At 48.5% G+C, this 57,671-nt stretch carries 55 protein-coding genes and 3 tRNA genes (2 of these 58 only partly in view); 20 read left to right on the top strand and 38 right to left on the bottom strand.

Annotated features, from left to right (window positions below):
* From ugpE to IE094_RS02235, 10 genes are all read right to left on the bottom strand, one after another.
* Positions 1-440, bottom strand: the 5' portion of a protein-coding gene (gene ugpE, locus IE094_RS02280) for a sn-glycerol-3-phosphate ABC transporter permease UgpE (RefSeq protein WP_189639420.1). 397 nt of this gene lie to the left of the window's left edge; 440 of the gene's 837 nt are visible here — the first part of the coding sequence; it begins with the start codon at positions 438-440; its stop codon lies beyond the left edge, outside the window.
* A 20-nt stretch (positions 441-460) separates the two neighbouring features.
* Positions 461-1,342 (bottom strand): sn-glycerol-3-phosphate ABC transporter permease UgpA, encoded by an 882-nt coding sequence (gene ugpA / locus IE094_RS02275; protein ID WP_189638940.1) that lies wholly within the window; start codon positions 1,340-1,342, stop codon positions 461-463.
* 60 nt (positions 1,343-1,402) lie between these two features.
* The gene (ugpB, locus tag IE094_RS02270) at positions 1,403-2,716 is read right to left on the bottom strand and encodes a sn-glycerol-3-phosphate ABC transporter substrate-binding protein UgpB (RefSeq protein WP_189638939.1); all 1,314 of its coding nucleotides are present in this window, start codon (positions 2,714-2,716) and stop codon (positions 1,403-1,405) included.
* A 262-nt stretch (positions 2,717-2,978) separates the two neighbouring features.
* Entirely contained in the window at positions 2,979-4,220 is a 1,242-nt protein-coding gene (locus tag IE094_RS02265) for a DUF445 domain-containing protein (protein WP_189638938.1), read from the bottom strand.
* 13 nt (positions 4,221-4,233) lie between these two features.
* Positions 4,234-5,028 (bottom strand): alpha/beta fold hydrolase, encoded by a 795-nt coding sequence (locus tag IE094_RS02260; RefSeq protein WP_189638937.1) that lies wholly within the window; start codon positions 5,026-5,028, stop codon positions 4,234-4,236.
* Positions 5,029-6,675 (bottom strand): alpha/beta fold hydrolase, encoded by a 1,647-nt coding sequence (locus tag IE094_RS02255; RefSeq protein ID WP_189638936.1) that lies wholly within the window; start codon positions 6,673-6,675, stop codon positions 5,029-5,031.
* Between the two features lie 5 nt (positions 6,676-6,680).
* Positions 6,681-7,148, bottom strand: a complete 468-nt coding sequence (locus IE094_RS02250; RefSeq protein ID WP_189638935.1) for a MaoC family dehydratase — start codon at positions 7,146-7,148, stop codon at positions 6,681-6,683.
* Positions 7,149-7,161: 13 nt separating this feature from the next.
* Positions 7,162-8,790, bottom strand: coding sequence for an AMP-binding protein (locus IE094_RS02245; RefSeq protein WP_189638934.1), 1,629 nt, complete (start codon positions 8,788-8,790; stop codon positions 7,162-7,164).
* A gap of 61 nt (positions 8,791-8,851) precedes the next feature.
* Positions 8,852-9,229 (bottom strand): phasin family protein, encoded by a 378-nt coding sequence (locus IE094_RS02240; RefSeq protein ID WP_189638933.1) that lies wholly within the window; start codon positions 9,227-9,229, stop codon positions 8,852-8,854.
* A 215-nt stretch (positions 9,230-9,444) separates the two neighbouring features.
* Entirely contained in the window at positions 9,445-10,440 is a 996-nt protein-coding gene (locus IE094_RS02235; RefSeq protein WP_189638932.1) for a helix-turn-helix domain-containing protein, read from the bottom strand.
* Between the two features lie 217 nt (positions 10,441-10,657).
* Between IE094_RS02235 and IE094_RS02230 the strand changes: the two genes are divergently transcribed.
* Complete coding sequence (locus tag IE094_RS02230; RefSeq protein ID WP_189638931.1) at positions 10,658-11,122, top strand: (2Fe-2S)-binding protein; 465 nt, start codon at positions 10,658-10,660, stop codon at positions 11,120-11,122.
* Position 11,123: 1 nt separating this feature from the next.
* Positions 11,124-13,304 (top strand): xanthine dehydrogenase family protein molybdopterin-binding subunit, encoded by a 2,181-nt coding sequence (locus IE094_RS02225; RefSeq protein WP_189638930.1) that lies wholly within the window; start codon positions 11,124-11,126, stop codon positions 13,302-13,304.
* Between the two features lie 62 nt (positions 13,305-13,366).
* Here IE094_RS02225 and ilvN read toward each other — a convergent pair whose 3' ends face one another.
* From ilvN to IE094_RS02190, 7 genes are all read right to left on the bottom strand, one after another.
* Positions 13,367-13,927 carry an acetolactate synthase small subunit gene (gene ilvN, locus IE094_RS02220; protein WP_189638929.1) on the bottom strand — a complete coding sequence of 187 codons (561 nt, stop codon included), beginning with the start codon at positions 13,925-13,927 and terminating at the stop codon, positions 13,367-13,369.
* A gap of 69 nt (positions 13,928-13,996) precedes the next feature.
* The gene (locus IE094_RS02215; RefSeq protein ID WP_229801966.1) at positions 13,997-14,500 is read right to left on the bottom strand and encodes a hypothetical protein; all 504 of its coding nucleotides are present in this window, start codon (positions 14,498-14,500) and stop codon (positions 13,997-13,999) included.
* A gap of 84 nt (positions 14,501-14,584) precedes the next feature.
* The gene (locus IE094_RS02210; RefSeq protein ID WP_189638928.1) at positions 14,585-14,794 is read right to left on the bottom strand and encodes a hypothetical protein; all 210 of its coding nucleotides are present in this window, start codon (positions 14,792-14,794) and stop codon (positions 14,585-14,587) included.
* Between the two features lie 112 nt (positions 14,795-14,906).
* Complete coding sequence (locus IE094_RS02205; protein WP_189638927.1) at positions 14,907-16,661, bottom strand: acetolactate synthase 3 large subunit; 1,755 nt, start codon at positions 16,659-16,661, stop codon at positions 14,907-14,909.
* 252 nt (positions 16,662-16,913) lie between these two features.
* Positions 16,914-17,747 carry an arginyltransferase gene (locus IE094_RS02200; protein WP_189638926.1) on the bottom strand — a complete coding sequence of 278 codons (834 nt, stop codon included), beginning with the start codon at positions 17,745-17,747 and terminating at the stop codon, positions 16,914-16,916.
* 91 nt (positions 17,748-17,838) lie between these two features.
* Positions 17,839-18,294 carry an RDD family protein gene (locus tag IE094_RS02195; RefSeq protein ID WP_189638925.1) on the bottom strand — a complete coding sequence of 152 codons (456 nt, stop codon included), beginning with the start codon at positions 18,292-18,294 and terminating at the stop codon, positions 17,839-17,841.
* 88 nt (positions 18,295-18,382) lie between these two features.
* Entirely contained in the window at positions 18,383-18,748 is a 366-nt protein-coding gene (locus IE094_RS02190) for a DUF2852 domain-containing protein (RefSeq protein ID WP_189638924.1), read from the bottom strand.
* Positions 18,749-18,854: 106 nt separating this feature from the next.
* Here IE094_RS02190 and IE094_RS02185 point away from each other — a divergent pair, with 106 nt between their 5' ends.
* Positions 18,855-19,565 carry a 5-formyltetrahydrofolate cyclo-ligase gene (locus IE094_RS02185; protein ID WP_229801965.1) on the top strand — a complete coding sequence of 237 codons (711 nt, stop codon included), beginning with the start codon at positions 18,855-18,857 and terminating at the stop codon, positions 19,563-19,565.
* Here IE094_RS02185 and IE094_RS02180 read toward each other — a convergent pair.
* The 7 genes from IE094_RS02180 to guaA all read right to left on the bottom strand — a co-directional run bounded on the left by IE094_RS02180 (position 19,562) and on the right by guaA (position 26,461).
* Positions 19,562-20,176 (bottom strand): TetR/AcrR family transcriptional regulator, encoded by a 615-nt coding sequence (locus IE094_RS02180; RefSeq protein ID WP_189638922.1) that lies wholly within the window; start codon positions 20,174-20,176, stop codon positions 19,562-19,564. The genes IE094_RS02185 and IE094_RS02180 overlap by 4 nt on opposite strands.
* On the bottom strand, positions 20,169-21,035 hold the full coding sequence (ppk2, locus tag IE094_RS02175) for a polyphosphate kinase 2 (RefSeq protein WP_189638921.1): 867 nt from the start codon (positions 21,033-21,035) through the stop codon (positions 20,169-20,171). The genes IE094_RS02180 and ppk2 overlap by 8 nt, the downstream gene beginning before the upstream one ends.
* A 55-nt stretch (positions 21,036-21,090) precedes the next feature.
* Complete coding sequence (locus IE094_RS02170) at positions 21,091-22,044, bottom strand: alpha/beta fold hydrolase (RefSeq protein ID WP_189638920.1); 954 nt, start codon at positions 22,042-22,044, stop codon at positions 21,091-21,093.
* Positions 22,034-22,960 carry a homoserine O-acetyltransferase MetA gene (gene metA / locus IE094_RS02165; protein WP_189638919.1) on the bottom strand — a complete coding sequence of 309 codons (927 nt, stop codon included), beginning with the start codon at positions 22,958-22,960 and terminating at the stop codon, positions 22,034-22,036. The genes IE094_RS02170 and metA overlap by 11 nt, the downstream gene beginning before the upstream one ends.
* A gap of 40 nt (positions 22,961-23,000) precedes the next feature.
* Positions 23,001-23,861 (bottom strand): ATPase, encoded by an 861-nt coding sequence (locus tag IE094_RS02160; protein ID WP_189638918.1) that lies wholly within the window; start codon positions 23,859-23,861, stop codon positions 23,001-23,003.
* Positions 23,862-23,947: 86 nt separating this feature from the next.
* Positions 23,948-24,835 carry a DMT family transporter gene (locus IE094_RS02155; protein WP_229801964.1) on the bottom strand — a complete coding sequence of 296 codons (888 nt, stop codon included), beginning with the start codon at positions 24,833-24,835 and terminating at the stop codon, positions 23,948-23,950.
* 66 nt (positions 24,836-24,901) lie between these two features.
* The gene (gene guaA, locus IE094_RS02150; RefSeq protein WP_189638917.1) at positions 24,902-26,461 is read right to left on the bottom strand and encodes a glutamine-hydrolyzing GMP synthase; all 1,560 of its coding nucleotides are present in this window, start codon (positions 26,459-26,461) and stop codon (positions 24,902-24,904) included.
* Positions 26,462-26,651: 190 nt separating this feature from the next.
* On the opposite strand from guaA, the gene IE094_RS02145 reads away from it, so the two are divergent.
* Positions 26,652-28,196, top strand: a complete 1,545-nt coding sequence (locus IE094_RS02145; RefSeq protein WP_189638916.1) for a trimethylamine methyltransferase family protein — start codon at positions 26,652-26,654, stop codon at positions 28,194-28,196.
* A 6-nt stretch (positions 28,197-28,202) separates the two neighbouring features.
* Here IE094_RS02145 and IE094_RS02140 read toward each other — a convergent pair whose 3' ends face one another.
* A complete protein-coding gene (locus IE094_RS02140; RefSeq protein WP_189638915.1) occupies positions 28,203-28,499 on the bottom strand; it encodes a DUF6477 family protein in 297 nt (98 codons plus the stop codon).
* 199 nt (positions 28,500-28,698) lie between these two features.
* Between IE094_RS02140 and IE094_RS02135 the strand changes: the two genes are divergently transcribed.
* Positions 28,699-29,811 (top strand): DUF6456 domain-containing protein, encoded by a 1,113-nt coding sequence (locus IE094_RS02135; RefSeq protein ID WP_229801963.1) that lies wholly within the window; start codon positions 28,699-28,701, stop codon positions 29,809-29,811.
* Here the strand turns inward: IE094_RS02135 and tpiA are convergent.
* The 4 genes from tpiA to rimK form a co-directional block, all read right to left on the bottom strand.
* Positions 29,808-30,557 carry a triose-phosphate isomerase gene (tpiA, locus tag IE094_RS02130; RefSeq protein WP_189638914.1) on the bottom strand — a complete coding sequence of 250 codons (750 nt, stop codon included), beginning with the start codon at positions 30,555-30,557 and terminating at the stop codon, positions 29,808-29,810. The two genes, IE094_RS02135 and tpiA, sit on opposite strands and share 4 nt — an antisense overlap.
* Positions 30,557-30,907 (bottom strand): HesB/IscA family protein, encoded by a 351-nt coding sequence (locus IE094_RS02125; RefSeq protein ID WP_189638913.1) that lies wholly within the window; start codon positions 30,905-30,907, stop codon positions 30,557-30,559. Before IE094_RS02125 ends, tpiA begins: the two co-directional genes overlap by 1 nt.
* Positions 30,907-31,272: a DUF59 domain-containing protein gene (locus IE094_RS02120; RefSeq protein WP_099594047.1), complete on the bottom strand. Its 366-nt coding sequence runs from the start codon at positions 31,270-31,272 to the stop codon at positions 30,907-30,909. The genes IE094_RS02125 and IE094_RS02120 overlap by 1 nt, the downstream gene beginning before the upstream one ends.
* Positions 31,273-31,354: 82 nt before the next feature.
* Positions 31,355-32,752 carry a 30S ribosomal protein S6--L-glutamate ligase gene (gene rimK / locus IE094_RS02115; RefSeq protein ID WP_189638912.1) on the bottom strand — a complete coding sequence of 466 codons (1,398 nt, stop codon included), beginning with the start codon at positions 32,750-32,752 and terminating at the stop codon, positions 31,355-31,357.
* Between the two features lie 63 nt (positions 32,753-32,815).
* On the opposite strand from rimK, the gene tgt reads away from it, so the two are divergent.
* The 4 genes from tgt (at position 32,816) to IE094_RS02095 (ending at position 37,051) form a co-directional block, all read left to right on the top strand.
* Positions 32,816-33,946 (top strand): tRNA guanosine(34) transglycosylase Tgt, encoded by a 1,131-nt coding sequence (tgt, locus tag IE094_RS02110; RefSeq protein WP_189638911.1) that lies wholly within the window; start codon positions 32,816-32,818, stop codon positions 33,944-33,946.
* Positions 33,947-34,175: 229 nt separating this feature from the next.
* Positions 34,176-36,581 carry an endopeptidase La gene (gene lon / locus IE094_RS02105; protein WP_189638910.1) on the top strand — a complete coding sequence of 802 codons (2,406 nt, stop codon included), beginning with the start codon at positions 34,176-34,178 and terminating at the stop codon, positions 36,579-36,581.
* Between the two features lie 71 nt (positions 36,582-36,652).
* The gene (locus tag IE094_RS02100; RefSeq protein WP_189638909.1) at positions 36,653-36,940 is read left to right on the top strand and encodes an HU family DNA-binding protein; all 288 of its coding nucleotides are present in this window, start codon (positions 36,653-36,655) and stop codon (positions 36,938-36,940) included.
* Between the two features lie 35 nt (positions 36,941-36,975).
* A tRNA-Val gene (locus tag IE094_RS02095) sits at positions 36,976-37,051 on the top strand.
* Between the two features lie 668 nt (positions 37,052-37,719).
* On the opposite strand, the gene IE094_RS02090 is transcribed toward IE094_RS02095, so the two are convergent.
* Together IE094_RS02090 and IE094_RS02085 are read right to left on the bottom strand one after the other, a co-directional pair.
* On the bottom strand, positions 37,720-38,163 hold the full coding sequence (locus IE094_RS02090) for a hypothetical protein (protein ID WP_189638908.1): 444 nt from the start codon (positions 38,161-38,163) through the stop codon (positions 37,720-37,722).
* Between the two features lie 111 nt (positions 38,164-38,274).
* Positions 38,275-40,452: a fused MFS/spermidine synthase gene (locus tag IE094_RS02085; protein WP_189638907.1), complete on the bottom strand. Its 2,178-nt coding sequence runs from the start codon at positions 40,450-40,452 to the stop codon at positions 38,275-38,277.
* A gap of 152 nt (positions 40,453-40,604) precedes the next feature.
* Between IE094_RS02085 and IE094_RS02080 the strand changes: the two genes are divergently transcribed.
* Positions 40,605-40,681, top strand: a tRNA-Asp gene (locus IE094_RS02080).
* 26 nt (positions 40,682-40,707) lie between these two features.
* A tRNA-Asp gene (locus tag IE094_RS02075) sits at positions 40,708-40,784 on the top strand.
* Positions 40,785-40,796: 12 nt separating this feature from the next.
* Here the strand turns inward: IE094_RS02075 and IE094_RS02070 are convergent.
* Entirely contained in the window at positions 40,797-41,261 is a 465-nt protein-coding gene (locus tag IE094_RS02070) for a MaoC family dehydratase (RefSeq protein ID WP_189638906.1), read from the bottom strand.
* 138 nt (positions 41,262-41,399) lie between these two features.
* Between IE094_RS02070 and IE094_RS02065 the strand changes: the two genes are divergently transcribed.
* Genes IE094_RS02065 through IE094_RS02055 form a run of 3 tightly spaced genes read left to right on the top strand, consistent with a single transcriptional unit; the run spans position 41,400 to position 43,829 of the window.
* Entirely contained in the window at positions 41,400-42,134 is a 735-nt protein-coding gene (locus tag IE094_RS02065) for a transporter substrate-binding domain-containing protein (RefSeq protein WP_189638905.1), read from the top strand.
* Between the two features lie 39 nt (positions 42,135-42,173).
* Positions 42,174-43,034 (top strand): ABC transporter permease, encoded by an 861-nt coding sequence (locus IE094_RS02060; protein WP_189638904.1) that lies wholly within the window; start codon positions 42,174-42,176, stop codon positions 43,032-43,034.
* Entirely contained in the window at positions 43,035-43,829 is a 795-nt protein-coding gene (locus IE094_RS02055; RefSeq protein ID WP_189638903.1) for an ABC transporter permease, read from the top strand.
* Here the strand turns inward: IE094_RS02055 and IE094_RS02050 are convergent.
* Genes IE094_RS02050 through IE094_RS02035 form a run of 4 tightly spaced genes read right to left on the bottom strand, consistent with a single transcriptional unit; the run spans position 43,826 to position 48,460 of the window.
* On the bottom strand, positions 43,826-46,486 hold the full coding sequence (locus IE094_RS02050) for a sensor histidine kinase (protein WP_189638902.1): 2,661 nt from the start codon (positions 46,484-46,486) through the stop codon (positions 43,826-43,828). The two genes, IE094_RS02055 and IE094_RS02050, sit on opposite strands and share 4 nt — an antisense overlap.
* Positions 46,486-46,737: a hypothetical protein gene (locus tag IE094_RS02045; protein WP_189638901.1), complete on the bottom strand. Its 252-nt coding sequence runs from the start codon at positions 46,735-46,737 to the stop codon at positions 46,486-46,488. Before IE094_RS02045 ends, IE094_RS02050 begins: the two co-directional genes overlap by 1 nt.
* Positions 46,734-47,102: a response regulator transcription factor gene (locus IE094_RS02040; RefSeq protein WP_189638900.1), complete on the bottom strand. Its 369-nt coding sequence runs from the start codon at positions 47,100-47,102 to the stop codon at positions 46,734-46,736. The genes IE094_RS02045 and IE094_RS02040 overlap by 4 nt, the downstream gene beginning before the upstream one ends.
* 59 nt (positions 47,103-47,161) lie before the next feature.
* A complete protein-coding gene (locus tag IE094_RS02035; RefSeq protein ID WP_189638899.1) occupies positions 47,162-48,460 on the bottom strand; it encodes a helix-turn-helix transcriptional regulator in 1,299 nt (432 codons plus the stop codon).
* A 209-nt stretch (positions 48,461-48,669) separates the two neighbouring features.
* Between IE094_RS02035 and IE094_RS02030 the strand changes: the two genes are divergently transcribed.
* The 6 genes from IE094_RS02030 to acs all read left to right on the top strand — a co-directional run bounded on the left by IE094_RS02030 (position 48,670) and on the right by acs (position 55,832).
* Complete coding sequence (locus tag IE094_RS02030) at positions 48,670-50,007, top strand: substrate-binding protein (protein ID WP_373295847.1); 1,338 nt, start codon at positions 48,670-48,672, stop codon at positions 50,005-50,007.
* Positions 50,008-50,104: 97 nt separating this feature from the next.
* Positions 50,105-51,151, top strand: coding sequence for a branched-chain amino acid ABC transporter permease (locus IE094_RS02025; RefSeq protein ID WP_189638898.1), 1,047 nt, complete (start codon positions 50,105-50,107; stop codon positions 51,149-51,151).
* Positions 51,152-52,351 carry a branched-chain amino acid ABC transporter permease gene (locus tag IE094_RS02020; protein WP_189638897.1) on the top strand — a complete coding sequence of 400 codons (1,200 nt, stop codon included), beginning with the start codon at positions 51,152-51,154 and terminating at the stop codon, positions 52,349-52,351.
* Between the two features lie 14 nt (positions 52,352-52,365).
* On the top strand, positions 52,366-53,121 hold the full coding sequence (locus IE094_RS02015; protein WP_189638896.1) for an ABC transporter ATP-binding protein: 756 nt from the start codon (positions 52,366-52,368) through the stop codon (positions 53,119-53,121).
* Positions 53,121-53,861, top strand: coding sequence for an ABC transporter ATP-binding protein (locus IE094_RS02010; protein ID WP_189638895.1), 741 nt, complete (start codon positions 53,121-53,123; stop codon positions 53,859-53,861). Before IE094_RS02015 ends, IE094_RS02010 begins: the two co-directional genes overlap by 1 nt.
* A gap of 27 nt (positions 53,862-53,888) precedes the next feature.
* Entirely contained in the window at positions 53,889-55,832 is a 1,944-nt protein-coding gene (acs, locus tag IE094_RS02005) for an acetate--CoA ligase (RefSeq protein WP_189638894.1), read from the top strand.
* Positions 55,833-55,887: 55 nt separating this feature from the next.
* Here the strand turns inward: acs and hpaB are convergent, their stop codons facing one another.
* The gene (gene hpaB / locus IE094_RS02000; RefSeq protein ID WP_189638893.1) at positions 55,888-57,351 is read right to left on the bottom strand and encodes a 4-hydroxyphenylacetate 3-monooxygenase, oxygenase component; all 1,464 of its coding nucleotides are present in this window, start codon (positions 57,349-57,351) and stop codon (positions 55,888-55,890) included.
* A 9-nt stretch (positions 57,352-57,360) separates the two neighbouring features.
* Positions 57,361-57,671 carry the 3' portion of a MarR family winged helix-turn-helix transcriptional regulator gene (locus IE094_RS01995; RefSeq protein WP_189638892.1) on the bottom strand. The gene runs 157 nt beyond the window's last position, so the window shows 311 of its 468 coding nt (coding positions 158-468); the start codon falls outside the window, past its right edge; its stop codon occupies positions 57,361-57,363.

Genomic DNA, 57,671 nt, shown 5'->3' with positions numbered 1-57,671 from the left:
AAGATTAAACCACCATAGCTGTTTAACATGCCAAAACCGGCGACAACTTCGTAGGTTGGCACGATGCGCACCTCGACGGGGAGCATAAGCGTTAGAAAGATCATCCAGAAAAACATCGTGCGACATGGAAAGCGGAAATAAACAATGGCAAAGGCCGACAGTAACGATATTACAATCTTGCCCACCGCGATACCAATCGCCATGATCAGGCTGTTAAATAGCATGGTTGTTACGGGGACATTTACGCCCGAAAACAGGGCGGCAGAATAATTTTCCAAAAATTTATCGCCTGGTAACAACGGCATCGGTGGGCTGACAATGTCAGCTTGTGATACGGTTGACGCCACAAAGGCAAGCCAGATTGGAAAGAAAATAACCAAGACGCCAAAAATCATAAAGACATGCGTTAACCACAGGCCAGCGCCGCGTTTTTCAACCATGCCTTGAACATCGTTTGCCATCAGTAATGCACCCGTTTTTCGATAAATTTAAACTGAAAGATGGTCAGCAAGCCAACGACAATCAACAAAATCACGGATTGCGCCGAGGATGACCCAAGATCTTGGCCAACGAACCCGTCCGAGAAAACCTTGTAAACCAAAATGGTTGTGGATTGTTGCGGCCCACCCGAGGTGATGGTGTGAATAACGCCAAAGGTTTCGAAAAACGAATAAACAATATTCACCACCAAAAGGAAAAATGTGGTTGGCGACAAGAGGGGCAACACAATGGTAAAGAAACGTCGCCAGAAACGCGCGCCATCAATGGCGGCGGCTTCGATCACGGAACGCGGCACGGCCTGAAGTGCGGCGTAAAAGAATAAGAAATTATAGCTGATACGACCCCAAGCGGATGCAACGGCCACCAGACCCATTGCCTCGCCTCCATTTAATACATGGTTCCAGTCATACCCAAGATTACCAAGATACCATGACACCACACCAACGCGTGTGTTGAACATAAATAGCCAGAGTACACCCGCGATTGCAGGTGCAACAGCATAGGGCCAAATTAACATTGTACGATAAACGCCCGAACCTTTGATCAACCGATCCGCAGTGACGGCCAAAAACAATGCGGGGATCATCGAAAACACGGTGACCAAGATTGAAAAAATTGCGGTGGTGCCAAAGGCCGCGCGATAATATCTATCGCCCAGCAAAAATTCGAAATTTCCCAATCCGACAAATTGCGAAGACAATCCAAATGGGTCAGGTATAAACAAGGATTGCCAGATCGCTTGCCCCGCGGGATAGAAAAAGAAAATGGCAGATATGGCGACTTGGGGTGCTATCAACAAGAACGGCAATAACCAGCCGCGAAATGTTACGCGTTTTTCCATAATTTTCCCCTAGCGTTCAAGTCAGCAGGCCCGAATGGGGCCTGCCATTGTTTGTTAAACCTAGCGGTTTGCGGTTTCAAATCGACGCAGCAGTGCATCGCCACGTTCTTTGGCGCTGTCCATTGCTTCTTGGGCGGTTTTGTCGCCAGCCCAAATCGCCTCTAGCTCTTCGTCTATGATCCCACGGATCTGATCAAACGATCCAAGACGGATACCTTTGGAATTTGCTGTCGGCTCTTTCGCGGTCATTTGGATTACCGCAATATCGGTGCCTGGGTTTTCATCGTAAAATCCAGCAGCACGCGTTGCATCGCCAGCCTCGACTGTGATCGGAAGGTAACCCGTATTTTGATGCCACGCCGCTTGGACATCAGATGATGAAAGATAGCTTAGGAATTCACCCGCACCTTTGTATTCATCCGCCTCATGTCCCGACATAACCCACAAGGACGCGCCACCAATGATCGTGTTTTGTGGTGCATTTCCAACGCCTTCCCAATAGGGTAAGGGGCGTACATCGAATTCAAATTCGGCCTCGGAACTGATCCCAGCATAGCCCGCAGAGCTTTCAGTAAACAACGCACATTCGCCACCACGGAAATTTGCGCCGCCTTCGTTACGCCGACCAGTATAGATGAATTTGCCGTCCTTGGCCCATTGTCCCATCGCAGAAAGATGCGCAACTTGTGTTTCGCCGTTCAATGCCAGTTCGGCATCAAGCCCTGCGAAACCATTGTCTTTGGTTGCAAATGGCACGTCATGATACGCCGATAGGTTTTCAAGATGAATCCAGCTCTGCCACGCGGTAACCAGTGGGCAATCTTCGCCGCCTGCTTTCAATTGATCCAGAACGTTCCCGACATTTTGCCATGTTGATAAATCCGTATCGGGATCAACACCCGCCGCTGTCATGGCGTCGCGGTTTACCCATAACACAGGCGTTGATGAATTAAACGGCAGCGATAGCATTTCACCATCCGTTGATGTGTAATATCCTTTGACCGCGCCGATATAGGCATCGGGATCAAATTTTGCACCGCTTTCTGTCATCACGTCATGAACTGGTTTAATCGCACCAGCAGCAGCCATCATTGTCGCTGTGCCAACCTCAAAAACCATCAAGATATGTGGCTGTTCTTGTGCGCGAAATGCCGCGATACCAGCGTTGAGCGTTTCGGAATAATTGCCCTTATGGCTCTCGACGACGGTGTATTCGCTCTGGCTTGCGTTAAAATCCGCGACTTGTTCTTTTACCAAATCGCCAAGACGGCCAGTGAATGCGTGCCAAAATTGAACCTCCGTTTGTGCCATCGCCGCGATTGGCGTGAGCATCGTGCTGGTTGCGGCCAGCATGCCGAATAGTGTCTTTTTCATAATTCCTCCTCTTCGCCAATAATGGCGCATTAACATTTCTGCTCTGGCTCCCCAGTTTCAGCAGGCAGTCTGTCGAATTACGATACAGTGATGTTTTTCAAATTCAAGGATTTAAGCTGATTGACACAGTTAGTGATCGGCTAACGATCGGTGCGAATTCAACTGGGTTTCATCCAATTTGGTATTGAATATGAACAGGGGGGCGGTCCATTTTTCAGGTGTGAAAGAACGCAATCCATCGCGCGTTAGATGCGCAAATTTTTCACATAAGATGCTGCAATGCTTCGGACAGAAAAAACAAGACACCACCGATAAGACCACCCAGCAGCGTTCCATTCATACGGATAAATTGCAGATCGCTTCCAACTTGGTTTTCGAAAAGTTCGACCATTTCCACCTCGTCCCACGTTTTGATTGTGGATGAGATAAATTCAGAAGCGGTGGACGACAGTCGTTCAACAAATTCACCCGCGGCATTGGACAATTCGTCGTTTAAAGTGGCCAAATCATCAGGGTTAGCGTCTAATTTTTGCGCCATCGCCAGCAATGTGTTTTCGATGAACCTTGTGGTGTGACCCGTGTCATTTTGCAAATCTTCATCAAGGGATCGTTTCAATCCACGGATGAATGTCGCAACGATTTCGTCAAATTCGTCGCTATCCACGAGTTGTAATAAAACGCCCTGAACCGTGCGCCCAATATTCGCGCTTTGCTTTGGGTCTGTTGTGAAACCCGTCATTGCGCCGTCAAACTGTGTGCGCAACGCGGATTTATGATCCAGCAATTCGTCAATCATTTTGATCATTTCGTCGATCAACATCTGTGAAAAACGGCGATCTGCGGTGGATGCGATCCACCATCGGCTTCGGTCTTGGACCAATTGCGCAACGCTATCACGGCTGTCGTCGATTAATGATTTCACCGTTCTCAATGCATAATCAATCACGTCATTGCGCAAATCGGATGCCATCAATTTAGCGATCATACGATTAAAGAAAACTTCGCGTTGCGGACGCATGAGCAAGCTGCGCAGCATTAATTTGAAAAATGCGCGCGGTTCGGATGGGCCTGTTTCATGCAAGTTTGATTTTAAAACGAATGCCGCTTTTTGTGAAACCAAACGGGTGTTTTCGGGCACCAATAACCAATCCTTGACCGCAGCGCCGACATTCACATCGAACAGTTTCTGGCGGATCAGGTCAGGTTTTAAAAAATGCTTGGCGATAAATTCACCCACATTTTGAGCAACGCGATTTTTGCTCTTGGGTAATAACGCGGTGTGGGGGATGGGAATACCTAATGGATGGCGAAACAACGCTTCGACAGCGAACCAATCGGCCAAACCACCGATCATGCCTGCCTCGGCGACTGCACGGATGAATAATACCCAGCTTGGCGGCGAAGGAACCAATAGTGTCGCTACGAAAATTGCTGTTGTCACCAACAGCAATCCTGTTGCGATTGCCTTGTTACGTCGAAACTCTGTTGGAACGGATCGCGGCATTGGCAATTTTCGCTTAGTGTTCAGCGTAGAAATCCCGCATTAGCTGCGTGGTTTCTTGTGGCTTTGTCATCATGAACAAATGCCCGCAATCCAGATATTCCAAACGACTGTTTGGCAAACGACTATTCAATATCCGCCCATTTGATGGGGGGACGATCCGATCTGCATTGCCCATCAAAATCAACGTTGGCACCTTGATTTGTGGCAGCCAAAGCCAGCTTGTCCAACCATATCCTGCAAGCAGTTGATACAAATATCCGCGCGTTGAACCACCCATCACCATTTTGGCAAATTCTTCCAACTGTTCAATGTTTTCACCAATGGTTCCGCCGTAAATTGTTGGCGCAACTTCCAACATATAATTTGGATTGAAATAGCGTTTTGGCGTCACCATTTTAAGCATCGCGCTCAATTTACCTGGAACCATCACCATGCCTGCGGATGTGGCGGCCAAGGTCATAGTATGACAACGATCTTGGTGATCCTTTACAAATTGCTGCGCCATCGCGCCGCCCCATGAAATGCCAAAGACATCGACCTTGTCGATTTCCAATTCATCCAACAAGATGCCCGCCATTTTGGACAGGAGAGCAGGGCGATAGGGTGCCTTGGGCGCGGGTGATTTACCCACACCTGGCACATCGAATGTTACGATGCGATAGTCAGATAACAACTCGGCGAATTTTTCCGCGGCTTCCAATCGCGCGCCGATACCATTGAAAAAAAGAATGGTGCGTTTTGCATCCTTTTTCCCAAATATTCCAACGCGTATTTCAAGCCCACAAATCGTTTTGGTGAGAGTTTCCATTCAGGTTTCTTTCTCCGGGAGTTTTGACACATATGTACCTGGTGAAGCACATAATGGCTTGTATTTCGCAGAACCCAATTTTTTTGGTGCTTTGATTTTTTTACCTGAACGCTGTTCGGTCCAATTCATCCAGTGTGGCCACCAGCTTCCTGAATGTTGCTCCGCACCTTCGAGGAATTCTTCGGTTGTGCTGTGCTTGCCAGAATTGGTCATAAATTTGGCGCGCGGATTTCCCGGAGGGTTGATAAGCGATTGAATATGACCCGCTTGTGACAACACAAATTCAGTGTCACCGCCCAACAGACCAGTTGTCAAATAACAGCCATCCCACGGTGTGATATGATCGGTTTCACCGCCCACAATATAGGTATCGCAACTGACGTTTTTCAAATCAATCGTTGTACCATTCACATCCCAATTCGGACCGTCGCCAAAACCACCATTGGATAACAGATCAATCAGATCACGATGAAACGTGGCAGGCAGGTTGGTTGTGTCTGCATTCCAGAACAAAATATCAAAGGTCGGCGCGCTGTTACCACATAGATAGTTATTAACCCAATACGCCCAGATCAAATCATTGGGGCGCAACCATGCGAATGCGCGTTCCAAATCCTTGCCTTCCAAGATACCTTTGGATTTTGAAAACATCTTGGCGATTTCAAGGGTTTCGATATTGGCAAACAATCCCATGGATGTGTTTTTGCCACCTTCGATATCCAAAATCGCAACCAAAAGCGTGAATGTGTTGGCGCGATCAATTTTGCGCGCACCCCAATATGCCTGCAACGCAGCCGCAGTCAGACCGCCGGAACATGCGCCGATCATATTCAACTTGTCTGATTTGCTGATTTCACATGCCACTTCTGTTGCGCGATCCAATGCCTCGATATAGCTGTTCAAACCCCAATCGGATTGATCCGATGATGGGTTACGCCAGCTTACAATAAACACGCGATGTCCGCGTTCCGTCAGGTATTCAACGATTGAACGTCCCTTGGCCAAATCCCAAACGTAAAATTTGTTGATCTGTGGTGGAACGATGAAAATCGGTGTTTCGAAAATCTCTTCGGTTTTTGGCGCGTATTCGATCAGCTCTAGCTGTTCTTCGCGATAAATTACCTGACCTTCGCTGGTGGCAAGGTTTTTGCCGACCTCAAATTTCGATTTATCAACGGTTGAGGGCAGGCCATTGTTGTCTTTCATATCGTTCATGAAATTTTTGAAACCCTGAACCAGATTTTTACCACCGTGATCCAGCGTGACCTTCATCGCGGTGGGGTTGCCCGCCAATGTGTTGGTGGGTGATACGGTGTCCGTCAACAAAGACAGCGCCAGTTTTGCGCGCATTTCGCTCCGCTCGTCCAGACCAAGACCTGACAACCATTTTTCCAATTCTTGGCACCACAATAGATAGCTTTGCATCATCATGCCGTAAAACGGGTTTGTCGCCCAAACTGGATCGCGCCAACGCTTGTCACCCTTTGGCGGCATGATCGGGGATTTGCCCGTCATCATGTTGTAATAACCTGTGCCAAGCGCTTGCATTTGGGTCGCGGTCAACATCGGGTTGGAGAATGCTTTCGTATAAAATGAAAGCATTTCCATCATCATTTGGGTGCTGGATTCAAGCTTGTTGTCAGACATTGTATTTACCCCATTACCATTGCGAGAAATGTACCAACAAGTGCTGGTTTTGCGGCACCGGGAACGGTCACGGTCGCATCAACATGTATTAGGTATTGGCCTTTGCCTTTTTCCACCACATCCTTGAGCACGAAACTTGCAACCACTTCGGATCCAGTCAGAACAGGTGACAAGAAGCGTACACCCTCTACGCCGTAATTCAAAACACCTTTTGCTTCTTTGGGAACGATACCTGTTGATGCCATTGCGCCTGCAACGAAGGACAATGATAAAAACCCATGCGCAACCGTGCCGCCAAATGGGCTATATTTTTTTGCTTTGGCAACGTCTGTGTGAATCCATTGGTAATCGCCTGTGGCATCGGCAAATGTGTTGATCCGATGTTGTGTGATTTGCATTGGCTTGGAAGAGCCAAAATCGTGGCCGATGTGATCTTTTAATGTGGATAGTGCATAGCCTTTGGGTGCAGACATGTTAGTAATCCTTTCAGTTATCGCGCAACTCGCGCCGCAGGATTTTCCCTACATTTGATTTCGGTAATTCTGTTAAAAAATGAACGTGGCGCGGAATTTTGTATCCCGTTAATTCGGTACGGCAATGCGCGATCAACTGGTCTTCTGTAATTGTGGAACCTGCGGATTTTACGACGAAAATTTTGATGGCTTCGCCCGTTTTTTCATCGCTCACCCCAATGCATGCGCATTCGGCAACGCCGTCTGCGGCGGTGACGATTGCTTCGATTTCATTTGGGAATACGTTGAAACCAGACACGATGATCATGTCTTTCTTGCGATCAACGATTTTCAAATATCCAGCTTGGTCAAAAATTCCAATGTCACCTGTGCGAAAATAGCCGTCTTTGGTGAATGCCTCGGTGTTGGCCGCATCATTATTCCAGTAACCCGACATAACTTGTGGGCCAGTGCAACAAATTTCCCCGCGCTCACCAATGGCAACGACATTATCGTTTTCATCCAGCAATTTCACGTCTGATGATGAAACAGGCAAACCACATGTGCCCGAGAAAAATTCAACAGATGCGGGATTAATACATAGCAACGGTGATGTTTCGGACAGGCCGTAACCTTCTTTGATATGTTTGCCTGTGATGGATTTCCATTTTTCCGATGTCGCTTCGATCACGGCGGCGCCACCGCCGATTGAAACTTTCAGGTCTGAAAAATCGATCTCGTTCACACGTGGGTGCATTGCCAACCCTGCAAACAAAGTATTCACACCTGGCATAACGGTGATTTTTGCATTCTTGATGCTGTCGATAAAGCTGTCCATATCGCGTGGGTTGGGGATCAATACGATTTTCCCACCCAATGACAGATAGGCGATGGATAACATCAGCCCAAAAATATGATACATTGGCAGCGCGCCAACCATGATTTCAGACCCAACATTTGATGCCTGTGGCACCACTGCTTTGTACTGTTCTGCGTTTGCAACGATGTTACGATGGCTTAAAACCGCACCCTTTGACAGGCCCGTTGTACCGCCAGTGTATTGGAAAAATATGGTGTCTGAATTTGTAAGCCCTGGATCGCGCAGTTCCATTGTGCCACCCGCATCCAGTGCAGATGCAAATGTGGTTGCGGCCGACAGGCGTTCATCCAATGCGGGGCTGGGAATTGGTAACGGTGTACCGTCGCCCAAATCCAGTCCAATAACTTTGGTGATTGGCGTATCCTCGATGATTTCGGCCAATGATGCAGATACGCCGCCAAAAATCACGATTGTTTCTGCACCTGCGTCGTTCAACTGATGTTTTAATTCGCGCGGCGTATAAAGCGGGTTCACGTTCACCTGAACGCCACCTGCGCGGATAATTCCGAACATGGCGATTGCAAATGCGGGCACGTTTGGTGCCATCAACGCGATACGATCACCGCGTTTGATATTCAATTCATTCTGCAGATAGGCCGCGAAATTTCGGGAAAGAGTTTCCAACGTGGCATAGCTGGTCGTGTGACCAAAACATTCTAACGCGGGTTTGTCTGAAAACTTTGCCGCAGCATCTTCGAATAACGCGCTAACATTTTCATATGCATCTGCGTCAATATCTGCTGGAACACCATTATCATAGCTGTCTTGCCAATGTCGTGACATAGGTTCTCCCCTCCCTATAATATAAAAAAGGGCAGCAAGAACGCTGCCCTTTGTCAAAATATTAAGCAGCTTTGCGATTGTTTACCAGTTCAGCAATCGGAGCATATACGTTTTTAACGCTATCTGTCGTAACGTCAGCAACTGTTTTGAAGTGTACAGTTGATGATTCAACGCGGTGCTGAACGTAACCAGCTTGCATTTCAACAAGGCTGCGCATGCAGTTTGCTTTCATGCTCATTTTGCCGTGATCAACAGTTTCTTGTGCGATTTCTTTGCCGATACCAAAAACTGATTTGGTGATTGCAGTAACACCAGAAACATAAGCTGAAGCAGCTTCTGTCACCGCAGATTTTGCATCTGTGAATGTGTTGTTTACGTCTTGAACTGTTTCAGCTGTTTTGTCTGTTGCAGTTTTTGCAGTTTTCTTTGTGTCAGTCATTTTTCTATTCCTTTTGTGTATTAATCAGGCAGTGCCGTTGGTGGTGAAATGCATATAACACCGATATGTTGCAGTGCACCATTTACGTTGCGGCACGAAATTTGCACGCTGGTTCAACCCAAACGCGTGGTGATCTGGGCGCAAATAGTTTTGTCGATGGAAATATCAGCGATGCGTGTTGCGCCCAAAATAGCTTGTTGAGGCTATGTTATGGGCTAACTCACAACCGTATCGCGTGCTTGTGCGGGGGTCATGCCTGTCCAATCATGAAACGCGCGGTAAAATGAATTGGGGTCTTGGTAGGCCAATAAATAACTGGTTTCTTCGGCGCTCAACCGTTGTTCGCGCAGATATGTCAGGGCCAAAGACGCACGCGTTTCGTCCAGAATGGATTGAAAACTGGTGTCATCTTGTTTCAATTTACGTTGCAGGCTGCGCTTGCTCATGCCGATACGTGCGCTAACCTGATCCGATGACACCGCGCCAGATGGCAATAATTCGATCACCGCACGGCGTACGCGTTCGCCAATGGAATGTTCTTGATTGGCTTTGTGCAGTCGCAATTGCAATTCTTGTTCGACGACTTTGTAAAATTCAGTATCCGCAGAAATCAACGGGCGGCGGGCGTCTTGCATTTGCAGGGTCAATCGCGATGTGTTCGACAATTTAATTGGTGCACCGACATACCGTTTATATGCGGGGGTGACGTGATTGAACGTGGGTAATTCCACCGAAGTTGGCACAATATGATGGGCGGTAAATTCCCGCATCAAATCCAAGAAAAATATTATTTCGGTCACCGCATAGATATCGGGGATGTTTAAACAACCTTCGCTTGAAAACGTGATGTTAAATTGATCCGGCGTTTCGTCAAAGATCAATCGAATAGGGGCGCATAACGGTTTGAACAGCGCCAGTCGCTTAAGGCCTGTGTGGATGTCTGGGCTGGCCGAAAACGCGAGCAATGCGGGTTGAAACGGCCCACGCGCAATACCACGGCCCAATGTCAGCGACAGTTCAGTGTTATCCGTTTCAGCCGCGATCGCATCCCAGATGTTAAAATAAGTTTCGCCATCGACGCCCTTGGTTTCAATTTCAAGGTAATCACTTGGCAAACCGCTTCGCGCCAATACACGCGCTGGCGAAATCCCGTGCTGATTACAGGTCTGGCGAAGATCTGCGGCGATTTTGTAAAACCGTGGGAGCGACATGCAATATTCCTTTGGCAAATCCATAACCCGTGTTTGAAATCAGAAACAGGGGGAATTGTAGCGTGTCGCCAAATGTTGATATTTTGGCGCGATTTGCAAGTATTCTTATGTGGAGGTGTCCACATAAAATGATAACATTACCAAGCGTGGTGTTTTACGGCAGACGATTTTGGGCAGTATTATCACTACATTTCAATGATATAACGGAGGAAACGACGTGACACGTGAATTAAAACTTAACGGTCAAACGATTAGTACCAACGCACAAGATGGCACGCCCTTGCTTTGGGTGATCCGCGACGAGTTGAAAATGACGGGCACAAAATTTGGCTGTGGCGTGGCATCATGTGGTGCTTGTACGGTTCATATTGATGGCGAGCCAACACGATCCTGCCAGACATTTGTCGAAGATGTCGAAGGTGTGGAAATCACCACAATCGAGGCGATGAGCAAAGATAAAATCGGCGCCGCCGTACAGCAAGCATGGACAGAATTGGACGTGGTGCAATGTGGTTATTGCCAATCTGGGCAAATCATGTCCGCTGTCGGATTATTGGCCGAAAACAAAAAACCCACGGCGGATGAAATTGATGAATACATGTGGGGCAACGCGTGTCGCTGCGCCACCTATCAACGCATCCGCGCAGGCGTACAACGCGCCGCAGAAATTTTGGAGGCTTAAGATGACACTTACAACTTCTCGCCGTCGTTTTTTGCAAGGCGCCGCCGCAAGCACCGTTTTATTGGTTGGGATGCGCGCCAATGGGGTGATGGCCGCAGCCAGTGAAACCACGGATATCAACCCATTTGTGCGCATTGATGCCACGGGCCGTGTTACCGCCATCGTCAAACATTTTGAAATGGGTCAGGGGCCTTCAACCGGTCTTACAACCTTGATTGCCGAAGAATTGGGCGTGACCATGGATCAAATCGATTACGATTTTGCACCATCAAACCCGCAGGTTTACAACAATCTGCTGTTTGGTACATTTCAGGGCACGGGCGGTTCAACCGCCATGGCCAATAGTTTTGTGCAATACCGCAACGCAGGTGCTGCTGCGCGTGAAATGCTGATCGCCGCCGCTGCCAGCGATTGGGGTGTGGATGAATCCACGCTTGATATCGTTGCGGGGCAAATCACGGGTGGCGGAAAATCCGCGCCCATCGCAGATTTTGTTGCCAGCGCTGTTTCCCAAGACGTTCCCGCCGAACCCCGTTTGCGCACACCTGATGAATGGCGATTGATCGGCAAAGAGGGTGCGGTGAAACGCAAAGACACAGCTGTGAAAATTGATGGGTCTGGTACATTTGCGATGGATTTTCATTTTGACAATCAATTGGTTGTCATGATTGCACATGCGCCGCGCATGGGGGCTGTGGTAAAATCATTTGATGATACCGATGCCAAGGGTATGACGGGTTTTGAAATGGCAAAAACGCTGCCTGATAATTCGGGCGTTGCGGTGTTTGCCGATACCACGTGGAATGCCATGCAAGCGCGTGATGCGATTGTGGTTGAATGGGACAATACAAACGCCGAAATGCGATCATCCGATACAATCCGTGATGAATTGATTGCGGGTGTGGAAATGGGCGAAGCAACCTATCAAACACGCGGTGATCAAATCGATACTGCCAATGCGATTTCGGGTGCGGCAAAGGTGATTGATAAAACATTCTATTTTCCATTGCTTGCCCACGCACCGATGGAACCGCTGACCTGTACCATCGAACCGATTGCGGATGGCGGTGTTGTGTTACATGATGGCGCGCAATTCCCAACATTTGGCCATATGACATTGACCCAAGTTTTGGGTCTGCCAATGGAAAAGGTTCAGGTGAAAACCGTGCTTGCGGGGGGATCATTTGGCCGTCGTGCCAACCCAACAGCGGATTACAATCTGGAATGTGCGATGGCATTCGCGCTCACAGATCGTTCGCGTCCTGTGAAATTGGTTTGGTCACGCGACGATGACATTCGTGGCGGCTATTATCGCCCAGCGTTTGCGCACCGTGTGCGTGTGGGGCTGGATGAGGCGGGGCAAATCATTGGCTGGGATCACCGCATTTCAGGGCAATCCATCATGAAGGGCACGGCGATGGAACCCATGATCGTTCATGATGGTGTCGATCATTCATCCATCGAGGGCGTTGCCGATACGGTGTATAACGTGCCCGGAATGTCCGTTGGTTTGACAGATCACGCTAAAGCGACAAGCGTTTTGTGGTGGCGTTCAGTGGGGCATACCCATACCGCGTTTGTGATGGAAAGCATGATCGACATGATTGCATCCGAAACCGATACCGACCCATTGGAATTGCGCCTGTCGATGTTGCCAGGTAAAACGCCTGCGCAAACGCGCATGGCGGGTGTATTGAACAAACTGGCTGAGCTGAGCAATTGGAAAGCGGGCGCACCTGATGGGCAATCGCGCGGCTTGGCGGTGCATCATTCATTTGGCTCATTTGTCGCCGAAGCAGTTGATGTTTCGGGTGGTGGCGATGATGCGGTGAAAATCGAAAAGGTTTACTGTGCCGTTGATTGCGGTATCGCGGTGAATCCGGACGTAATCCGCGCCCAAATGGAAGGTGGCATCGGTTTTGGCATTGGTCACGTGATGCGCGATCAAATCACCCTGACAGATGGCGAAGTGGATCAAACCAATTTCCCAGATTACGAACCGCTGCGCATTTCCGATATTGGCGCAATTGAGGTGGCGATTGTTGCATCTGCGGATGCCCCAACAGGTGTTGGTGAACCGGGTACACCACCATCAGGGCCGGCATTGGCCAACGCGATTGCCCGCGCGGGTGGCCCGCGAGTGACCATGCTTCCGATGATTGACGAAGTCGAATTTGCATAAAGAAAAACGCCGCCCCAATCCATGTTGGGGCGGCGTTTACAATTCAAAAATGATCTGGGCGATTATGCCCCGCGAGCAATCGCAGCAACACCTGTGCGCGCCACGTCGATCAACCCAAGTGGGCGCATCAATTCTACAAACGCGTCAATTTTTTCGGGCGTACCAGTCAATTCAAAAACAAAGCTTTCAAGCGTGGTATCAACAACCTTGGCACGGAATACTTCGGATGTGCGCAATGCTTCCACACGTTTGTCATCTGTGCCCGCAACCTTGATCAACGCCAATTCGCGTTCAACGGATGGCCCCTCGACGGTTAAATCGTGCACGTCATGTACCGCAACCATTCGGCCAAGCTGTGCTTTGATTTGGACGATGATGGATGGTGTGCCCGTGGTGACAACCGTGATGCGAGACAGGTTTTCGCCGTGGTCAACCTCTGCCACGGTCAGGCTTTCGATGTTGTAACCACGACCAGAGAAAAGCCCGATGACACGCGCCAAGACACCCGATTCATTATCGACCAAAACCGCAAGTGTGTGGGTTTCAATATCATCGCCCATAGTGCTCTTGAGGTTATAGGCGCTCTTGGATGTCGCAGATTTTTTAATGGCCAACGCGTTCATGGCAATTTCCCTTCTCGGATTCGATGACACGAACAATAGCGGATTGAAAAGGAAGTGTCAGCCGTAAGTTTACAGCAATTCGCACCCGTCACGCAGCGGAGCTTGGCCAAATATTGGCAATGACTTGCGCCGTTTTATCAATGTTTCGTAAAATTGCGGGAATGCCTGTTTGAATGCGCGTGATTGTGCAGGTGTCATTTCATGGCGATAACGGTCCTTGATCCCTTTGTTCATTTGGGTGAATCGATTTTGATTAACGTGTTGGACAACACGGCGCGGATCAATTTCCAACTGTAACTGTGCCAAAATACGCCGCGTGGTATCGATTTGGGAAAACGCCAAATCAGAATAATATATCGGCAAACAATGGGGGCGGTATAACCACTGGGTCAGGCTGTCAATTTGACCTCGGATATTGTCCATCGCGTCGTGCAAGTTATTGATTTCACTAAACGCGGGCTCACCCAATTTGCGGCTTTTGCGCCCATGATCAAGCATGGATAGCGCCATTTCACGAGGGTCCCGATATGTCGCCTGAACCAAGGCGCCACCTTGGTTGATTAATTCAATCACTCCGGCATCGGGGCGGGTGTGTGTTTTGATTGCGATGGGGTGGCCGATTGCACAAGCTTCGTTCGTTAATGCGTTGATATTATTTCAATCTAAATGTTGGCAAAAGTTTATTTTACGTGTGACGCCCAAGGCAGACATTGACAATCGAGGTTGCGGATACCCCGATAATTCAAGCGCCGAGCGCGCGGTTTCAAATGCAAGCGTGCTGCCGCATTTTGTCATGCCATAACAAAATACGATCATCGGCCCCAAGGGATGGCGCGTGGTTGGAAAACGGTGGGTTAGAATGCTCATACGGCGCTTATCCCACAACGGGTTAAACTAACTGTAAAAAATACGCGTGCCGCTAAAATTTTAAACAAAAAAAGCCCCTCACGGTGGAGGGGCTTAATTTCTGTGGGTGGGTTTAAACCATCACCGCGCCGTCGCTATCAATTGCATCTTTGGTGGATGAATTGCCCAGCAACATTTCATTATGCGCCTTGCCCGATGGGATCATCGGCAAACAGTTTTCATGTTTTTCAACCAGACAATCGAAAATCACAGGGCCGTCGTAGTTCAACATTTCCATGATCGCATCGTCCAAATCGGCGGGATCAGAAACTTGAATACCCTTGGCACCGAATGCCTCGGCTAATTTCACGAAATCGGGCAATGCTTCTGACCATGAACTGGAATAACGCTCGCCATGGAGCAATTCTTGCCATTGGCGCACCATGCCCAAGCGTTCGTTATTCAAGATGAACTGTTTCACAGGCAGGCGATATTGCGCGGCTGTTCCCATTTCTTGCATGTTCATCAACCACGATGCTTCGCCAGCGACGTTAATAACAAGGCTGTCTGGATGCGCAATTTGGATGCCAACGGATGCGGGCATGCCGTATCCCATGGTGCCAAGACCACCAGATGTCATCCAACGGTTTGGATCCTCGAACCCCAGATATTGCGCAGCCCACATTTGGTGCTGGCCTACCTCGGTGCAAACATAACGATCATGTTTTTTGGTTAACGCTTCCAGACGTTCCAGCGCGTATTGTGGTTTGATGATGCTGTCCGATGTTTCATATGACAAACATTTCACCGCACGCCATTCGTCAATTTTTGCCCACCATTTTGTAACGTCATTGGCCATTGTTTTGCGGCCACGTGATTTCCAAACCTTGAGCAAATCCTCCAACACATGGGCAACGTCGCCCAAAATTGGCACATCAACATGGATCACCTTGTTAATGGATGATGCATCAATATCGATATGCGCCTTTTTCGAATGTGGGCTGAATTTTGGAATGACCCCTGTGATGCGGTCATCAAAACGCGCACCGATACAGATCATCAGATCGCAATCATGCATGGTCAAGTTGGCTTCATACGTGCCGTGCATACCCAACATGCCCAACCAGTTATCACCAGACGCAGGATATGCGCCAAGCCCCATCAACGTGGATGTAATTGGGAAATTGGTTTCCTTGACCAATTCGCGCAACAATTGGCTGGCAGCCTTGCCAGAGTTGATCACACCACCACCCGTATAAATCACAGGTTTTTTGGCGGTTTCGATCATTGCGGCCAATTCGGTGATCGCTTCCATATCACCCTTAACGCGGGGCTGGTAATGCGATGTTTTTGCCTTTTGTGGTGGCATATAGGTGCCGTTTGCGAATTGAACATCCTTGGGGATATCAATCAAAACGGGGCCAGGGCGACCGCTTGTGGCGATGTGAAATGCTTGGTGCATTGTTTCGGCCAGTTGATCGGTTTCTTTTACCAACCAATTGTGTTTGGTGCAGGGGCGGGTGATGCCAACAGTGTCGGCCTCTTGGAATGCATCAGACCCGATCATGAATGTGGGAACCTGACCCGTCAAAACGATCATTGGGATGCTGTCCATCAACGCATCGGTCATGCCTGTGACGGCATTGGTGGCACCTGGACCCGATGTTACCAAAACAACGCCCGGTTTGCCCGTTGAACGTGCGTACCCTTCGGCGGCATGTGTGGCACCTTGTTCATGGCGCACAAGGATATGGCGAATGTCATTTTGTTGAAAAATCTCGTCATAAATAGGAAGCACAGCACCGCCTGGATACCCAAACACGGTATCAACGCCTTGATCTTTCAAAGCTTTTACAACGATTTGAGCACCTGTCATTTGCTTGCTCATGTGAATCTCCTATGTATGTCGATGCGTTAGGTATAAAAAAACCCCCAATTGGGGGCAACACTGAAAGGGAGCCCTAACAGTGTGTTACATCACGACGACGAGTTTTTGACATTGCGTTTTCATAGGGGCAACTTAACGCGCATACAGACCGCGTCAAGGGCATATTTGCAATTTAATATGCTAAATAGGGTGGTTTTTGGTAATTTTATTTCGCAAGGGTTCCGGAAACGAATTTTAATTACAAAAAATACGCTATCCTTTGCCGTCAATCAGCACATCTGGCAATTTGATCGTGGCAACCTGTTCCAAAATCGAACCGCGATCTTGTTTCAACATTTCTGGATTTACGTCTTCGGGGCAATCAAGAGCTTGCCATTGATTGGCGATGTACACCTCTAGCCCAGAGAACTTCGCCTTGTAATCCATCTTGGGCGATCCGGGCACCCAATAGCCAAGATAGACATAGTCCAACCCCATTTCCTGTGCCAATGCGATATGATCAAGGATCATGTGGGTTCCGGGGCTTTTGCCGCTGCGATCTGGGTTGAAAAAGGAATACACCATGGACAACCCGTCATCCAAAATATCCGTAAGGCTGGCCGCTTGCAATTTACGCCGCGCATTTGGCGCATCTTCGAAATATTCGATAATGCGGGTTTGTACGGGGGTTTCTTCGACCATGGCGGCAAATTCGAACATATCCATATCGGCCATGCCACCATCGGCGTGGCGTGTTTCCAGATAATCCTTGAACAGATCATATTGTTCGTCTGTCGCCCATGCGGTGTGGGCCTCGCGCATTAAATCGCGGTTTTTGCGCAAAATGCGCTTGTGTGAATTGCGCGGTTTAAAATCGGCCACGCGAATACGCGCGGATAAACAGGCGGCGCAATTGGCGCATGATGGGCGGTACAATACGTTTTGCGAACGGCGAAATCCTTGTTTTGACAGGGTGTCATTCAAAGCTTTGCCATGTTCATCCGCCAATCCAGTGAACAGCTTGCGTTCAACCTTGCCATCCAAATACGGGCAGGGCTGTGATGCGGTAACGTAAAACTGTGGTGCAACTGGCAGGGTGTGACGCATTGTAATACTCTTATTCGTCAGCAATCGTTTTGATACTGATGGTTATATCCTAGGCTAGCAAAGGTTTTGCGTGGATTCAACCAACCTGCGTTCACAAATCCATGGGTTTGTTGATCGCCGTGGTGCCCAACACGTAATCATGCAAACCTTGGCCGTATGATGTTAGATATGTCATCATCAGGCTCAGCAATAACAATGGAAACACCAAAAAGTTGAACATATAAAGGCCAGTGTGCCACATCGCCTCTTGCTGGTTCAGCCGATTGCCATGTTTGTTGCGAATTTCGATACCTGCAATCATCATGCCAACTGTTGCTGATTTTTTATTCAAAAAATACACGCGATAGGCAAAGTTGAGGACAAAGATTAAAAAACCAAATACCGCAGCCAACCCAAGGGTTGCGATCGTGGCGGCCAGAAAAATCAGCACCAATATAACCACATCAATCACCCATGCGATGAAGCGTTTGAATGCAACACCTTCGTAAAATTGTGCATCCAAATGTGGATCAGGCAGGCCTGATAAATCGTGATCAAAGCTTATCATATGCGGTCTCTATAACAAAATGCTCCGCCCCAATATGAGGGCGGAGCGACAAGTTCACAATAGGGGAGATGGCGGAACTTGCAATGCATTAAGCCGTTGTTTTATTGGCCTTTGCGCGGTCATTCATGAATTCATCGAATTCGGTTTTATCCTTTGCATCGCGCAAACGTTGCAAGAAAGATTGAAACGCGGATTGTTCATCCTCTAGGCGCTGCAACGTATCTTCCTTATAGGTGTCAAATGCGGTGTTACCCGTGGATGATTGGCGACGGTTGTTTGAACAGTGAAAAAATGAACGTGACATACGGTTGCTCCATATCATGTAAAAAAGGATGGCAAGACCAACAGGCCAGACAAAGATAAACCCAAGTATCATTGCTGCGATCCATGCCTTTTTGCCTTTCGCGTCAAGCCAAGCGACAGCATCGGCAAGCCATATAGCGGGGGTAGACATTTTTGGTATTCCTTTCTGTTTGTGGTTTCGAATAATGTAAATGTTATTCACATTAACATATTTAGCAAAGATTTTTTGAATAACAAGTGGTACATGCAAAATTTTGTTGTTTTCGATACCAGATCGGCGCAATGCTGATGGTATGAGCAATGATTCACCCAAATCCTATGCCTCGCCACCTTGTTTTGCGCATGAACTTACCCAAGCCGACGATGGGTTTGGTGTTGTTGATCCACAAGCAGCATTGGATACCGCACGCTGGCGCAAGGCGACGCGCGCGGTAATGATTGATGCACGATTGGCGGTATCTGTGGAAGAACGCACAAAATTGGCACATGACATTGGCGATATGTTGGATCAGGTCATAAATCCAACGGCGGGGCATATTATCAGCCTCTACTGGCCATTTCGTGGGGAATTAGATTTGCGCGGCTGGATGGCGCGGGCGTTTGCGCGGGGTGCAAAAATTGCATTGCCTGTTGTTGTGAAAAAACACGCGCCGCTGATTTTTCGCGAGTGGACGCCAGATTGTGAAATGACGCGGGGCGTTTGGAACATTCCCATTCCCGCAACAAACGCAGAAATAACACCCAATGTGGTGATTTCACCGCTGGTTGGGTTTGATCCCCAATGTTATCGGCTGGGATATGGGGGCGGGTTTTATGATCGTACCTTGGCCGCGATGGCGAAAAAGCCATTGATAATCGGTGTTGGGCATCCCGTTGGGGCATTGAAAACCATATTCCCTCAACCCCACGATATTCCAATGGATATGATTATTACGGGCGCAGACCGCGTGATGGAACGCCCCTATTAGTCATCATTTGGCAAAACACCCAAACCGCGCAGATATATGCCAAGCCCGCTTTCCATCAAATCCTCGGGTGAAAACGGCGAACGTTGCCCTGGTTCACCGCGTGCAAATAATTCAACCACACCGTGGCTCATCGCCCAAATATGTTGGCTGACCATTGTCGCGGGTGGGCGGCGATGGGCTGGCAAATCTTTGATCAATTCTTCGCAGGCGCGCACCAATACGCCCAATGCGCGATTGGCAACAGCGGCCAAATCGGGGTCGCTGTTTATGGCGACACCGCTTTCAAACATCGCGATATAATGGCCAGAATGTTTTTTGGCGAATGCCTGATACGCACGCCCCGTGGATTCAAGTGCGGCCAGTGGTGTATTCCCCTTGGCATAGGCAAATTCCATCAGATCACCGAACATACCAAACCCTTCGCGTGCGACCTCTGCGATCAAGGCCTCGCGGCCTTCAAAATGGCGATAGGGGGCGGCGGCAGACACGCCGGCCAGTTTTGCCGCCTCTGACATTGTGAAACCTGTGGGGCCTTTTTGTTCGATCAACTGAATGGTTGCATCAATCAAAGCCTGTTTCAGATTTCCGTGGTGGTATCCTTTTCTAGCCAATGATTTCTGGCCCACCAACGATTTTGGGATCTGGTTTTGATACCACCTTTTCGTTTTTTAGTGCATAGGGGATTTGTGCCAGAACGGTGCGAATGGCGTTGATGCGCGCACGTTTTTTGTCATCAGTACGTACAATCACCCAAGGGGCGTGTTTGGAATGGGTTTTTCCGAAATTTTCCTGAATAGCGGTGGTGTATTCATCCCATTTTGCCAATCCTTTGACATCAATGCCAGACAGTTTCCATTGTTTCAAACGATCGGATTCACGTGACAAGAAACGGCGCAATTGTTCGCCCCGTCCAACATTGAGCCAGAGTTTGATTAAAATGATCCCATCATCCACCAACATGTCCTCAAATTCATTGACCTGAGCGAAAAAATGTTTGCGTTGCTCGTCGGTGCAAAATCCAAATACCTTTTCCACCACGCCGCGATTATACCAAGAACGGTCAAAAAATACGATTTCGCCGGTGCTTGGCATATGTTGGACATATCGTTGGAAATACCATTGGCCGCGTTCTGTTTCGCTTGGTTTAGACAAAGCCACAACCCGCGCCGAACGTGGGTTCAGGTTTTCGCGAAACCGTTTGATTGTGCCACCCTTGCCAGCGGCATCGCGCCCTTCGAATATAATTGCGATACGCGCGCCCGATTCCTGAGCCCAAGATTGCAGCTTTACTAACTCCACTTGCAAATCTTCGATGGTTTCTTCGTATTCGTCTTTGTCCATCTGTTTGTCATAGGGAAATGATTTATCCAAAATCTCTTTCTTACTGGCGGATTGGATGGATTTTCGAATGTCATCTGGGGCTTCGTTTTCGTAAAATGCACTGATCGCGCCGTCGAATGGTTTTTGCATGTTTTTCCCTTTGAACTTTCACCAACATATGCGCAGAATTTGCGCGCTTGCAAGGTTAGGGGCGCGTTAATCGTGCGATTGCGCTGTAAATTTCGGGTGTTGCCAATTGATGTGCACCGTGTCCCATACTTGGGATCAGTGTTAAGTTTGCATGCGGCACGCGTTGTTTCATGACCTTGGAATGGATCGCGGCGGGGACGGAACGATCGCGGCTGCCATGGATCATTTCGATGGGCAGGGATAGTTCGTCATATCGCGCGGACATTTGTCGAATGTTTTCCAACAAACCGCGCACCTGTCGCGCGTTGGCGCGAAATGATTTTGGCCGCACGGTTAATGCTGCGCCAACATGATCCAAGAAACCTTCTGGTGGGGATTGTGGCGTGAAAACCCGTGCATAGTCATTTCGAATTTTGCGCGTGGGAACAAAGGCCGAGATGATGGGGGCAACGATATAGCTGGTCAATGGATGCCCAACATAATCGTATAAATCGGATGGTGGGATGATCCATGGATTTGAAACAGAGGATACCAATAATATCCCATCCAACATTTGTGGATAATCCAGCGCCCAAGCAATAGCCACCGCACCACCCAATGAATAACCAACAACGACAGCGTTTTTTATACCAAGCTTTTGCGTTGCTTGGCGCAATATGTCGGCCTGATATTGTGGGCTTTCGCCCTTGATGTCGTAAACATCGGTATATCCATGACCCGGGCGATCAAAGGCAATAACGGTGTAGTTTTTCGATAGCTCAGGCGCGACCTTGAACGTCCAATCGCGCAGGTTTCCACCCGCGCCATGCAACAAAATGATCACAGGTGCGCGCCCAATGGGCGGCCCCATTTTCACATAGTGCACATGCTTACCCGCGATATTGAGGAAATCACCAATTGGTGGATGGTTTTTTTCGGCAATCTGTACCGAACGCACCGCACTGATCCAGACAATCAATGTGATTGCAATTGCTGCGAACAGACAGATTATGCCAATTTTAACCAGCATCTACACCTATCTTGTTTAAATCATACGGCGTTGATTGATAAATCTCATTGATCCAATTGCCATAGAGCAAATGTGCATGGCTGCGCCAGCGATTGGTTGGTTCACGCGATGGATCATCATCGGGGTAATAATTCATCGGAATGTTGATCGGCGTATTGCTGGCCACATCGCGATCGTATTCTTCTTTCAATGTGCCATCATCATATTCAAAATGGTTAAACACATAAATTGCGCGATGATCGGGATCTTCGATCAAACAAGGGCCAGTTTCGGGAGAGCTGATCAAGGTTCTGAGGCGATCATTCGCGCTAATATCCGCAGGGTCAATTTCTGTCCAACGGCTCACGGGCATCACAATGTCATCAGAGAACCCGCGTAAAAATGGCGAGGATTTATCGGTGATTGTATGGCGAAAACAGCCAAATGCCTTGGCGTCCAGCATTTGTTTGTCGATGTTGTGGAAGTGATAGATCATGGCCATCGCCCCCCAACACACACCAAAGGTGGAATGCACATTGGTTTGCGTCCATTCCATCACCTCTTTCATTTCATCCCAATAGGTTACATCACCAAATGGCAGATGTTCAATCGGGGCGCCCGTGATAATCAGCCCATCGAATTTGCGCGATTTCACTTCTTGGAAGGTTGCGTAAAATGCATCCATGTGATCGGCACTGGTATTTTTGGACGTATGTTCCGTCATTTGGATCAGGGTAAATTCAATCTGCAACGGGGTTGCACCAATCAGGCGTGCAAATTGCGTTTCCGTTTGAATTTTCTTGGGCATCAAATTCAAAAGCGCGATTTGCAGCGGGCGGATATCTTGGCGTTGTGCATCTTTGTTTGACATCACGCTCACGCCTTCGGATTTCAACACGTCAAAGGCAGGGAGCTTGGATGGAATTTTGATCGGCATGGAATTACTCTTTCAATATTCTTGAAATTTAGCGCGGTGATTAACGCGCTTCAAGTGCAGCAGACACAACAGCAGAAAAATCCTCGCAATTGTGAACATTTGCGATGTCTTTGGCATTAACCCGAACACCCCAGTTTTTTGCAATCTGTGCATAGCGGGGCAGGCGGTTTTCCAATAATTTTTGATATCCCCACAAGATAAAATCATCGGGGTTTACATCGTCTGGCGCCACCGACTTTTCGGACAGATAGTTTTTCCAACAATCGAGCAAGAATTCTTCTTGGTAATACATCGGCTTGGGTGCTTTGGCGAAACGTTCAACCAATACATCCGTATGGCCCGATCCACCGTCGATCCAGATCGGAAGGACGTGATCAGATAACAATGACATGACCGGATCGTTTTTATCGTTTGGATCAACCACCTCGACCACGGAACCCGATGTGTCACAAACGAAGTTGTCGTAATCATAAAGCTCTTTTGCGCGGTGAATAAAATGAACCGTGTCCTTCATCGCATTGATTTCTGCATCACGATGTAACCGCTGGCGGCGCAAATATTCATCAAACGCGATGCCACCCTTGGCTGTATCACCGGGTTTACCCAGATATGTAGACAGGGGTGAAAGATCGGAAAATTTCATATTGGCTGCGATGTAAATCGCATCGGATCGCAACAATTCCGCCAAGAACGGATTGCGCATGGCCTCTTTCTTGAAATTATCGGCAATATGTTCGCCCATATAACGTGTGCCAATACGATAATCGACGCTGTAATGAAACCAACTGCCTTGGTCGCGCAAAATCTGGCTGATGTGAGTTTTCCCAAGACCAGACATGCCAAACAGCATGACGCGTTTGGATTTTGATTGGTTCCAATCATTGGCTGTTTCATAAATCATCACGAGTCTCGTTTGTTTTTTACTCAATAACCAATTTTTGTGGGGCAATTCAAACGGATTGCGCAGATGTTAAAAAACAGCCGCCTTTATGCCACGGCGCGTTTTTTGCGGTTTTCATCCCAGATATTGATATAATTGGATGCAAATATGATAATCGCACCGATCACAACCCAGATTTCAAGCGCTTCATTGTAAAACACCGCACCGACCACCGCGATTAACGGCAGACGGGTAAAATCAACGGGCATCACCACAGTTGCGGGCGCAAGGCGCAATGCCGTGGTCAAACAGAAATGCGCAAACAATCCACCAAATCCGACAATGAAAACCCACAGAATGCTACGCGCGGCGGGCAGGGCGATATCACCGTCATAGCCTGCGCAAATCACACCAAACGCCAATTGCATCACGGTGAGCCAAAATAAAATACAGGTGATGGTTTGGGTGCGGGTTAAAATTTTCGTAAAAATCGCAGATCCAGCAAAGCCAAGAGCACAAAGAGCAGCGGCAATAATCCCCGGTGATATGCCTGCCGCCCATGGGCGTGTGACGATTAATATACCAATAAATCCTGTAAAAACAGATAGGATACGCATCGAAGTTAATCTTTCCGCTAACAACAACGGTGCGGCCAGAGTAACCCAAATTGGGACCGAAAATTCAAATGCGAAAAGCTGTGCAAATGGAATTAAAGTGATTGCAAAAAACCACAGGTTTTGTCCGGTGAAATGGCAAATATTGCGGGTAAAATGCAGGCCCAGCCGATCATGTTTGATTTGACCCAGTGTTCCAAAGTAGCGGGCACAGATCAAAACGATCACCACACCAATCAGTGAGCGATACATCATGATTTCAAATGTATCCAGATCAAGGCTCATTTCGCGACCAGCCACCGCCATCGCGCTAAATGAAACAACAGACCCCATCATCCACAGGGCGGCCTTGAGTGTATCGGAAAGGGGCATTTGACGCATTCTTTAGAAAATTATTTGCGCCAGATTAGCGGTGATCGATGAATTTACAACCCATCAATCAATGCATTATTCCCATTCAATCGTGCCCGGAGGTTTTGATGTGATATCATAGGTGACGCGATTGATGCCTTCGACCTCGTTAATGATACGTGTTGCGGTTTCGCCCAAGAATTCATGACTAAACGGATAATAATCCGCTGTCATACCATCCACGGATGTAACCGCACGCAATGCACAGGCAAAATCATATGTGCGCCCATCGCCCATGACGCCAACTGTGCGCACAGGCAGAATGGCAACGAACGCTTGCCAAATATCGTCATAAAGCCCGTGTTTGCGGATTTGGTCGATATATACAGCATCGGTACGGCGCAGGATTTCCAATTTGTCACGGGTAATTTCACCGGGACAACGAATGGCAAGCCCTGGCCCTGGGAACGGGTGGCGACCAACGAAACTGGGCGGCAGGCCAAGTTCAACACCCAATGCGCGAACCTCGTCTTTGAACAATTCACGAAGCGGTTCAACCAGCTTCATATCCATTTTTTCAGGCAGGCCGCCAACATTATGATGGCTTTTGATTGTCACCGATGGTCCACCAGAAAAGCTAACGCTTTCAATGACATCTGGGTACAATGTGCCTTGGGCAAGGAATTTTGCATTGATCGGGCGGGCATGTTTATCAAAGACATCAATGAACAGTTTGCCAATGATTTTGCGTTTGGTTTCAGGATCTGATTGACCATCCAATTCGCCAAGGAACAATTCTTGTTCCTCTGCGTGAATCAATTTCATATTGTAATGGTCGCGGAACATCGTGACCACTTCTTCGGCTTCGCCCATGCGCAGCAATCCGTGATCCACAAACACACATGTCAATTGATCGCCAATTGCCTCGTGTAACAACACAGCAGCGACCGAACTGTCCACGCCACCTGACAGGCCACAAATCACCTGTTCATCGCCAACCTGTTCGCGAATGGCGGCAATCGCTTGTTCGCGATATGCACCCATCGTCCAATCACCGGTGAAACCCGCGATGCGAACGAAATTTTCGTATAACATTGCGCCGTTGGGGGTGTGGTGAACCTCTGGGTGGAATTGCACGGCGTAAAATTTGCGTTTCAAATCGGCAGTAACCGCAAACGGTGCATTTGGCGATGTGCCATAAACCGCAAACCCATCTGCAATTTTGGAAACGTGATCGCCGTGGCTCATCCAGACTTGTTCTTTGTCTGTGGCAAACCAACCTTGTAAAATGTCCAACTTATCAGCGGTTGGAGTTACATAGGCGCGGCCAAATTCGGCGGTGCCGTGGCCACGTTCAACTGTACCACCCAATTGATGCATCATCACCTGTTGGCCATAACAAATGCCCAAGATTGGTAAACCCAGTTCAAACAGCACATCAGGCGCGCGTGGGCTGTCCTTGTCGATGACGGAGGATGGACCACCCGACAGGATGACGGCCTTTGGGTCAAATTCACGCAGAAATTTTTCGTCAACATTGTTGAACGGATGAATTTCGCAATAAACGTTTAATTCGCGCAAGCGCCGCGCAATAAGCTGCGTTACTTGGCTGCCAAAATCGATGATAAGAAGGCGTTCATGTGATTGTGTGCTCATGCCCGCAGGGTTTAGGCGAGGGGGTGGATTCGCGCAAGTGCAATCGCGGCCATGCGTAAAACAACCGCACAGAAATCGACATCGCGACAGATCAAATGTCGCAAGTGGAATATAGTTGCCGAATTTGCATGTCCCAAATCCCTATTATAAAGGCTATGACTGTGCCAGATAATTCCAAAAGGTTCCAAAGATGACCGAAACAGCATCCCCAAGACGCCGCGCACGCGGTGGCGGCGCCGCACGGCGCGCAGAACGTAGCGCCGTTGTGATTGAAACCGCACGTTTCATCGAACGCAATATTCCAAATTTCGAAGTGTTGAATGATGATGCATTGGACATCATCCTCAATAACGCCGAAAAAGTGTTGGAAGAAATCGGAGTGAATTTCCCCGATAATCCATCAGCGTTGGAAAAATGGGCTGCAGCAGGTGCGAATATCGACGGTGATCGTGTCCGCATTCCACGTGGTTTGGCACGCAAGTTAATTTCAACCGCACCAGCAAAATTCACACAACATGCGCGCAACCCTGAAAAATCTGTTGAAATTGGCGGCAATACAATGGTGCTCGCACCTGTTTATGGCCCGCCCTTTATTCGCGACCAAGACGGCGGACGTCGTTACGCCACGATTGATGATTTTCAAAAGCTGGTCAAACTGACCTATATGTCCAAATGGTTGCACCACTCGGGTGGTACGGTGTGCGAACCCACCGATATTGCGGTGAATAAACGCCATTTGGATATGCTTTATGCGCATATGAAATATTCCGATAAGCCATTTATGGGATCGGTCACTGCGCCCGAACGTGCACAAGATTCGGTTAATATGTGCAACATCCTGTTTGGTGAAGAATTTGTGCAAAACAATACGGTGATGACATCATTGATCAACGTCAATTCCCCGATGGTGTTTGACGATATCATGATGGGCGCAATGGAGGTTTACGCCGAAAATAATCAGGCCTGTATCCTGTCCCCGTTTATCGTGGGCGGTGCGATGGCTCCAGTTTCCGTTGCTGGGACATTGACACAGGTGATGGCAGAGGCATTGGCGGGCGTTGCCTATAATCAGCTTTGCCGTGCAGGGGCACCTGTTATTATGGGTGCATTTGTAACATCAATCGATATGAATTCAGGCGCGCCAACATTTGGCACACCAGAGGCATCTAAAATTCTATACGGTGCAGGGCAATTGGCCCGTAAGTTGGGCTTACCTTTCCGCTCTGGCGGTGGTTTGTGTGGATCAAAGCTACCCGATGCGCAGGCGGCATATGAAACGGCCAATACGTTGAACGCGGCTTTGCTGGGTGGGGTTAATTTTTGTTTGCACGCAGCGGGCTGGTTGGAAGGTGGACTTGTCGCATCGCCAGAAAAACTGGTGATGGACGCGGATCAATTGGGCGTTTTACATTCGATCGCCAAAGGCATTGATATGTCCGAAGAAGCCCAAGCCATGGGTGCAATCGAAGAAGTTGGACCAGGTGGGCATTATCTGGGCTGTGCACATACCCAAGCCAATTTCAAAAACGCTTTTTGGCGTTCAAACGTGTTGGATTATCGCCCCTATGAAACATGGGCCGAGGATGGTGAAAAGGATACGTTCACGCTCGCCAATGCGCGAGTGAAACAGTTGCTGGCCGATTACCAGCAACCACCGCTTGATCCCGCGATTGATGCCGCATTGGTTGATTATATCGAAACGCGAAAGGCATCTGAAAAAGACGCCTTTGGCTGATCAATACTATACGGCCGCATTGTGTTGCTGTTTTGGCAACAGGTTCATTTCCGCCAATAATGCGGTCAGAACCGAAATATGCTCAATAATGCTGTAAGAGGCTGCGCCAGAAATGCGCGCGGCCTCTAGCGCCGATTCCCGTATCATCAGATCCTCTTTTGCGCCGCCCTCCACTGGCAGGCGGTTCACCTTGAGCAGGCGTTTCAAATCCTTGTCACGTACGTATTTCTGCATTCCGATACGTGCGGCGCGAACCAATATTTTTGGGCGAAAGATGTGTTGATATACTTGTTGAATAGTCACGATTGTCTCCTTGTTCGTGCCACTACTGTTGCACGGAATTTACAACCGTTGCGGGAATTCGAGATTCAGCGAACGCAGAATATTCAATTTATTTAAATGTTTAGGCAAAAATTAACTAATCAAAAATGTTAACACAATCTTTAGATTTCAATCAAAGGTTGTTTCAGTAATAAATGATTAACCACCGTTGGGGAAAATTGTGAACGGATCAAGGGTGCATGTCACTGCGAATAAAATACTGGGTGAACAAGCAGATTGTTTGTCCACGAACCTGTATCTTGCGCATACTGTACTGGGGCGTAGTCTGCGAAGCCTTGCCCAAGAAATGGGCGTGCATCCATCAACAGTTATGCGTCGTGTGCGCCGCATAGAAGAATTGCGCGATGATCCATTGGTTGATGAATATCTTGAACATGCTGAAACACCACAAATGGTTGATTTCCTGAAGGAAAGACTTGGGAAAACTATGACAACCACGACAAATACAATTGCGAATAAAAAAGTATCAGCCGAAGACATTCGTGTATTGCGCCGCATGTGCGAAGCGGGCGCATTTATGGCGATTTCACCAAAATTGGAAAATGGTGCGATCTTGCGCAAATCTGGCACAGGGCAGCCCACAAAAACCGCTGTCGTTTCGCGTGACTTGGCCCAAAAAATGACGGTTTGTGATTGGATTAAATGCACGAAAAACGGGGCTGTGCATGTTTATCATGTGACCGAATCTGGCCGTGGGGCGCTGCGCCGTGCACTGTCTGAAAAGCCACATTCAGGTGATGGTTTTGCCGAGGCACAAACACCATTTGCCGCCCAACACCGCGAATTTGGTGACAAAAACATTTTTGACACTGCCACGGGACGCATTACCAAAAAGCGTGTTAATTTACGTGAAAGCCCGCTTACGATGCTTGCGCGTAAAAAGGATTCAAATGGGGAACGGTTTTTATCCGCCGAATTGTTACAAGCGGGTGAACGTTTACGCGAAGATTTCGAATTATCGCAAATGGGGCCGCGGATCGCACAAAATTGGGATCGGTTTTTAACCGGAAGTGATCGCGGCGCGTTTAACAGTGCGGGGGTTGGTGGATCGGACGCCGCCGCGAAACGCTTGCGCGACGCGTTGTCGGCACTTGGCACAGGGCTTGGCGATATTGCATTGCGCTGTTGTTGTTATCTGGAAGGGTTGGAAGTGGCGGAAAAACGCATGGGGTGGTCGGCGCGATCAGGTAAAATCGTGCTGCGCATCGCCTTGCAACGATTGCGCCGCCATTACGAAGAAGAATACGGTGAAATGAACCGCAAAATCGGTTAAGCGTTGCTCAGCGCATCCACGATTTGTGCAAAATCTGCTGCCTTTAGGGATGCGCCGCCCACCAAACCGCCGTCGACATTGGACACAGTTGCAATTTCGGCGGCATTTTTGGGGTTCATCGAACCACCATATAAAACACGCACCGAACGCCCGACACCTTCGCCAAAGCGGCGCTCAAGACGCGCGCGAATGAAATCATGCACTTCGCCAATTTGATCAAGGGTTGGCGTTAATCCCGTGCCAATCGCCCATACGGGTTCATAGGCCACAACCAATGTTTCCGCCGTGGCCTTGTCTGGAATGGATGTGGCCAGCTGACCACCGATAATATCAAGTGTGTTGGATGCTTCGCGTTGTTCCAGTGTTTCACCAACACACACAATCGCTGTTAATCCTGCAGCCCATGCAGCACGGGTTTTATCACGTACACAAGCATCCGATTCACGGTGATCTGCACGGCGTTCTGAATGGCCAAGGATCACATATTTTCCACCCGCATCAACGATCATATCAGCGGAAATTTCACCCGTATGCGCACCAGTTTCATTGGCATGACAATCCTGTGCGCCGATATTAATTGCTGATTTATCAGCGACTTGCGCAGCAGAGTTAATTAACGTTGCAGGTGTGCATAGTAACACATCGCAATTGGGTTGGCCGATCAATTCTGCAAGGGCTGCAATTTCACCAAGGCTCGATTGCAATCCGTTCATCTTCCAATTGCCAGCGGCCAGTTTTTTGCGCATTACATACCTTCGAATTTGATTGATTCACCACAGCCACAGGCCTCGGTTACGTTGGGGTTGTTGAATTTGAAACCAGATTCCAACAATGACACTTCGTAATCGATTTCGGTGCCAAACAGGAACATTTGTGCCATGGGGGCGATCATCACCTTGGCCCCATTATGTTCAACCATTTCATCGTTTGGATCAACGGCATCGACATATTCCATGGTGTATTCCATGCCAGCACAGCCGCCTTTTTTCACGCCAACGCGCAGGCCTTTTTTGTCGCCATCACCCATCAGTTTTACAATCTGATTGGCGGCGCGGTCTGTGATGCTGATGGCTTGTTTTCCGGGGATACCAAACATTACATAAATCCTAGCTCTAATCGGGCCTCGTCGGACATCATATCCATGCCCCATTGAGGTTCCCAAACCAGTGACACGCTGACCGATTGCACACCAGGAATCGGTTCAACGGCCTCTTCAACCCAGCCGGGCATTTCGCCTGCAACTGGGCAACCGGGCGCGGTGAGGGACATCAATATATCTACCGCACCATCGGCGTTGATTTCAATGGTGTAAATCAATCCCAAATCAAAGATATTCACAGGGATTTCAGGGTCATGCACTGTTCGGCATGCCTCGCAAATCGCATCATACAATGGGTGATCCGTCGTTGATGGCTTTATCAACGGGGTACCTTCCATCAGGGGGGCTGTTTCACTGGTCATATCAACGTCTTTCTTGAATTCCTGACTCTTCTTATATGGATTGGTGCTGGCACTGTCCATAAGCGGGACATATCAATTCCGATCAACTTTTGCGGCGCGGAGCGGCGGGGCGGACGGATTTTTCGATGTGATCGTAAACTTTACCCGCTACATTTAATTTGGATGCTTTTTCCATTCCTTCAAGACCCGGGGATGAATTTACCTCTAATACCTTGGGGCCATCGTGCGAGCGTAACAGATCAACACCCGCGAAATTTAGCCCCATTGCCTTGGCTGCACGCACGGCGGTTTCGCGTTCTTCTTTGGTTATTTTCACCTTCGCAGCGGTGCCGCCTTGGTGCAGGTTAGATCGAAATTCACCCGCGGCGGCGGTGCGTTTGATGGATGAAACCACCTTGCCGCCGATCACCATGCAACGCACATCTTCGCCTGCGGCCTCTTTTACAAAATGTTGGACCAAAAAATCGGCCTTTAGCCCGCGAAAGGCGGAAATCACCGATTCTGCGGCCTTGGGCGTTTCGGCCAAAACCACGCCTTTGCCTTGTGTACTTTCGAGCAATTTGACGATCAATGGCGTTGACCCCGCCAATGTCACCAAATTTTTGGTGTCCTTGGGGGATGATGCAAATGCGGTTGTTGGCATGCCGATTTTGTAACGTGCCAGCAGTTGATGCGCATATAATTTGTCGCGCGATGCTGTGATGGCCTCTGATCCATTCACGCAATAGGTTCCAATGGTTTCAAACTGGCGCACCACGGCGGTGCCATATGCGGTGATAGATGCGCCAATACGTGGAATCACGGCATCGTAATGGGGTAACTTTTTACCATCATAATGAATTTCAGGCGCTAATGTGCGGATATTCATATAACAGCGCGATGTATCAATGGTTTCCACAACGTGATCGCGACGTTCGCCTTCTTCGATCAGACGACCTGTGGAATAATTATCGGGCTCACGCGTTAAAATCGCAATTCGCAGCGGACGTTTGGCCGCCGCAGGGCGTTGAGACGATTTATAGAGATCATAGCTCAGCTTTGGTTGAATAAAGCTCTCTGATGGGTTCACCACGATATCATCGCCTAATGCTTGGCGACCCAGCAACATGCGATACGCCATATTGGCGCGATCGGTCAGAGTGATTTCGATGGGGCGTTTATGATCGCCGATCTGCATATTTGTGCGCACAACATAGCGTAGTTCGGATTCACCGTTCGAACTGGTCACATCGCGTCGATCAATGACATCGGCGGAACAAATAACCTCTAAATCATCGCGCCCCGGGATTGGTTGAATAACAAATCGAACGCGTGGCTTTGACGCTGTTCCAAAAGGTTCGATATTAAACGCATGAAGCGCGGATGTACGTGCGCCTGTATCAATCTTGGCCTTCAACGCGGGCAAACCCAAATCGGGCAGGGCAAGCCATTCTTCCCAGCCCAATGCCAATTCATCATGCTGATTTTCGCCATGTGCCATCGTATTTCCCCCAATTTGGTGTTTTTCGCTTGAAATCATCAACTGGTTCTCTAGGGAAGCAGCATGTCAAAATCATTTTCTTTTCATATATCCGCAAATGATGGTCGCGCAAGGACTGGAATCGTTTCTACCCCAAAGGGCGATATTCGCACGCCTGCGTTCATGCCTGTGGGCACTGCCGCGACGGTCAAGGCGATGATGCCTGAAAATGTACGCGCAACAGGTGCTGATATTTTGTTGGGCAATACATATCATTTAATGCTGCGCCCGGGTGCCGAACGCATTCACAATCTGGGTGGTTTGCACAAATTCATGAATTGGGATCGCCCGATTTTGACGGATTCTGGCGGGTTTCAGGTGATGAGCCTGACCGATTTGCGCAAATTGACGGAAGAGGGCGTAAAATTCCGAAGCCACATTGATGGCACTGAATATAACCTGACGCCAGAGCGCAGTATGGAGATTCAACGTTTGTTGGGATCCGACATTGTCATGTGTTTCGATGAATGCCCCGCATTACCCGCAGATCGCGCACGGATAAATGAATCGATGCAATTGTCGATGCGTTGGGCGCAGCGTTCGCGCGATGCATTTGGTGATCGCCCAGGCTATGCGCTGTTTGGGATTCAACAGGGCGGGCTGGAACAGGATTTTCGCGAAGAAAGCGCGGAAGCCTTGGAAAAAATCGGCTTTGATGGTTATGCCATTGGTGGATTGGCCGTGGGCGAAGGACAGGATGCCATGTTTGGCGTGCTTGATTATGCCCCAAACCAATTGCCCGTTGAAAAACCACGTTATTTGATGGGCGTTGGCAAACCAGACGACATCGTTGGCGCGGTACAGCGCGGCGTAGATATGTTTGATTGCGTATTGCCAAGCAGATCAGGGCGCACAGGGCAGGCATTGACCCGTCACGGTGCGGTCAATTTGCGCAATGCACGTCACAAGGATGACTTACGCCCGTTGGATGAAAATTGCACATGTCCCGCATGTTCCAATTATTCCCGCGCTTATTTGCACCATGTGCACAAGGCAGGAGAGATTATCGGGTCGATGTTATTAACATGGCACAACCTGCATTATTATCAGGAATTGATGCAAGGGCTGCGCGATGCGATTGCCGCGGGTCAATTGGATGCGTTTGTGGCACAATTTCATGCAACTCGCGCTCAGGGCGATATCGATCCACTCTAAATTGAGCGATGCCAAAAAACGCTGTGGAAAACCCGTAAACGCGCATTGTTCTCGGTTTTGTTTTCTGTAATAGTGATTGCGAAATTTGTTTTTCATCTTTTTGTGATGTGCCGTGCGCTTGACAGTTTTTGATTGGATGACCAATTTCTAAGAACCTTAACAGGAGAAATATGACGTTGCCGGATAATCTGGGACGCTGAATTTCTTGCTAATATAAAAGGACGTTAAAATGACTGACGCGAGCAGCGTAACCTATCCCGTATTGCCATTGCGCGACATCGTCGTGTTTCCACATATGATCGTGCCATTATTCGTTGGGCGCGAAAAATCTGTACGCGCACTAGAAGCTGTGATGGAAGACAACAAAGAAATCGTGTTGTCGTCACAAATTGACCCATCCGAAGACGAACCAACATCCGAGAGCATTTATCAAATCGGCGTGGTCGCGACCGTTTTGCAATTGCTAAAACTGCCCGATGGCACCGTAAAGGTGTTGGTCGAGGGTAAAGAACGCGTACGCATTACCGAATATCTGGATAATGACGATTATTTCGAAGCCAACGCAGAGGTGTTGACAGAACACCGCGGCGATGAAGACACAATCGAAGCATTGTCACGTTCTGTGAGTGCTGAATTTGATCGCTATTCCAAGCTGAACAAAAATGTCCCTGAAGAAGCGTTAAAAGCGGTTGATGAAAGCGATAGCGCCGAAATTCTGGCCGATACGGTTGCTGGGCATTTGTCCATCCGTGTGGATCAAAAACAAGAATTGCTGGAAACGCTGGATTTGGCCGAGCGTCTGGAAACCATTTATGGTTTGATGCAGGGCGAAATGTCTGTCCTGAAGGTCGAGAAAAAGATCAAAAGCCGTGTGAAAAACCAGATGGAACGCACACAGCGCGAATGTTATTTGAATGAGCAAATGAAGGCCATTCAAAAAGAGTTGGGCGATAGCGAGGGCGGTGGCCAAGATGAAACCGCCGAGCTGGAAGCGAAAATCAGCGAAACCAAACTGTCCAAAGAGGCCAAAGAAAAGGCCGAAGCCGAATTGAAAAAGCTGCGCAACATGTCACCCATGTCCGCAGAGGCAACAGTTGTGCGCAATTACCTTGATTGGATGCTGTCCATTCCGTGGAACAAAAAATCCCGCGTGAAAAAGGATTTGAACAAGGCGCAAACAGTGCTGGATACAGATCACTATGGTCTGGAAAAGGTCAAAGAGCGCATCGTGGAATATTTGGCTGTGCAACAACGCTCAACCAAATTGAAAGGTCCGATCATGTGTTTGGTTGGCCCTCCCGGTGTTGGTAAAACATCGCTTGGTAAATCGGTTGCGCGTGCAACGGGGCGTGAATTTATCCGTATTTCCCTTGGTGGGGTGCGTGATGAATCCGAAATCCGTGGTCACCGTCGGACATATATTGGTTCCATGCCTGGTAAAATCATCCAAGCGATGAAAAAGGCGAAAACCAATAATCCGCTGATCTTGCTCGATGAAATCGACAAGATGGGCCAAGATCACCGCGGCGATCCCGCGTCTGCCTTGCTCGAGGTATTGGATCCAGAACAAAACGGCACATTTGTCGATCACTATTTAGAGGTTGAATATGATCTCTCGAACGTGATGTTCCTGACCACATCCAACAGCTATAACATCCCAGGTCCATTGCTGGATCGGATGGAAGTGATCGCATTGTCTGGCTACACAGAGGACGAAAAGCAAGAGATTGCGAAACGTCACCTGTTGGAAAAACAGATGAAAAACCATGGATTACGCAAAGGTGAATTTGAATTGACCGATGGTGCGTTACTGGACGTTGTACGCCGTTACACCCGCGAGGCGGGTGTGCGGAACTTGGAACGTGAAATTGCAAAACTCTGCCGCAAGGCGGTGACGAAAATTGTAAAAGGTACGGACAAAGCTGTGAAAATCACCGCCAAGAACCTAGAAGATTTCTTGGGCGTGAAACGGTTTAAATTCGGTCTGGCCGAAGAAACCGATCAGGTGGGCGTGGTCACTGGTTTGGCTTATACCAGCGTCGGTGGTGAATTATTGTCGATCGAGGCATTGAAACTGCCCGGTAAAGGGCGGATGAAAACCACAGGTAAGCTTGGCGATGTGATGAAAGAAAGCATCGAGGCCGCATCATCATATGTGCGTTCGATCTCACCGAAAATTGGTGTCAAACCACCCGTGTTTGAAAAGATCGACATTCACGTACACGTCCCCGAAGGTGCAACACCAAAAGACGGCCCATCAGCGGGCGTTGGCATGGTGACATCAATCGTGTCGGTGTTGACGGGCATTCCTGTTCGCAAAGATATCGCCATGACGGGCGAGGTGACATTGCGCGGGAATGTTTTGCCGATTGGTGGGCTCAAGGAAAAATTGCTGGCGGCATTGCGCGGTGGTGTGAAAACCGTGTTGATCCCAAAGGACAATCAAAAAGACCTGCCAGACATTCCTGACAATGTGAAAGCGGGGCTGGAAATCATCCCTGTATCATCCGTGTCAGAAGTGTTGAAACACGCATTGATCCGCGCACCAGAAGCCATTGATTGGGACGAGGCCGCAGAAGAAGCCGCCGCCGCATCCAAATTGGCAGAGGCACAACGCGCTTCATTGGCACATTAATCGTCTCGATTAACCAAATTCTAAAACAAAGCGGGCATTCCTAGGGGTGCCCGTTTTTTTATGGAGTATCCATGTCACTTGATTCACCAGAACCAGTCATCATTCGCAAACGCGATTTGTTCGAGGCCGTGGTATTGCAAACAGGGGTGCGCAAAGGCGAGGTGCGCGAAGTGATCGAAGCCATGCTTGAAAAACTGCATCTCGCCCTTGAAAACAACGCCGAAATTCATGTGCCGCCATTGGGACGGATCAAACCAATTCTGCGCGAAACCGACGATGGGCCGCGTGTAATTTATAAACTACATTTGATGAAAACAGAAAATCAAAAAAACTGTGAAAAAGCGCAAAACAGCCCTTGATGCCCGCGCAAACAACGTCTAAACACCGCGACACAGGGTGATTAGCTCAGTTGGTAGAGCGCTTCGTTTACACCGAAGATGTCAGGAGTTCGAGTCTCTTATCACCCACCATTTCCTCTCTTTATATCGACCGTTTCAATTTGGCTCTGCCATCATGTGAAATCTCGTCGCGATCAATTTGACAACGTGCAGGTTTGTTCTTGGGATATCTCGACTATTTTGAAAGGCAGCTTTGAGCCCATATGGACTGATGCTGCACCCTTTATTAAAGTCGGCTTTGAACAGAAAATAACGCCCGGAGGTGATAAGTGGGGTCACCAGAAGAACAAAGAGTGCATTGCCATCAGCATGGTCCAACCAAACCAGCTTATGCGTGTTGTCATTCCATCGTCTCATTGCGCGAGGGCAGCAAACGCGGACTAATATTCCATAGAGACGAAGATGGGGAATACAATGGGTGGTGTGATGAGTGCGACAAATTTCTTATGAGCCACGGTGAAGAGTGGAATGACGAGACGCAAGGATTTGCGAAGATTGGCCTTCTTTGTGAGGTCTGTTTTGAACGACTAATTGAAATGAACAAAGATTCTTAAAACGGACCTTGGCGCAGCCGCAGCGAATTGGCGCTTTGTCCCCAGAGCAGTCATTGATCGAGTGTAAAAATTTTGAAAACTTTCGTGCAATCAAGCATTTACTTAGTCGCATTTGCACCTTCTGATCGAACGTCAGATGTATCCTAAAACCGTCCAGACGCCGATGCATCTGGGCGTAAGTTGGAACTAGTCCCAATATTTATTACGGCGCGATTCAAATCTGAAACGATCGGAAGCTTTGATGGGGCCCGTCGCCTTGGTATAGGCGCAGTTTGCTTTGGTTTTTGGTAAATTTTTGGCCGTACGCGCGTTTGAGAAAAAACGCAAACCGTTCAGAATATTTTCGCCGTTCAGGGTTAGATACGTGCCGGTAAGCGCTTGGTTGTTAAAGTTAGCGGTAATTGCGCCTTTGAGGTAACCCGCGCCGCATAAAATAATTTGGCCGTTGTGCTCCGTTACAAATACCTTTGCGATGTAATTGCCGCTACTGCCCCAATTAATGCCCCAGTCTGAAAATGATTCACTGACCGTTACTTTTCCCGCCTTTTGGCCTTGTTTCGCCGCAAACCCAGGCGTAATCGCCAAACCCAAAACCGCAGATGATAGGGCGATTGTTTTCAAAATACTCATTCTTGATTCCTTATATTGATGCATGCAACCTATCGGGTGATTTGGCGTGGTAACACGCCTCGGTTGCGAAAATCAGGTGCCGTTGCGCGATACCAACAGGTGTATGAACCGCTAGCGCAAAGTGGATAACAAATTGCTGTAATCATCCGTCCACAGGTGTCTGTAATTGGAAATTAACGGGCGCCATTTGTCGTCTTTGATAAAACGATTAATGGCGATTTGATTGCGGGCAAATACAGTAACGGCGGATGCTTGATCTGCGTTGTCGTCCTTTGTTTCTGGGATATGGTTTGTTCCAAGCGCGATCAATCCCAATTCGGATGCAATTTTTGACAAGGGTTTTTGTAATGCAAAATATCGGTTGGAAATATGCATAACCAATACGCCGTTGTCGTTCATATGCGACAGATACAATTCGATCGCTTCTTTCGTGATTAAATGCACCGGGATGGCATCAGAGCTGAACGCATCAATCAACAAGATATCGAAATTCTTGGGGGCCTGTTTGGCCAAAACCAAACGCGCATCACCGATATGCGTTGGAATGTCGGGTGCGCATTGATCCATAAAGTTAAATAATTTTGGATCACGCGCAATGTCATCAACCACGGGGTCAATTTCATAGAGATCCCATTTCTGATGATCTTGGCGATAACAGGTTAGCGAACCAACACCCAATCCAACAATTCCGATGGATGTGGTATCTGGCGTTTGCGCTGCCTGCATAATCCGCCCCATGGGGCCGTTGGGATGATAATATGTGAGCGGGGTGGGGCGCGTCCCGTGTTCGGATATACGCTCTGCACCGTGTAATGTGGTGCCATTTAGATATTTGCGAATACCGTCCTCTTCCAAAATGCGATGCACGCCAAAGACGCTTCTGCTTTGATAAATATGGTTTGATTGAGTGGCGAAGTAAGTCACCAAGATAAAAAGTGCCAACGATATCGCCGTTTGCCACTCTTTGTTTTTTAAGATGAAAATCAAAAGAAAGCCGACAAATGTAACGGCAATCAGATTGGGTTGTGCCAAGGTTCCCCTGATTAGGGATGGCAACAACAATGCCACGCTAATTGCGATCACCGCGAAAATGATCGCACGGATAAAATCGTTTTGTGTGGGTTTGGTTTTTCCAGTCCAGATCAAAATGCTGGCCGCGGCGATTACGATGGGGACCTCGTGAATATCGTTAAACATGTGTGTTGCGATGATCGAGTTGAAAAAACCACCCATCGCCCCGCCAAGTGACATGAAAATATAAAATTGGGTCAGATGGTTTTCGCTTGGGCGCGCATCATACAGCCGTTTGTGTGCAATGATTGCCAGTACAAAAAACGTAGCAATCAGAATTGTAAAATTGGTCCAGCCAACGGCGGAGATACCCTCGATACGTGTGGCAAACAGCAAAAATATCAAACAGGCGGGGATTAATACCGCTTGGCGTTGTTGCGAAATAAATCGTTTTCCTGAAAACGCGATGATGAACGACACCAGATAAAGCGCGAGCGGAATAATCCAAACCAGCGGGAAGGATCCGATATCTGCACTGATTTTTGATGTGACGGCCAGCATTAACGACGATGGAATCGCGGCAAGAATTATCCAATATAATCGTTGTAAATTATTAGGCGCTGCCCCCAACGGCGCCGCATCGACTGATTTTGAGATAACGATGTTGTTTTGTCTGGCTAAACGTCCCGACCAAAACAGCATCCCGCCCAGAATCACAAAACCCGCTGCCCAGATCAGTCCGATCATACGCGCCCCAAGTAATGGTTCGCCGATCAATGGAAAGGCAAGCAATGCTATCAATGACCCAAGATTTGATGCGCTATAGAGAAAATAGGGGTCATCGGCAGATGGTCCGCCGCTGCGTGAATACCATTTTTGAATCAGTGGTGCGTTTGCGGAAAGAACCGCAAAGGGCAATCCGACCCCAGTTGCAAATATTAACAATGTGTTTGTTGTGCTGATGGTGCTGGTATCGGCGATCCAGTTTGATTTCACGCTAAGTGGTACAAACAAAAGCGCCACCGCCCAAAGTCCAATATGCAAGGCGATTTGCCAAAAAACAGACAGGTATTTCGTGCTCAGATGGGCGTAAATATAGCCCAACAACAATACCGTTTGAAAAAATAACATCGCCGTTGTCCAAACAGATGATGACCCGCCGACAAAGGGCAACACGAGCTTTGCGAACAATGGCTGAACAAAGAAAAGCAATCCCGCGGAGAGGAATATAGTAGGGATAAAAACGATTTGTGAAATATGTGGGCGCGGTAATGCCATGAATCGAATTCCACTTCTGTTTCGCTGCTTTGGCGTCAAAATATCGGGGAAATATGGTTTGAAAATGGCTGGAAAACAAACTTAATTTAAAAAGGTGCTTTGAACCGCTTGACGACACTTACCACGCGCCCTACAAGGCCTCCACTTAGTGTGCGGTTGTAGCTCAGTTGGTTAGAGTGCCGGCCTGTCACGCCGGAGGTCGCGGGTTCGAGCCCCGTCAACCGCGCCACTAAGAAAAATGGTTGCATCGCAATTGCGGTTGTAGCTCAGTTGGTTAGAGTGCCGGCCTGTCACGCCGGAGGTCGCGGGTTCGAGCCCCGTCAACCGCGCCATTTTTCAAAATTTCAAAACGTGTATAACGCCAAAGACTTCGCCATTAAGGCGGGGGTTTTGACGTTTTCGATTTGCATTGTCACATCAAATTCAAACAAATATTGGCCCTTGCGCCGTTCGATGATGCTGTCCAACCCCACGTTTGCGCGTATGCGTGCGTTCGCTGTGACGGGATGTAAAAAACGAACGCGGTTTAAACCGTAATTAATCTGTGCTTGTGCATCTTTGGGGACGGGGGCAACCTGATTTATCATATGGGTCAATAGCGCGAGTGTAAGGTATCCATGTGCAATCGTTCCTCCAAACGGTGTTTCCGATTTTGCGCGTGCATCATCAAGGTGGATAAACTGATGATCCAGCGTCACATCGGCAAAGGCATTGATTCTTGATTGATCCATTTGAAACCAATCAGAAACCCCCAGTGGTTTTCCGATCAGTGTTTGATATGCCTCTAAATCCAGCTGTTGTGGTGACATTTTAGCGCCTTTCGTTGAATTGGAATGAAACAGGCTTTGTTTACGTAACGCAAGGGGACATGCGGGATTCAATTCGATTGATTCCTTTGGCGAAACGTCTAATCTCTCTCTTTAGATTCGAAATACAGGGAGAGTATTATGATTTTGAAATCACTTGGCACCACACTTGGTGTAATGGCGTTGACTGCAACAGTGGCAATGTCCGATACCGTTCGCATGGGTACAGAGGGCGCATACCCTCCCTATAACTTTGTGAATGACAAAGGCGAAATTGACGGGTTCGAACGCGAAGTTGGTGACGAACTGTGCGCACGCGCAGAATTGGAATGTGTCTGGGTGAAAAACGAGTGGGATTCAATCATTCCAAACCTTGTTTCTGGTAACTATGACACAATCATCGCTGGTATGAGCATCACCGAAGAGCGTGACGCCGTGATCGATTTTTCTGATGCATATTTCCCATCTGATCCATCTGCATATGTTGGTTTGGCTGGTGCCGATCCTGCGTTGATCAATGGTGTGGTTGCTGCACAGATCAACACGATCCAAGCAAGCCATGTTGCGTCAAGCGGTGCACAATTGATGGAATTTGCATCTCCTGACGAAACCGTTGCAGCGGTTCGCAATGGTCAGGCCGACACGGCATTGGCCGACAAAGCATTCTGGGAACCAATCGTTGCTGAAAGCGGTGGCGAGCTGGAATTCATCGGCGAAGACATCGTTCTGGGTGACGGTATCGGTGTGGGTGTGCGCGAAAGCGATGGCGAGCTGAAAGGCAAGCTCAACACAGCGATCGCATCAATGAAGGCTGATGGCACATTGAATGCAATGATCAAAAAATGGTTCGGTGAAGACGCCGCTATGTTTGAATAATTGGTCTGGGGCGTTTTTTAACGCCCCATTCATTTTATAATGTTTGAATATTGTACTGACCCAAAATCACTGGAAACGTTCCAGTGGTTTTCTTGTTATCTGACAACGCCAAAGCACATGTCGATGTATTACAGCCTGTTTACGGTTGTTGCATTGATTTTGCTGACGGCGCCGTTTGGTTTGATGTTTGGATTTATGGGGGCGTTTGCGAGCCGATCCAAAAACATGATCGTCCGCATTTTGGGCAAGGGTTACACATCCATTGTGCGCGGTGTTCCTGACATCGTGTTTTTCCTGTTTGTGCCGATCGCATTGGACCAAGCAATCGAATTTATCCGCCATAAAACGCTGTGCTGGGATGTGACCGAACCGATCTGGCGCGGCAATGATTTTGTGGTCTGTCGTGCCGCAAAAATGCCGCTGAGCGATGCTGCCGTTTGGACGCATGACGTATATGGCTTTCTGCTTGCAGTGGTGGCATTTGCATTTGTATTTGGTGCGTTTTGTTCAAATGTATTGGCAGGTGCGCTCAAATCTGTTCCGCGTGGCCAAATCGAGGCAGGGCGATCAATGGGGCTTGGTGAACGTCAAATTCGCCGCTTGATCGAAGTACCACAAATGTGGATCTATGCATTGCCGGGACTGTCCAACCTATGGCAATTATTGATTAAATCAACGCCGTTGTTATTCTTGCTTGGTGTCGAAGACCTTGTTTATTGGGCACGCGAATTGGGTGGATCAAAAACCAGCGCATATGCCTATAGCCATGCTGATTGGCGCTTGGCTTATTTTACCGTTTTGTTGTTGTTTTACTTGTTGGTAACGTCGATTTCACAACGTGGATTTGAACGTATGCGCAAACGCTTGGCGCGTGGCCAGAATTTTTCAGGAGCATCCTAAATGACCTGTGGCGAGGCGATATCAGCCTATCTTTTCCGCGCGATTGGTGTTGGCGAACGCCTGTTACCAAGCAATGACATTGGCATTTGTGAACAGGTAATTTTGATCGGTTCTGGTGTGATGTGGAATATATATTTCGCATTATTCGCGGTAATCTTTGGATTTTTTGCGGCAACTGCGTTGGCGCTTGGGAAATTTGACGGTGGTAAATACACCCAAAAATTCTGCGCGTTTTTTATCTATTTTTTCCGTGGCACACCATTGTTTATTCAGTTCTTTTTCGCATATGAACTGTTCGTTTTGTTGCCACGTCTGTCCATTGATATCCCGCTTGGGTTTACCACAATCACCGCAGAAACACGTTGGTTTACCCGCGCATGGTTGGGGGCCGCAATTGTATTGTTCCTGAATACCGCTGCATATTCTGCCGAAATATTCTACGGGGCGTTGCGTGCCATTCCACGCGGAGAGGTAGAGGCGGGTGCCGCACTTGGCCTGTCGCGCTGGCAACGGTTTCGTCTAATCATCTGGCCAACGATGTTACGCCTTGCATGGCCGTCATATACGAACGAGGCAATATTTCTGTTTCACGCGACAACGCTGGTGTATTTTTCGTCCTTCCCTGCATGGCAACAAAAAGGGGATGCGTTGTATTACGCCAATTATTTTGCGGAAAAAACATTTAACCCGTTTGTCGCATATCCCATTGTGGCCGCATATTTCATCGCCGTGACATTGTGTTTGATATTCCTATTTGGGCGAGTAAACAAACGCCTGACGCGTCATATATTTTAGCGCGGCAAGGTGACCACAAAAACCGCACCATCATCATTTGGAACACAACGCAGCGATCCGCCAAGGTTTTTCATAATTTCTTGGCTGATCGGCAAGCCCAATCCCACGCTGCCAGATGGGCTGTTTGATGACAGTTGAATAAACTTTTCAAAAATCATTGCGTGATCTTGTGTTGGGATGCCGGGGCCATCGTCGGAAAAAATGATGTCGACATCGCCGTCATTTAGGCGACATTCGATGGTCAACGTAGGGGTGTCCTTGTCCGAATATTTTACAGAGTTGGTGATTAGATTGATAAACACCTGCGACAAGCGATCTGTGTCAGTTTCGATAACAGCATTCAGCGCGTCGCCATGATATGAAATTTTTGCGCCTGCCTGTGTTACGATTTGCTGCGTTGATTTCAGCACGCGTTCCACCACACCGGAAACCTGCACCCGCCGCTTGGTTAATTGCAAACGCCCGCTTTCAAGAAAGCTGAGATCCAAAATTTCATCCAACAGATGCGTCAATCGCTGGCTTTCGTCATTAATAACGGATGAAAAATGTTTAAGTGTCTGACGATCAAGGTTTTCACTGTTGTGCAAAATTTCCGAAAACGAGCGGATGGATGTCATTGGCGTGCGTAATTCATGGCTGACTTTGCTTAAAAAGTCATCCTTTTGACGGCCAAGTTTCGTCAGCTTTGTATTGGCGGCGCGCAATTCTTCTGCGGTTTTCTTTAACACTTTGGATTGGTCTTCTAGGCGTGCGGAATATTCCAATACCTGTGCAGTTTCGTCTGCGACAGCGATCAAATCTTCTACGGAAATTGCTTCGCTTGCGATGGCTTGGCCGATCATCGCATGTGCCGTGGCCGCCCCCACAGAGCCTGCGAAATTGCGTTCCAATGTTTCCATGAACTTGGTTGTGATGTGGGGCAAGCCTTCCATTCTGCCTTGTAGTTTTGCGTGTTCTGCAAACAATTTTTTTGCATCGTGGCGCCCTAAAATACGTTGGGCGAGGATATATAATTCCTCTGGTGTGGCGGCGGACTCAATGGGGCGTGGGTTGGTTGGTTGTCCGTAAACATTGATAAATTGTTGCGCCTGTACGCGTTCCAATGGTCGCGGTGATGTGGACAATGACACCACAACAAAGGCAAGCGTATTGGCAAAAATAGACCAGAACACAGCGTGGATCAACGGATCCGAAATTGAAATGCCAAACAGTGCTTGTGGACGCAGTGCGGAAATCCCAAAGGGGCCGTGAATGATTGTGCTCTCGGTCAAGACGAAACCGCCCGCAAAGCTTGGTAAAAATAGCGTATATGCCCAAACTGCAAATCCCACGCTGATCCCAAAAAATGCGCCCATCCGTGTGGCGTTGCGCCAGAACAGGCCACCAACCAGTGCTGGTAATACCTGTGCCACTCCCAAAAATGCGATATATCCGATGGATGCCAACGCGGATCGCCCACCTGTGAGGATGAAATACAAATATCCCAAGCCTAAAATCACGGCGATGCTGATCCGACGCGATCGTAACAATACCATACGAATGTCATCGCTTTCGGGGATGCGACGGCGAAATGTGTAGAGCCATAGCGGTAGAACGATATGGTTTGATATCATTGTGGATAGTGCGATCGCCGCAACAATCACCATTGATGTGGCTGATGAAAAGCCGCCCAAAAATGCAAATGCGGCCAAGCCTGCGCGATTTTCGGACAGCGGAATGGTTAAAACAAATAAATCAGGGTTTGATCCTTCGGGCAGGATATTCAACCCGGTGACAGCAATGGGCACCACGAAAATGCACATTAAAAACAAATACATCGGGAATGCCCAGCTGGCGGTGGCCAAGTGGCGTTCTGCTGCGTTTTCAACCACGACTACTTGAAACATGCGCGGCAAACAGATGATTGCCGTCGCCGACAAAAATGTAAGCGTCACCCAGCGCGGTGAAAATATGCCCGTTGTCTGGGGCAGGCGCTGTTCCATTAATGCCAGCGTTTCCGATGGTCCACCAGTCACGCCCCACACCACAAACACACCCACGGCAATCAGGGCGGCGAGTTTGACAATCGCCTCGATTGCGATGGCGGTGACAACGCCGTGGTGGCGTTCATTTGCATCCAGATTGCGCGTGCCAAACACGATAGTAAACGCGGCCAAGCCAAGCGCGATTAACAATGCGGTAACTGCGGGGCTGACGTCTGCGGGGGAACCTTGGGTAAATACGGTAAAGCTGAGCGTGAGCGATTGCAATTGCAACGCGATATACGGCGTGGAGCCAACCACCGCCAAGATGGTTACCAAGACACCCAAAAGGTTACTTTTCCCATAGCGAGATGAAATCAAATCGGCGATGGATGTAATGCGTTGCGTGCGCCCAATACGCACCAATTTTCGCAAAAACCACCACCAGCCAATGAACACCAATGTTGGGCCTAAATAGATGGTTAAAAATTCCAAACCGTTGCGCGCAGCCGACCCAACCGCGCCATAAAATGTCCACGCCGTGCAATAAACAGAAATGGACAAGGTATAAACGAAGGGGGATTCGATGAACCCCATCTTACCCTGTTTCGCCCGCGTTTCCGCCAATGCCGCGATGCCAAATAAACAGGCGACATACAGCAACGATATGGTGACAATTAGGTTAAAGCTTAGCATTATTCATCCGCCACTTCGCTGACCAAAAAGCGTGACAAGATGAACGCACAAATGATCAACGCCGCCCATGTGCCAAAGATATATGCCAACAAACCAAGCTTGTTTGGGCCATCCGATGTGAGCGTGAATGCATTGATCATCGGGGTGAGCAACAGGCAAATGCCAAGTGCCAAAATGCCCAAGGATAGTTCGGACAGTTTGCGCCGTCGGCGGCGTTTTTCGATTTGTCGCTGTCCGTTAACTTTGTTCATGATTTCAATAGGTTAAGAACACTTTCGACCAGTTCACTATTGGCGAAAGGTTTGGTCATAAATTGGCTGGCACCTGCGGTTTCTGCCGCTGCGCGATCCTTTTTCTGTCCCTTGGCGGTTAACATCAATACGGGTAAATCCGCTAGGTTTTCAGAGCCGCGAATATCCTCCAGTATTTTCATGCCTGATACATTGGGTAACATCAAATCCAGTATAACCAAATCGGGTTTGGTTTTTTGGATAAACGCAACAGAGCCTGCACCATCGTTGAATGACGATACGCGCAATCCCTCGCGTTCCAACAGGAATGTCAAAGCCTCGACAATGAATGGTTCATCTTCGATGATTGTAACGGATTTTGCCAACAGTCCCTCCCAAGATGCAGCGGGGACAAATTAGCGAGATTTTTGAAACTAACAAGGGGTTAGGATTTTCCGAGCAAATAAGCATCGCGCCGCGCGGTACAATTTGGGCGCGGACAGACCGTGCATTGCAACCCAACTGCCAATTGGGGAAGGGCGGCGAAATTCGCGTTTGCGAGCAAATCGTAATTAGCGGTGAATAACATGATGCTTTCGTTTTGGGCGGGCATTCCGATTTGGGGCGGGGCAACGGGATATGAAATACTAAATGTATAAAACCGCTCGCCCGTTGGCATATCTAAAAATGCGCTGACAGGTTGGCCTGTTTGAGACATGCATCGATACACAGGCCAGAGCGCACATGCGCCGCCAAATCGGGGCAGGTTAAACGTGGACAATTGTTTGCGATACAAAACCGCGCCAGACCCGTCGCATTGCAATAACCCAAATTTGGGCACATCGGGTGCGGTTGGCATATGGGCAAGGCGAAAACAGATAGATGATATATCGGTGTTTAGCATCTGTGCCAAAACCAAAGGATCATATCCCACCTGTTTGGCCTGTGCCATGAACGGATCAATGGGCAGGCGATGCGCCATATCTATGTAGCTGTTTATTGACGCGCGCAGTTTTTCCAGATCACTGGCTTCACCGTCGGTATTTTGCACAATCGCATCCGCCGTGGTGGTGCGGTTTTCAAGATCGGCCAAAAAATGATTGTTTTGTTCCAACAACGCTTCGAACGCCGATGTGCCTTGGGACAAGGATTGGGTATCTGAATTGGGTTCAAAATGGTCCAACACATCTGATACCGTGGTTGATAAACGGTTTGCCTCGTCGCGCAGGTTATCCATGAACCGTTTGGCCACATCAATTGGCACATCGGTTTCATTGGCCAAAATTTCCGCCGTGGATCGGATTGTGGTGATGTTGGACAACATCAAATGCATGGCTTCTGCAAAAAACGGGTCGTGGTGCATTTGATCGGCAAGTGCGGTCAACTGTTGTTCCTGTTGATCGACCTGATCTTGTAGGCGTGCAATCAGGCGCGCGAACCCTGGGAAACGGGCGGCGAATTCCGCGCTTCGGTCTGTTTCAATGGCAAACCCGCGCATTTTCAGCCCCGATCGTTTCACGCGATCAATCAGGGATGTATCCATGCCCTCGGACAGGGTTTGCGCATCAATTCCCAGCCCTTTTGCCAGCGCGATTAATGTCTTGCCTGCAATGGATCGACGGTTGTGTTCAATCAGGTTTAAATAGGACGCAGAAATCCCCGCAAGTGACGCCAGGTCCTTTTGCGACAGGTTTTTTGATTTGCGGTTTTCACGGATGCGTGTTCCCAAATGTGTTCGCGCCATAAATTATCCTTTGAAAACAGATGGTTTAGCCTTTCTTGTAAATTAATTTACATTTTGTGCAGATGCAAATATAAAATATTTACAAAAAAAGTGTTCATAAACAATAAGTTATTGAAAAACTTTCTAATCACGCTAGCCTGAAGGCGTCAATCAGACACTGGCGTATGCTGCGAGGAGGCATCATGCGGCCAGATTTAGGGAGGATAACTATGTCTAACTTTACACGTCGTGGATTGTTGAAAACAGGTGCCGTTGCTGGTGCCGGTCTTGCAATGCCGACATTAATCACAAGCCCACTTGCGGCCTATACGAATGAACCAACTGGTGGTTCAGTTACATTGGGTTTCAACGTACCACAAACGGGTCCATATGCGGACGAGGGCGCGGATGAACTTCGTGCTTATGAACTTGCTGTCGAGCACCTGAATGGTGGTGGCGATGGTGGTATGATGAATACGTTTTCATCAAAGGCGCTTAAGGGTAATGGTATCCTTGGCAAGAAAGTGGAATATGTAACAGGTGACACGCAAACCAAATCTGATGCGGCGCGTGCTTCTGCGAAATCCATGATCGAAAAAGACGGCGCAATCATGATCACAGGTGGTTCTTCATCTGGTGTGGCTGTTGCTGTTCAAGGTCTGTGCCAAGAAGCTGGCGTTATCTTTATGGCCGGTTTGACACATTCAAACGACACAACTGGTAAAGACAAAAAAGCGAACGGTTTCCGTCACTTCTTTAACGGTTATATGTCTGGTGCTGCTTTGGCGCCTGTGTTGGCAAATGAATATGGCACAGATCGTCGTGCATACCACCTAACGGCGGATTACACTTGGGGTTGGACACAACAAGAATCCATCCAAGCCGCGACAGAAGCAAAGGGTTGGAGCACAGTGAACAACGTGCTGACGCCATTGGCGACAACTGACTTCTCTTCATATATCGCGCCTGTTTTGAACTCTGGTGCGGATGTGTTGGTTCTGAACCACTACGGCGGTAACATGGTGAACTCGTTGACAAACGCGGTTCAATTTGGTCTGCGTGATAAACAAGTGAACGGCAAAAACTTTGAAATCGTTGTTCCATTGTATTCAGAGTTGATGGCCAAAGGTGCTGGTGAAAACATCAAAGGTATCTTGGGTTCAACCAACTGGTCTTGGACACTTGGCGATGACGGCACCAAAGCGTTTGTAAAAGCATTCGGTGAAAAATATGGTTTCCCACCGTCAAATGCGGCGCAAACTGTTTATGCACAAACATTGTTGTATGCGGATGCGTGTGAACGCGCTGGCACATTCAACCCATGTGGCATTGCTGAATCACTAGAAGGTTTTGAATTCGACGGTCTGGGCAATGGCCCAACACTGTATCGTAAAGAAGACCACCAGTGTTTCAAAGATGTGCTTGTGATGAAGGGCAAAGAAAATCCAACAAACGAATATGATGCGTTGGAAATCGTCGAAATCACACCACGTGCACAGGTTGAATATGCACCAGATCACCCAATGTTTGCGGGTGGCGATTTGGGTCAATGTAACCCAGGCGCATAATTTTATCGCACAACTTAACGATCACGCTGGCGTAAATGCTGGCGTGATCTGCTCACCGCGGGGAACGCGGTTTTCAGATTATACAGGGTAGAGAGCAATGGATCAGTTCCTTTTACAGGTATTGAACGGGCTGGACAAAGGCAGCGCATATGCGTTGATTGCGTTGGGGCTTACACTTATTTTTGGTACGCTGGGTGTGGTGAATTTCGCCCACGGCGCACTGTTCATGGTTGGCGCGTTTTGCGCGGTTTCCATGCAAAAGATTTTTGAAATTTCAAAGGTCACAATTGATGCAACCAAAACCGATTTTTTGGGCAATCCGTTAAAGGTGAAAACGCCATATGTGATTGAATGGTTTGGTGAATCCGCAGGGAATGCGATGATCAACTGGTCGGTTCCATTGGCGTTGTTATTGGCCATTCCAGTGATGTTATTGGTTGGATACATCATGGAACGCGGGTTGATTAAACATTTCTATAAACGCCCCCATGCGGATCAGATTTTGGTGACATTCGGTTTGGCGATTGTGATCCAAGAAATTGTAAAAGCGTCATACGGTGCGAACCCAATCCCAACACCCGCACCAAGCCAATTTGTGGGCTCGTTCGATTTTGGTGTATTGCTGGGCATGGATCCAAACGCAGTTATCTATCCTTACTGGCGTTTGATTTATTTCGCATTTTCCGCTGTAATCATCAGTGCGGTATTTGCATTCCTGCGCTTTACCACATTTGGGATGGTGGTGCGTGCGGGCATGGCCGATCGTGAAACGGTTGGTTTGCTTGGCATCAATATTGATCGTCGCTTTACATTGATGTTTGGCGCGGCTGCCGCGGTGGCGGGGCTGGCGGGTGTGATGTACACCCCGATCAATTCACCCAATTATCACATGGGGATGGATTTCCTTGTGTTGTCATTCGTTGTGGTTGTTGTTGGCGGCATGGGCAGTTTGCCCGGTGCTGTGCTTGCGGGCTTTATGCTTGGTATTTTGGAAAGCTTTGCGTCAATGAACGCAGTCAAAGATTTCTTTGAAATGCTGTATCTGCCATCGATTGACCAAATCGTAATCTATCTTGTTGCCATTATCGTTTTGCTGACCCGACCACGCGGTTTGATGGGCAAAGCTGGCGTAATGGAGGAATAAATGAATACTTTTAGCAAAGCAGACAAAAACACACTGTTATTTGTCATTATCATCACCATGCTCGCGCCGTTCATCTTGAACCCGTTTCCAGAAGGGTCGGCCATGGCACAGTTCAACGCAGGCTATCCCGATTTGATGCAGCGTTTCGCAATCTTTGGCATCTTGGCAGTTGGATTTAACATCCTGTTTGGCCTGACGGGGTATCTGTCATTTGGTCACGCGGCATTTTTGGGTGTGGGTTCATATTCCGCCGTTTGGATGTTCAAGCTGTTATCGATGAATATCATTCCGGCATTGATCCTGTCAGTGATTATCGCGGGTGTATTCGCGCTGGTCATTGGGTTTATCTCGCTGCGCCGATCTGGGATCTACTTCTCAATCCTAACGCTAGCCTTTGCACAAATGAGCTTCTCGCTTGCTTATTCGGTTTTGACACCGATCACCAATGGTGAAACGGGTTTGCAAATTACACTGAATGATCCGCGCATTTTGGATGGTGGAACGGGTGCGGGGAACCTGCCCGTGACGGGTTTGTTTGGCATGGAAATGCGCAATACATTCACGCTTGATGTCGGTGCATGGGCATTTCAATTCAATGTTGGATATTATGTTTGCGCGATCTTCTTGATCTTGGCGTTTTACTTGTCGATGCGAATTTTTCGATCACCATTTGGATTGATGTTGCGTGCGATCAAAACCAATCAAACACGTCTGAACTACACGGGCCTAAACTCGCGTCCATACACATTGGCAGCGTTCGTGATCTCTGGCATGTACGCAGGGCTTGCGGGTGGTTTGATGGCATCAATGGACCCATTGGCAGGTGCGGAACGTATGCAATGGACGGCATCTGGTGAAATCGTTTTGATGACAATCCTTGGCGGTGCGGGCACATTGCTTGGCCCTGTATTGGGTGCAGGCTTTATCAAATATTTCGAAAACATCTTTTCAAAGATCAACGACAATGTGTTGCACACTTGGTTTTCGTTCATGCCTGATGGTTTGGAAAACGCGATTGTTTGGGTGCTTCATTTCTTTGTCGGTAAGGGCTGGCATTTAACGCTTGGCATGTTGTTCATGCTGGTGGTGATCTTCCTTCCCGGTGGTTTGATGGAAGGTGCGGATCGTATTCGTGCACGATTTGGCCGCAACAAAGGCGATGGCGATGATACGCCAAATGCCACAACCCCAGCAGAATAAGGAGCGGATTTCAAATGGGTATTTTAGAAGTCCAAAATGTGAATAAATCCTTTGGTGGGTTAAAGGCATTGCAAAACGTGAACCTTAATATCGAAGAGGGTACAATTCACGCAATTATCGGGCCAAACGGTGCAGGAAAATCAACATTGTTGAACTGTTTTGTTGGCAAATTGGTCCCTGACACTGGAACGGTGATGTTTAATGGGCAATCATTGTTGGGGATCAAACCCCACGAAATTAACCAAGCAGGCGTTTCACGTGTGTTCCAAACGCCAGAGATTTTTACCGATCTAAGCGTGTTTGAAAACGTGTTGATCCCGTGTTTTGCCAAACGCGACGGTTCATTCAAAATGAATGCGCTTAACCGTGTGCGCAACGAGGTTGATATTCAGGAAAAAGCGGAACAGATGTTGATTGACGTCAACATGATCGACAAACGCGATATGATTGCGTCATCCATGTCACGCGGTGATAAACGCCGCCTTGAAATGGCGATGTGTCTGGCACAAGACCCCAAGCTTTTGTTGTTGGATGAACCAACGGCTGGCATGGCGCGTGCGGATACGAATAACACGATCGATTTGTTATCCGAAATTCAGGATCGCCGCCATATCACCATGGCTGTGATTGAACACGATATGCATGTTGTGTTTTCGCTGGCGCAAAAGATTAGCGTGTTGGCGCAAGGAACTGTTATCGTTGAAGACTTACCAGAAAATATTAAGGGCCATCCAAAGGTTCAAGAAGCTTACCTTGGGGGGGCACACTAATGGCGAATATGAACGCAAATCACGCGCAAAACGCACCTGCGTATTTTTCGGTACATGACATCCACGCATATTACGGCGAAAGCTATATCGTGCAAGGCGTGTCAATGAATGTCCATGAGGGTGAAATTCTGGCACTGCTTGGGCGTAATGGAGCAGGGAAAACATCGACCTTGCGCGCATTGGCGCGTCTGGATGATCCTGCGGTGCACACGGGCGAAATCTGGCTTGACCATCAACCGCTTCATACGATGAAATCATATCAGGCGGCACAGGCTGGTATCGCATTGGTGCCAGAGGATCGGCGTATCATCCAAGGTTTGACCGTTGAGGAAAACATTCAACTGGCACAGATTGAACCACCCATTGGTTGGTCGCTGGAACGCATTTACGATCTGTTTCCACGTCTGGGCGAGCGGCGCAAACAAGAGGGTACAACCCTGTCTGGTGGCGAGCAACAAATGCTGGCAATTGGACGCGCATTGTCGCGTGATATCAAACTTTTGCTGCTTGATGAACCCTACGAAGGTCTAGCCCCCGTTATCGTTCAAGAGATCGAAAAAACGTTGCATCTGATCCGCGAGCAGGGCATCACAACGATCATTGTTGAACAAAACGCAGTCGCCGCTTTGAACTTGGCTGATCGCGCTTTGATCTTGGACACAGGGCAAGTAGTCTTTGACGGCACCGCAAAAGAGGTGTTGGATAACGAAGAGCTGCGCCACGAATATTTGGCCATCTAGCGCCAATTCAGACGAAAGGTATTGAATATGACCGACCCGATTTTCCCACCAAGCGCGGAAGTCGCTGCGAACGCGCATGCGGACGCCAAAAAATACGACGAAATGTATGCAGCATCCGTGAACGACCCAGAAGCATTCTGGGCTGAGCACGGCAAGCGTCTGGATTGGATGACACCATATACAAAGGTGAAAAACACAACGTTTGAATATCCCGATGTGTCGATCAAATGGTATGAGGATGGCGAATTAAACGTCTGTGTGAATTGCGTTGATCGCCATTTGGAAACACGCGGCGATCAGGTTGCGATTATTTGGGAAAGCGATGAACCAGGTGGCGACGAAAAGATCACTTACAAAAAGCTGCACCAAGAAGTGTCAAAGCTCGCCAATGTTTATAAATCACTGGGTGTTAAAAAGGGCGATCGCGTTGTTCTCTATATGCCAATGATCCCAGAGGCGGCATATGCCATGCTGGCCTGTGCGCGCATTGGTGCGATCCATTCCATCGTGTTTGGTGGGTTTTCACCCGATGCATTGGCATCACGCATCGCCGATAGCGAGGCTGCATTGGTTGTAACCGCAGACGAAGGTCCACGCGGTGGACGTGCTGTTGGGCTTAAGAAAAATGTTGATGCGGCATTGGATATTTGCGGTGATGTGACAACGCTTGTTGTGGCACGCACCGGCGGTGGCCCTGGCAACAAAGAGGGGCGCGATCATGATTACGCAACCTTGATGGCGGACGCATCCCCAGATTGCCCCGCGGAAAAAATGAACGCAGAGGATCCGTTATTCGTTCTTTACACATCTGGTTCAACGGGCAAGCCAAAGGGCGTTGTCCATACATCGGGCGGTTATCTGGTGTCTGCATCCATGACCCATCAATATACGTTCGATTATCATGATGGTGATGTGTATTGGTGCACGGCGGATGTCGGCTGGATCACTGGCCACAGCTATATCGTTTATGGCCCGCTGGCCAATGGCGCGACCACGTTGATGTTTGAAGGAACCCCAACATATCCAGACGCATCGCGTTTTTGGCAGGTTTGCGAAAAGCATAAGGTTAATCAATTTTACACCGCACCAACGGCGATCCGTTCATTGATGGCGCTGGGGGATGTTCCGGTGAATAAATGTGATCTATCGGCCCTCAAGGTTCTGGGAACCGTGGGCGAGCCGATCAATCCTGAGGCGTGGAATTGGTATCACAATGTGGTTGGCAAGGGCAAAGTCCCAATTGTTGACACATGGTGGCAAACCGAAACGGGCGCACATATGATGACTCCATTGCCGGGCGCGATCGCCACGAAACCGGGTTCCGCGACTAAGCCATTTTTTGGTGTGCAGCCCGTCGTTCTTGACCCAACAACAGGCAAAGAAATCACCACGCAAGAGGCCGAAGGCGTATTGGCGATCAAGGACAGTTGGCCCAGCCAAATGCGCACGGTTTATGGTGATCACGAGCGTTTCGTGAACACATATTTCGCCGCCTACAAAGGGTATTATTTCACCGAAGACGGCTGTCGTCGTGACAAGGATGGATATTACTGGATCACGGGGCGTGTGGACGATGTGTTGAACGTATCAGGCCACCGTATGGGGACCGCCGAAATCGAAAGCGCACTGGTCGCCCATCCAAATGTGGCAGAGGCCGCCGTGGTGGGATACCCACATGCGGTCAAGGGACAGGGCATTTATTGTTATGTCACCCTCAATGTTGGTGTGGAACCATCAGATGATTTGCGCGTTGAGTTGCGCAATTGGGTGCGTAAACAAATCGGCCCAGTTGCATCGCCCGACTTGATCCAATGGGCGCCAGGATTGCCGAAAACCCGTTCAGGCAAAATTATGCGCCGCATTTTGCGCAAAGTTGCCGAAGATGATTTTGGAAGTCTGGGCGACACATCCACATTGGCAGAGCCAGAGGTCGTGGATGATCTGATCGCAAACCGCATGAACCGCGGTTAAATTTATAGATGAATTAAATCCCCCAAGGTTCTGATCTTGGGGGATTTTTTCGTATTTAATTTTGAGCAAGCAATGCATCAACGCGATCTGTCACGCGATCTTTGTCATACAGATCAAAATAGGCCGCGTGCATCAAATGTGGTGGTCCGAAAAAGAACCGCTCGTAAAGCGCTTGGCGATTGCCAAATCCCGATACCGCCACATCATGCGCCAAACGGTATAATGCCACGCGATCTTTCGCTTCTAAATTTGCAACTTGGAAATATTGCAAAACATCTGGTGTCAGATCATTGGCAAAATCCGCCTCGGCAGGGGTTGCCATCAATGATGATGATCCCATCATTTGCAGAATTTCCACCATGCGCGGGTAATATTTCGGAAACAGATTGCGCGATGTATCAAGCGGGCTGCGCAATGGGATGAAATTGCCATATTCATCTTCGTGTGCTTCGGCCTCTGCTTGGTACAGCAATGCACGGATGGTTTCGGTCATTAACATGACCTCTGATACCATGCCCTTCATCGCCAAATCGCGATCACGGCCCGTCGCCTTGAGGATGGAAACCAAAATGCCCGTTAAAAATTCGGCCTTTGCCAGTTTGCCACATGCCACCTGATGCGCCATATGTACCACGGCATTGGTGGCACCAAACGCTTGGTTACATAATTCTGGTTCGCCATACATGAACACGCGTTCCCATGGCACCAAAACATTGTCGAAAATCACGACCGCATCCATTTCTTCAAACCGCGATGCAAGTGGGGCGTCAAAATGGGATTTCCCGTGATCATATGTATCACGACAAATCATTTTCAAACCCTTGGTTGCAATCGGAATTGCGAATGCAAAGGCAAATGGTTCATTGGCGGGATCTGCACGTAAAACGGTTGAGGGGAAAACCTCAATCTCATCGGCAGATGGGCCAAGCGTTGCGAGCAAACGCGCGCCATTTACGATGATCCCCGCGTCGGTTTCTTTTACCACATGCAATGCGACTTCGCTGCTAAATTTACCTGCGGCGGCTTGGGCGTGGCTAATCTGTGGGTTGACCAATGTATGGGTTAAAACCTTGTCATTGGTGCGGACATGGTCATAAAAATTAGTCATGTTTTGCGCAAAATCAGCCTGACCTTTGGTGCCTTGTGCCAAAAATGATGTGGCGGATGCAAATGACATCACCGATGCGTTTTTGTAATCAGGAGTGCGCCCAAACATCCCGTTCGACCATTTCGCCCATTCGTAATATGCACGCCCTTTGGCCAAAATGTCATCCTTGGATTTTGGCATTTTGAATGACATCGCACAGCGGGTGCCATCATCATCTTGATAGGTGACAGTGTCGCGATATTTTTCATCATGCTGGCGATCCAAAAAGCCCGCCAAAGTATTTACACCGCGCATAATCCCCGGTTCGGTGGTAACATCCGCAACACGATTTCCCCGCGTCCAAACCTCGCGGTCATCTTGTAAACCTTTGATATATTGCGCACCTGTGCGAATGCCATTTCCCAACGTCATGTTTTTCTCCTATGACTTTGATTTACTACGGAGAATGTCAGCGAGTGTGACATCATCCATGTTTTGTTTGATCGTATCTAAAATGCGTTCCAGCGCCGCCCAGTCATCGGTTCCGATTGATTGCGTGAGATGGATTTGAATGTCTTGCACCAATGGCAAAACTTGTTGTTGTAACGCACGCCCTTGTTCAGTGACGAGAACATAGGTTTTGCGCCGATCGGATTCGGATCGTTTGCGTTCAACCAGTCCCTTTTTTTCCAACCGATCAAGAATACCGACAAGGCTCGGTGCGGGGAGCAATGTTTGTTTTGAAATTTCAA

The organism is Paramylibacter ulvae (assembly GCF_014652655.1).
GTDB lineage: Bacteria > Pseudomonadota > Alphaproteobacteria > Rhodobacterales > Rhodobacteraceae > Amylibacter > Amylibacter ulvae.
This window is presented reverse-complemented; position numbering and strand designations above follow the sequence as displayed.

Excerpts from the sequence above, each read along its gene's own strand:
- IE094_RS02225 (WP_189638930.1), top strand. The coding sequence starts at position 11,124 with ATGACACTTACAACTTCTCGCCGTCGTTTTTTGCAAGGCGCCGCCGCA.
- IE094_RS02090 (WP_189638908.1), bottom strand. The coding sequence starts at position 38,163 with ATGAGTATTTTGAAAACAATCGCCCTATCATCTGCGGTTTTGGGTTTG.
- IE094_RS02235 (WP_189638932.1), bottom strand. The coding sequence starts at position 10,440 with ATGTCGCTCCCACGGTTTTACAAAATCGCCGCAGATCTTCGCCAGACC.
- IE094_RS02240 (WP_189638933.1), bottom strand. The coding sequence starts at position 9,229 with ATGACTGACACAAAGAAAACTGCAAAAACTGCAACAGACAAAACAGCT.
- IE094_RS02065 (WP_189638905.1), top strand. The coding sequence starts at position 41,400 with ATGATTTTGAAATCACTTGGCACCACACTTGGTGTAATGGCGTTGACT.
- IE094_RS02010 (WP_189638895.1), top strand. The coding sequence starts at position 53,121 with ATGGCGAATATGAACGCAAATCACGCGCAAAACGCACCTGCGTATTTT.
- acs (WP_189638894.1), top strand. The coding sequence starts at position 53,889 with ATGACCGACCCGATTTTCCCACCAAGCGCGGAAGTCGCTGCGAACGCG.
- metA (WP_189638919.1), bottom strand. The coding sequence starts at position 22,960 with ATGCCGATCAAAATTCCATCCAAGCTCCCTGCCTTTGACGTGTTGAAA.
- ilvN (WP_189638929.1), bottom strand. The coding sequence starts at position 13,927 with ATGAACGCGTTGGCCATTAAAAAATCTGCGACATCCAAGAGCGCCTAT.
- IE094_RS02205 (WP_189638927.1), bottom strand. The coding sequence starts at position 16,661 with ATGAGCAAGCAAATGACAGGTGCTCAAATCGTTGTAAAAGCTTTGAAA.
- guaA (WP_189638917.1), bottom strand. The coding sequence starts at position 26,461 with ATGAGCACACAATCACATGAACGCCTTCTTATCATCGATTTTGGCAGC.
- IE094_RS02195 (WP_189638925.1), bottom strand. The coding sequence starts at position 18,294 with ATGATAAGCTTTGATCACGATTTATCAGGCCTGCCTGATCCACATTTG.
- IE094_RS02045 (WP_189638901.1), bottom strand. The coding sequence starts at position 46,737 with ATGAACAAAGTTAACGGACAGCGACAAATCGAAAAACGCCGCCGACGG.
- IE094_RS02060 (WP_189638904.1), top strand. The coding sequence starts at position 42,174 with ATGTTTGAATATTGTACTGACCCAAAATCACTGGAAACGTTCCAGTGG.
- IE094_RS02030 (WP_373295847.1), top strand. The coding sequence starts at position 48,670 with ATGTCTAACTTTACACGTCGTGGATTGTTGAAAACAGGTGCCGTTGCT.
- tgt (WP_189638911.1), top strand. The coding sequence starts at position 32,816 with ATGTCAAAATCATTTTCTTTTCATATATCCGCAAATGATGGTCGCGCA.
- IE094_RS02255 (WP_189638936.1), bottom strand. The coding sequence starts at position 6,675 with ATGTCTGACAACAAGCTTGAATCCAGCACCCAAATGATGATGGAAATG.
- IE094_RS02120 (WP_099594047.1), bottom strand. The coding sequence starts at position 31,272 with ATGACCAGTGAAACAGCCCCCCTGATGGAAGGTACCCCGTTGATAAAG.
- IE094_RS02055 (WP_189638903.1), top strand. The coding sequence starts at position 43,035 with ATGACCTGTGGCGAGGCGATATCAGCCTATCTTTTCCGCGCGATTGGT.
- tpiA (WP_189638914.1), bottom strand. The coding sequence starts at position 30,557 with ATGCGCAAAAAACTGGCCGCTGGCAATTGGAAGATGAACGGATTGCAA.
- IE094_RS02245 (WP_189638934.1), bottom strand. The coding sequence starts at position 8,790 with ATGTCACGACATTGGCAAGACAGCTATGATAATGGTGTTCCAGCAGAT.
- IE094_RS02025 (WP_189638898.1), top strand. The coding sequence starts at position 50,105 with ATGGATCAGTTCCTTTTACAGGTATTGAACGGGCTGGACAAAGGCAGC.
- IE094_RS02070 (WP_189638906.1), bottom strand. The coding sequence starts at position 41,261 with ATGTCACCACAACAGCTGGATTTAGAGGCATATCAAACACTGATCGGA.
- IE094_RS02085 (WP_189638907.1), bottom strand. The coding sequence starts at position 40,452 with ATGGCATTACCGCGCCCACATATTTCACAAATCGTTTTTATCCCTACT.
- IE094_RS02015 (WP_189638896.1), top strand. The coding sequence starts at position 52,366 with ATGGGTATTTTAGAAGTCCAAAATGTGAATAAATCCTTTGGTGGGTTA.
- IE094_RS02200 (WP_189638926.1), bottom strand. The coding sequence starts at position 17,747 with ATGCGTCACACCCTGCCAGTTGCACCACAGTTTTACGTTACCGCATCA.
- IE094_RS02050 (WP_189638902.1), bottom strand. The coding sequence starts at position 46,486 with ATGCTAAGCTTTAACCTAATTGTCACCATATCGTTGCTGTATGTCGCC.
- IE094_RS02190 (WP_189638924.1), bottom strand. The coding sequence starts at position 18,748 with ATGTCTACCCCCGCTATATGGCTTGCCGATGCTGTCGCTTGGCTTGAC.
- IE094_RS02145 (WP_189638916.1), top strand. The coding sequence starts at position 26,652 with ATGACCGAAACAGCATCCCCAAGACGCCGCGCACGCGGTGGCGGCGCC.
- IE094_RS02170 (WP_189638920.1), bottom strand. The coding sequence starts at position 22,044 with ATGCTGGTTAAAATTGGCATAATCTGTCTGTTCGCAGCAATTGCAATC.
- IE094_RS02100 (WP_189638909.1), top strand. The coding sequence starts at position 36,653 with ATGTCACTTGATTCACCAGAACCAGTCATCATTCGCAAACGCGATTTG.
- IE094_RS02155 (WP_229801964.1), bottom strand. The coding sequence starts at position 24,835 with ATGCGTCAAATGCCCCTTTCCGATACACTCAAGGCCGCCCTGTGGATG.
- ugpB (WP_189638939.1), bottom strand. The coding sequence starts at position 2,716 with ATGAAAAAGACACTATTCGGCATGCTGGCCGCAACCAGCACGATGCTC.
- hpaB (WP_189638893.1), bottom strand. The coding sequence starts at position 57,351 with ATGACGTTGGGAAATGGCATTCGCACAGGTGCGCAATATATCAAAGGT.
- ugpA (WP_189638940.1), bottom strand. The coding sequence starts at position 1,342 with ATGGAAAAACGCGTAACATTTCGCGGCTGGTTATTGCCGTTCTTGTTG.
- IE094_RS02020 (WP_189638897.1), top strand. The coding sequence starts at position 51,152 with ATGAATACTTTTAGCAAAGCAGACAAAAACACACTGTTATTTGTCATT.
- IE094_RS02125 (WP_189638913.1), bottom strand. The coding sequence starts at position 30,907 with ATGTTTGGTATCCCCGGAAAACAAGCCATCAGCATCACAGACCGCGCC.
- IE094_RS02160 (WP_189638918.1), bottom strand. The coding sequence starts at position 23,861 with ATGATTTATGAAACAGCCAATGATTGGAACCAATCAAAATCCAAACGC.
- rimK (WP_189638912.1), bottom strand. The coding sequence starts at position 32,752 with ATGGCACATGGCGAAAATCAGCATGATGAATTGGCATTGGGCTGGGAA.
- IE094_RS02260 (WP_189638937.1), bottom strand. The coding sequence starts at position 5,028 with ATGGAAACTCTCACCAAAACGATTTGTGGGCTTGAAATACGCGTTGGA.
- IE094_RS02265 (WP_189638938.1), bottom strand. The coding sequence starts at position 4,220 with ATGCCGCGATCCGTTCCAACAGAGTTTCGACGTAACAAGGCAATCGCA.
- IE094_RS02210 (WP_189638928.1), bottom strand. The coding sequence starts at position 14,794 with ATGAGCATTCTAACCCACCGTTTTCCAACCACGCGCCATCCCTTGGGG.
- ppk2 (WP_189638921.1), bottom strand. The coding sequence starts at position 21,035 with ATGCAAAAACCATTCGACGGCGCGATCAGTGCATTTTACGAAAACGAA.
- IE094_RS02250 (WP_189638935.1), bottom strand. The coding sequence starts at position 7,148 with ATGTCTGCACCCAAAGGCTATGCACTATCCACATTAAAAGATCACATC.
- IE094_RS02035 (WP_189638899.1), bottom strand. The coding sequence starts at position 48,460 with ATGGCGCGAACACATTTGGGAACACGCATCCGTGAAAACCGCAAATCA.
- lon (WP_189638910.1), top strand. The coding sequence starts at position 34,176 with ATGACTGACGCGAGCAGCGTAACCTATCCCGTATTGCCATTGCGCGAC.